Raw genomic sequence first — 57,671 nt, forward strand, 5'->3', positions numbered from 1 at the left:
ATTGCCGTCTTGCGGATCTTGATTAGCAGGTCGTTATGGCCAACTTCTGGTTTAGGTGCATCCACCATCCAGATACCTTCTTCAGGCTTCAACTTACTTAACGCTTTCATTTGGTAACCTTAATTTCTCTGGTATGAAACTAAGTAATCCAATTAGTTCAAAACTAGGCTTTGGATTACTTATCGCTTCAGGCTATAACTGGTCGTTAAATGATACCCATCTCTTTTGCGATACGGGTGAATGACTCGATAGCTATATCTAATTGTTTTTTGGTGTGAGCGGCCGACATCTGAGTACGGATACGCGCCTGACCTTTTGGCACTACAGGGAAGGAGAAACCAACCACATAGATGTTTTCTTCTAGTAGACGGTTAGCAAAGTCGCCAGCTATCTTAGCGTCGCCTATCATCACAGGTATGATGGCGTGATCGGCACCGCCTAATGTAAAGCCAGCTTGAGTCATTTGCTCGCGGAAGTAACGGCTATTTTCCCAAACCGCTTCACGTAGTGCTTGACCCGATTTCAGCATCTCAAGTACATGAATTGAAGCCGTGACAATTGAAGGCGCCAATGAGTTAGAGAACAAGTATGGGCGTGAGCGTTGGCGTAACCAGTCGACAACTTCTTTCTTTGCTGATGTGAAACCGCCAGATGCCCCGCCGAGTGCCTTGCCTAAAGTGCCTGTGATTATGTCTACACGATCCATCACTTCACAGTATTCATGGGTTCCACGGCCATTTTGACCGATGAAGCCTACTGCGTGAGAGTCGTCGACCATGACGAGTGCGCCGTATTGGTCGGCAAGATCACACACACCTTTGAGGTTGGCGATAACACCGTCCATAGAGAACACACCATCGGTAGCGATCATGATGTTGCGTGCACCCGCTTCTTTAGCTGCTTTAAGCTGCTCTTCGAGAGCAGTCATATCATTGTTGGCATAACGGAAGCGCATCGCTTTACATAAACGTACACCATCGATGATGGATGCATGGTTTAACGCGTCAGAGATGATAGCGTCTTCTTTGCTAAGTAAGGTTTCGAACAGACCCGCATTGGCATCGAAACATGAAGAGTAAAGTATGGTGTCTTCCATACCTAAAAACTCGCTAAGACTAGATTCAAGTTGCTTGTGAATATCTTGGGTACCGCAGATAAATCTAACTGACGCCATACCGAAGCCATGATCGTTTAAACCGCCTTGAGCTGCCTTGATAAGCTCAGGATTATTAGCTAGGCCCAGGTAGTTGTTGGCACAAAAGTTCATCACTTCTTTACCGTTGACTTGAATTTCAGTTTGCTGAGGCGAGACGATGATGCGCTCACTCTTATATAAGCCTTCGGCTTTAACTTCAGCAATTTGTTGATTGATCTGGTCGTAGAATGAGGTCGTTGCCACCTGAATTCTCCTTAATTAGCATTATTTTGAGTATTGGAGTGGCGGCATTTTAACCTTAAACTTCTCCGCCCTACAGCCTTTTTTTTATCAGTAATAGCTATATGAATTAGTTTAGGGCTAGAGTGGTTTTCACATAAATAAAACTAATCAATAACAAGCAGGGTGGTTTGTTGTTGATTAACTTCTATAGAGCTTGATTGTAGAAGGTATTTACGTTTGCTGGAGGTGAGAATATTTAACACTTTAAAGCAAACTATCGCCTTTTAGGATACCGGCGATAGTAGCTGTCGCATGTAATTTAAGCGGTTAGTTCGTTCGGCGATGTGGCTAATTCTTTATAGTGCAGCTCTAAACGTTCAAATGTTGCTCTAGAAGTTGCTGTCGAATAAGCTTTAGAAAGCATTAAGATACGTAGAAGGCCTTCATAGAGCGAGCATTTGGTTATCTTGATATCAGGTGAGTGGGTCTGTTTATAGCTTATCCAGAAACAAACAATCATCCTGATTGTTTCGGCAAGAGGGGGGATTTCGTCTTGTTCTATCTCTATCACACCGTCTTGGTTGAGTTTCATTAATATCTGATTACAGCGATTGAGAACTTGCTGCTGGGTATTGAGATAATGGGCTTTCAGCTCTTCATCACGAGTGAGTATGTCCGTGAGATTAGCGTACATAAACCTAAATTCCCACATGGCATAAAATATGGCATCAAAATAACCGATTAATAGATCGATATTGACGGGTTCGCCTTCATAAGGATGGAAACTGGCTTCTAAGTGGCTCTCATAAAGAGAGAAGATAGATCGTATGATGTCTTCTTTATTACGGAAATGGTAATAAAGATTACCCGGACTTATCCCCAGATGTGCTGCGATATGATTAGTAGTGATAGTCCTTTCACCATGCTGGTTAAACAGCTCCAAGCTGGCATGAATAATTTTATCGCGGGTTTTCATCTTCATCCTAATGGCATTTAGCCTGGTAATTTGGGCTTATTTCCCTAAATAGGTATAGGTACATGGCCTTTACTGAGAAACATACTAGCACTGACATAATTCAACAGGCAAAATTGATTTGAACTTGAGAGAGAGTTTATCGTTATACCTGTTTTTGATATTCAAGATACTAGATGAAAACAGCAGAAATGCAGAACTGACCAGTCATTTTTCCTATTCATTTCTGAAGCTAAGTTGATAATAATGACGGATGGCAATTGTCATAGGAGGTTATCGCTATTTTAGGTGCTGTGGTAGCATGGCACATTCAGCTGTTCAGTATATTTAAGTGTATGATCTTATGACCCGTTTTGTTTATTCAGCTTTACTTTACCTGCTACTGCCACTTTTGGTTTTGTATCTAAGCTTCCGTGGGATTAAAAGCCCTGATTATCGAAGAAGATGGAGTGAGAGGTTTGGTTTAGCGTCACTGAGCAAGAGTGATCTGTTGATCCACAGTGTCTCCATGGGAGAAACAATAGCTGCAATTCCGCTAATTAAAACGATTCAGCATGCATTTCCTCAGTTAACAATAACGGTAACAACCACTAGCCCCACAGGGTCTGCTGAAGTCGTAAAGGCTTTTGGTGATAGCGTACAGCATTGTTATCTTCCCTTCGATATTGCTGTTTGTGTGCAGCGTTTCTTGAAGCAGGTATCACCTAAAAGCATCATCATCATGGAAACTGAACTTTGGCCTAACCTTATTCATTATGCATCGACTTCAGGCGCTAAGCTGATGTTGGCCAATGCGCGTTTATCTGAGAAGTCAGCTGAAAAATATCGAAATAAAGCAAAACTGACCCAGCCCATGTTACAAAGCCTCAATTTGATAGCGGCTCAATCGCAGCAGACAGCAGAGCGATTTATTGAGCTAGGTGTCGACCCTGCGAAAGTCATAGTGACCGGCAGTTTAAAATTCGATCTGACGATATCGAAAGATAAAATAAAACAAGCAAAGACATTACGCGCACAATGGCAAAGAGTGGACAGCCCTGTGTGGGTAGCGGGTAGTGTGCATCCTGGTGAGTTTGAAGCTATGTTGCAAGCTCATCGAAAGCTCTTATTGGTGAGACCAGACGCCTTGCTCATTGTGGTACCTAGACACCCTGAGCAGTTTAATGCGGCTGCGAGTAAGGTAGCCGAGAGTGGATTCATCTTGTCTCGTCGTAGCTTAAATGAAGCCATTCAACCAGATACTCAAGTGCTACTCGGTGACACCATGGGCGAGCTACTGATCTTCTATGGCGCTGCAGATCAAGCCTTTGTCGGTGGTACTTTAATTGATAACGGTGGTCACAATCCGCTAGAACCCGCAGCCTTAGGCTTACCTGTATTTGTTGGCCCTCATCATTGGGATTTTTTGGAAATTACAGGTTTACTCAAAGATGCTGGTGCACTACAAGTGATAGATTCTGCTGATGAATTGGCCGAAGCGTTAATCGTTAAGTTTAACAATGAAGATGCATATAAAGCTGCTAGTGCAGCAGGACTAGAAGTCGTTTCCACCAATAGAGGCGCGCTGCAACATCAATTTGAGCTAGCGAAGCGTTTGATAGAAGGCTAATGACATTTATCTTTTGGCTCATTGGGTATCAAATTTGGCCTAACGGCGGGAGCCTCTAATCAAGCTCCGCTTGATAAACGTCGCGGGTCTCCAACCCGCACCCGGGCAAGGAGGACTGCTCGTCCTTATCCTCCTTGCATCCTCCATGACGCCCCGGCGAAGTTATGCTCCTCAGGACTTATGGATAAATCGATAACACTTCCGATGGGGCATCCTGCCCCCCGAAAGCTAGTCCGACATCCATGTCGCTCTCACCCGATTTATTCCAACGCTCTTCGGTAACTTCCAACGGGGATTATTATCGCAACAAGTTATTCAAGTAATCGAAGCCTTTATGAATGCGTCGGCGGGAGTAGTAAAAGAGAGGGTACCTGTTGGGCTCGTGTCAAAATGAAGTCGGAGCTGAATGTGTTCGATGGAAACATTTGCTTGTAAAAAATTATATCGATTTGTAATTCAGTGGCTAGAGTAAGGTAGTGCGAGGTGGCTCCCTTACACTACTGTTTTTGCTTTAACACCTTGATAAGTGCATGCATGCATTTATTATTTCTCTGAGCTTCTAGCAAACAACTTCTCCTTCTTGCTGTTCCTGAACTTTCTTTAAAATTGGAATTGGCGCTTCAACTTTACTGATGTAGTCGCCTATTAAGGCTATAATCCAAGTGTAGGTACGGCTGTGAGCTTCGGTTTCAGGGATGAAACCGCAGAGCGCCCAGGGAAGGGTTTACAGCGTCTCACAGAAGCACCTGCACATAAGCCTGCAGCAAGCAATAAACACCAATATAGCTATGGTTTATCAAAAACAATCAAATACCAAACCTGTCAGGTGAGCCCAACTCAGAAAGATACTTCAAACTTGTTATCAGACAAGTTCTAAGGTTTCGAGTAACCTTTCATCAAGCTTTGCCAGTTAGACTCACTGAATGCCAAGGAAGGAAGCTTTGCCTTCTCTTTATTGAATGAGCGTAGCAAGCGCTCTAAATTAGCACCCTGCCATTTCGCATTCGGTTGACGAAACTCACCTCTGTCGAAATCAATTAGATGGAATTTATCCTCTGTGATGAGGATATTTTTAGCATTAAGATCTGCGTGGTAAACCCCGCGCTGGTGGAATGCTGCAATGCAATGACCCAGTTGTTGCCATTGGACTGTCGACATAGGCTCTTTGCTTAGTTTAGCGACGAGATCTTGCGCGCCTTCAACCCGCTCGATGATGATGTCTGCACGATATTGCAGTCCACGGCGTTCAACATTGGCTGCGATTGGTTTAGGAACGGCGAAGCCTTCATTATAAAGCTGTGTCAGTAGCGCTAACTCAGCCACTGCGCGTGTGTTATGAAGACCAGTGTATAGGTATTTGTCTTTGCTGATCTTTTCTACTAGGCCGCCGCGATAGTAATGACGTAGCACCCACTCACTCTCTTTATTGGTTTGAGCTTCATTCTGCGATGAATCGAGGCAAGGTTTAACAAACCAGGTGGTATAGCGGCCCTCAGAAGAGCCCGTTACTGCCGATAGCTTGTTCCAATGTTCGACATCAAACCACTCTGGAGTGATATCTGCAGCTGAGGCTAGGCAGTATGCGATAGCACCTTGGCTGGTCTGTTTTATCTGCATGGTCATCATGGGTTGATCTGAATGAGCGTTAGCTGGCATAAAGTCTGACTTAAGTTATGAAAAGTGGGGCCAAGAAAAGATTTCTGGCTGTGTATATTCTACATCAAGTTTGAAGATTCGAAAAAACTAAAGCGTTTTTATGAGGCTACGAAGATTTTGTTGCCAAGGTCTAGGCGTCATAATTTGTGCAGAAACACTAATATCGAGTAAGCTGAATTTAGGTCGTTTCGCTGGAGTTGGGAACTGTTCTGAACTCACCGGAGCGATAGGAATACGCCGGGTTAGTTTGCCTAAATCAATCGCCAGGTTTTGTATCTCCAAAGCAAACTGATACCAAGTTGCTCGACCCGTATCGCTCCAATGATAGACCTGTTGCCATTTTTTTTGTTGGCTCAACAGCCAAATAAACTGTCCCAGTGCAATTGCCGATGTCGGGCAAGCGGTTTGATCATTGATTACGCTAAGTGTATCTCTACTCTGCATCAATTTGAGCATGGTTTTGACGAAGTTATTGCCGAAGCGAGAGTAAAGCCATGAAGTTCGAACTATGCAGCAATCTGGGTTAGCAGCTAGCACAGCTTGCTCACCCGCTAGCTTAGATTTGCCATAAATATTTACCGCACCAGCAGCATCGGTCACTAAGTAGGGGCTATGCTTTTCACCGCTAAAAATATAGTCAGTTGAAAGATGAATAAACCGTGTGTGAGTGATTTTGCTTGCTGCTGCAATATTGGCAGCAGCTTGTTCATTTAAAAAAAATGCTTCCTCGGGATGTGATTCAGCATTATCGACATGGGTATAAGCGGCGGTATTAATCACTATATCGGCACTATGTTTTTTAACAGCTTCGATAATAGAGTCAATGTTATGGATATCGATCTCTTGGCGTCCAACTGCCTTAACCTGTATATGTTCAGGCTTAGTTGCCAGTAGAGCTTGAGCGACTTGCCCATGCTTACCTATTACGAGCGCATTTAAGCCTGCGCCACCAGTGACTAGAATTTTTTTATTCATAATATCTTCCGGCTACGCCGGTTTGAAACTTGGATGCAGCTAGATCTTTAGGTGATAACTTAGGTGGCATATTGGCTATTAATGGCCAGTCGATATTGAGAGTATGGTCATTCCAAACTAATGAATTCTCGAATTCAGGCGCATAGTAGTCGGTGCATTTATAGTGACAATCAGCACTTTTTGAAATGACATAAAACCCATGAGCAAATCCCTCTGGAACCCATAACTGGCGGTGATTAAATTCAGAAAGATAAGTACCAACCCATTGACCAAAAGTGGGACTGGAATGACGCAGGTCGACGACAACATCATATATTTCACCAGAAGTTACACGGATCAGCTTCCCCTGAGGTTGAGCACTCTGATAGTGCAATCCTCTAAGCGTTCCTTGAACAGAGTGGCTATGATTTTCCTGTAAAAAACTTATTTTAGCGATATGTTGCTTAAACCAGTCATCGCGGAATGTTTCTAAGAAGTAACCTCTATCATCTTTGTAAACTTGAGGTTCGAGAAGTTTTACATCCGTGATCTGAGTATTGATGATCTTCATAAGAGGTTATTGATTAGTTGAAAGCAGACAAATGCTGCAGTATTTATTGGTATAAGAATGGAACCTAAGATCATTCTACATTAAAATCGGCTTGGTTCCCCAATAAGATCCGGACTGTATGAGCTTAAACCTAACTAATATTCACTCTCTATGTTTACTTCGACTCTCTGCAATTGGAGATGTATGTCATGCGGTCGCTATGGTGCAGGCGATTCAACGCCAGTATCCAAAGCTTAAGATCACTTGGGTGATTGGCAAGGTAGAGTATCAACTGCTTAAGCATCTGGATGGTATTGAGTTTGTTATCTTTGATAAGTCTCAAGGTTGGAAAAGCTATTTTCAACTGCGCTCCGACTTGGCAGGCCAAAAATTTGATGTGTTATTGCATATGCAGCTAGCGCTCAGAGCAACAATAGCGTCATTAGCTATCTCAGCCAAGGCGCGTATTGGCTTCGACCGAGCACGCGCGAAAGAGGGGCAGTGGTTAGTGACTAATCATAGCGTTGAGCCATTAGCGACACCTCATGTACTCGAAGGATTTATGGGTTTTGCCAAGGCTATTGGAGTGACAGATTTATCACTAAAGTGGAATATTCCAGTACCTTCTACCGATACCGAATTTGCTCAGCAGCTTATACCGGATGATGACACCACATTGGTTATCTGCGCCGCAGCGAGTAAGGCAGAGCGAAATTGGCTACCAGAACGCTATGCCGCAGTGGCTGAGCATGCGATAGCAAAAGGTTTTAGAGTCCTCCTTTGTGGTGGGCCCGCGCCCCTAGAAGTGGCGCTAGCTGACGCTATTGAACAAGCTTGTTCACAGCCGCTTGAAAACCAAGTCGGCAAGACCTCACTGACTCAGCTATTAGCTGTGTTAAAGCAGGCATCTATTGTGCTTGCTCCCGATACTGGTCCAGCGCATATGGCTGTGACTCAAGGGACACCTGTTATTGGGCTTTATGCTCATTCTAATCCAGGGCGAACCGGCCCTTATACTTGCTTAGATTCGGTCGTGAGTGTTTATGATGAGATCATTCAATCTCAGCATGCAGGGGATATTCCCTGGGGTAAGCGAGCTAAGGGTGCAGACCTAATGGCGTTGATACCAGTTAATGCGGTTGTTTCGGTGTTTGACTCCATCTCGCAACGGCAGTAGATCTGATGGTACAATGTCTGGTTAGTTTTATTACTCGTATGAAGTTAGCAGTCTTCTTAATCGTCTTCAGGGATAGTGAGACGTTAGGTGTATTTAATTGTAGGGATAGTCATTGATGTTATCAGCGCCCAAATTTTTGTTTATTCCAGTCTCTACTCCTCAGGGGATTGGCGAGTATATGCGCTCTAAAATCATTGCCGATGAGGTGGTGAGTCGTTGGCCGAATGCCCAAATTGATTTTGTACTTAATAGACATGTTTCATATATTGATGACTGCCCTTATTCAACTCATCTTGTCGACGATACACCGACCAAAAAGATCCGTGAAGTTAACCAGCTAATTACAGATCTTAAGCCTGATGTGGTGATTTTTGATGCTGCTGGTCGAAAAGCTCAGCTTAAGCATGCTCATCGCATGGGGGCCAAGGTTATCTTTATAAGCCAACATAGAAGAAAGCGCTCTCGGGGCATGAAAATTGAGCGAGCATTAGTGACTGACAGCCATTGGGTCGTGCAACCCGAATTTGTGATTGGTGACATTACTCGTCTCGATAAGTTTAAGCTCAATTTGATTAAACGTCCTCCCCCTATATTTACTGGCAGCATCTTTACTTCCCCAACGCCTGATAGAAAACAATCACTTTTTGATAAGTATGATATAAGCCAAGGGGAATACCTGCTGTATAGCGCGGGTTCAGGCGGCCATTACTTGAATCAAGAGTTGGCTGCAGATCGGTTTGCTCAAGTTGCTAAAAAAATCTTCCTGGAGACAGGGATCCCTAGCTTAATGGTTTTTGGTCCTAACTATCCTACGCGTTTACCTGATATGGAAGGTGTACAAGCCATTGCTCATTTGGATAGCAGTGAGTTTATCAATCTGCTTGACGGTGCTAAGGCGGCTATTTTGAGTGGCGGAGATACCCTGTTGCAGGCTATTGCATTGAAGACTCCTACACTTGCGGTTGCGATATCTAAAGACCAACCTAGCCGTATTAATCGCTGTGCAACTGCAAATTTGATTTTGTCATGTGGCAGCAACAAGCAAGAGATGCTGACAAAAGTGCGCGAACTGGTTGAAATCGATGCTGCTGAAAGTTTACATAAAACCATGGCGGCGTTAAACGAGGTTCATGGTTTAGAGATTGGCATGGCGGAAATTGAGCGTTTGATAGGTAAGAATTAAACACCCAAACACCGGATATGTTTAAATAGCCGGTATTTGGGAGAGGCAATGTTAGTGCTTATGAGAAGGGTGGAGCAAGCCAAAGACAAAGCTTAAAAAGCTAATCGGTAGTTTAGTTTTACGGTATTGTTTTAGCATATACCAATGCCAAGATTGCTGCTTATATTCTAGTATCTCGGATTCCGACAGTGAGCCTGCAAACAATTCACAATAATCAATAATATACTTCAGTTCACGCATTGGTACTTTTTGGCGATAGCCTCGACCAGAGTAATGGATGAAGTCGGCGTCTTGATAATTATCGTGACCAAGCAGCTGCATACGATTAAAGTTAGACTCTACAGCAACACTCTTAATACCGTCTCTTCTGATTAGGTAATTGATGTAAGTTTGATCATAAAACTTAACTTCATTACAGATGGCTTGCATCTCTTCGATGTTGGCATTATCAAACAGACCCGTTTCTTTAGACAGCAGAAACATGCCCGAGTTGTAGTAGACGACTTGGTCATTCTCTTTGGGCCAGTCTACTGCGCCAAGTACAGTGTTTATCTGTTCAGCTTGTTGGCTTCGATCTCTATGCAAGCCTTCATTAAACATGTATACCGTATCAAGCTCTGGATACAGCTCGAAAACATCTCTGGCGTCAGGAGTGACGATAATATCAGCATCCAAGTATAATACTCGATCGTATTCTTTTAGCAGTTCAGTGATATAGAGCTTTTCAGACCAAGCAGGACTGGCATCAAATTTAGGATTGTTGATATCAATTTTATAGTGGAGTTGATCTGAGACGATCACATCGGCACCCACTTTTTTACCGTATGCTTTAAAGCTATCTACTGCAGCTCTATACATCGGGTTATCGCCTATGGCGAGAGTGAAAATAGCTTTTTTCATTGGAATACCTTAATTAGCAATCTTGAGTCATCTGTTGATATTTTTTAAATACCGTATCAACAGAGATATCAGAAATGTGTCCCTTTCCTTCAGTAGCATATAGCACATGTGACTGCTTGCTTGCTGGAGGAGCCCAGTAGGGCTTCTTTTGTCGCATCATAGAAAGTAAAGGTCGTTTGGCTGCAAATGCAAAGTGCAAAATTGCGGTATCTACTGTGATCACAAAATCAGCTTTTGCAATCAGTGATGGCAATTCGAAAAAGTGCTCCTGTACAGTAAATACAGCAACTTGACGTTGACTGTGTTCAACAAATTCTCTAGTGCTTGACGATACCTGCTGGTAGTTCTCTTTAGTCACATTGATCACAAAGCGATAGTGCATATCATCTTTTGAAATACGCTCTATCAATTCAAATAGCTGAGAGAGTTGCCAATCTTTTTTAGCGTTAGTAGAAAGGTGATTCAAGAAAATTAATGGACCTTGCTTGCTTGGATCATCGAACTGCTCTGATAGCCAGTTATCGGTAATGGGTCCAAGACTTTTGGGTACCACTAGCTCTGGCATCAATTCAGATTTTGCTAGTTGTAGTCCAGTGATATGGCTGAAAATGTTCTCATAGCGATCGGTTATGTGGTGATTACTCGGCAGCTCGTCGGAGTTGAGGCTGAACACTCGATCTGAATGACGGTAGAGTATTCTATCGAATATGCCCCAAGCTGTACGTTTAGGCAGGCTAGATACAATAAAGGCACTTGGACTAATGGTTCGAGCTATTTCAGAATACTGCTGGCTTTTGCTCACCGAGTGACAAATGATCAGCTCATATTGCTGAGCTTTAGCTTGCTCGATTTGCGCCTTACGCGCTTCAATGGAGTCGGTGCAACCATAGCTACGGGTAAAACAGCCTTCAGTTTCCATCCATTGCTGCAAAATTTTACTGCGCGAAAGTCGCCAACTGTCAGAATTACATCTGTTGTCATCCAACCATATATCAAGTTCGATATGCGGGTAGCGCTGCTTTAACGCGATAAGAAACGTTTTTAGGTAGAGAAAATCCCCTAAAGCAACTGGCGATATGAATAAAAGGCGTTGGCACTGTTGAAACTGTTTATCGGATACTAGCGACATAAGCTGAAGTTGGTGATTTTTGTTGCTGCAAGCATACCTTGAAAAGTCATATTTTAAAAAGATTTGCGTAATTAAGCAGTGTTTCAATTCCTTCTTGAGTGAGTCTCTTGCTTCTTAGGTTCTGAGATATAGTTTAGAGGCATAGGTGTGTTATGATCTGCGGAACTTTACTAGATTAGTTAATCTAATTCCTATCTGTATTTTCAGTAAAGAAGGCCTATTTTGATTTGCTTTGACATGCTGCACCCCTATTATTTACCACAATATCTGCCTGTGATGGACGAATTAACAGCTCGTGGTGAATCGGTACACTTTGTTGTTTACCGCAGTGAAGAGCAGCAGATGGCGCTGGATTTTTTAGTCGAACAGCACCAGTTAGATGTTACTTGGGTGGACAATGAAGAGCAGGCCTTAGCTTATTATCTAAAAGTTAAACCGACTTGGGTTATATTTGGCAATACCTTTGACAGTGCAAATAAACTCCAAGAAATAAGTCGAACGGCCTTAATGCAGCATGGTATAGGGCCAAAATCCTGTTATTACACTGTATCCGAATCAGATATTGATATTCGTTTTGTTGAAGGTGAATATCGTTTAAAACGCTTACAAGCTATGTTTCCTAGTAAGCAGTTTGTTGATACAGGCTATGCCAAGCTTGATCCTATCATTCAAGGTAAAGAGAAAGGTTTAGATCTACAAGCATTAGGCCTAGATCCTAATAAACCGACCTTATTATACGCGCCGACATTTTATCCAAGTAGCATTGAAAAAATGGGCCGTGATTGGCCTCAGTTGTTTGCTGAGTATAATATTTTACTCAAACCGCACTATTTCTCGCTGAGCAAATCCAATTATAAAAAACAAAAGCAGTTGCTTGAGCATTGGGGCCAATTTGATAATGCTTACCTTGCCCCTATTGAGCAGGCGAACTTGCTGCCATTTATGGCTTCTGCGGATCTGCTGATCAGTGATGCGTCCTCTGCATTATTTGAATTCGCAGCACTCGATAAACCCGTTGTTTGGTGTGATTTTTATCACCTACGTTGGAGTTATCGTGGCATATTCAAATTCCGCTTCAATAAGCGCATGGATGAAGATCTTTATAAATATGCGGGGGTTGCTAGCCACGCAGCGTCTTACAAAGAGTTGAAATCTGTGGTGGATGAGCAGATAGCTAATCCCGAGTCGTTCGCTACGCAGCGAGCAAATTACACTTACGAGCTTGCTGGCAAGGTCGATGGTTTATGTAGCCAACGAATTGTAGACTACCTTTTATCTAATGAGGTTTCATGAGAATCATTACATTTGGCACCTTTGATATGTTCCATATTGGCCATCTTAATATTATAGAGAGGGCTCGAGAGCTAGGTGCTCATCTCACCGTTGGGGTTTCATCTGATGCGCTGAATTTTTCTAAGAAACAGCGATATCCTATCTGTAATGAAGCTGACAGAATGCGCATAGTTAAAGCATTATCGAGTGTTGATGAGGTTTTTCTTGAAGAGTCGCTTGAGCTGAAAGCTGAATATATCAAATCTCATCAAGCAGATTGTTTGGTGATGGGCGATGACTGGCTGGGGAAGTTTGATGAATTAAAACCATTATGTGATGTGGTTTACCTGCCTCGCACACCAGCTATTTCAACGACTCAAATTATTGAAGTTGTTAGAGAAATCAAATAGAGCACCAAGCATTATTTTGGTGCCCTATGGTCTAAATTATTGACCGATAAAGTGCTGTGTTTTAAGCCAGTCTAAGTATTCAGGTACAGCCTGCTCTACTGTTTTAAAGTCTTCAGTGTAGCCCGCTTGACGCAGCATAGTGAGATCGGCTTGAGTATAGTGCTGATAGGCACCTTTCAATTTATCAGGAAAAGGAATGTACTCAATTTCGCCTTTACCATGATAATTGATCACGGCATTCGCAACATCGTTAAAGCTTTGAGCATCACCAGTCCCACAGTTAAATACACCCGATATCTTAGGGTTCTGCCATAGCCATAAATTCACCTTAACGACGTCTTCTACATAGACGAAGTCACGTAGTTGTTGGCCATCTTGGTAACCATCGACACCTTCAAAAAGCTTGCAGATTTCAGTTGCTTTAACTTGGTTATTAAAATGGAATGCAACACTCGCCATACCACCTTTATGTTGTTCCCGGGGGCCGTAAACATTGAAGTAGCGCAAGCCAACGACCTGAGTGGTTAGTTTTTGCTGTCTGACATATTGATCGAATAGGAACTTGGAATAAGCATAAACATTTAAAGGCTTTTCAAACTCACGCTGCTCGATGAATTTGTCACTGCCTCCATATACTGAAGCTGATGAGGCGTAAATAAACTGGCAACGGTTAGCTTGGCTGAAATGGAATAAACTCTTTGAATATTCATAATTATTGGCCATCATGAATTTACCATCCCACTCAGTGGTCGATGAGCAGGCGCCTTCATGGAAGATAACCTCGAGCTGACCGTCAAACTCACCCGCTTTGATCTTGGCAAGAAAATCGTCTTTATCAAGATAGTCGGCAATTTCACAGTCGGCTAAGTTAAACATCTGCGTGCCATCGGTAAGGTCGTCAACAGCAATGATATCGGAGCGACCCATATTATTGAGGGCCTTGACTAAATTACTACCAATAAAGCCAGCGGCTCCAGTGACTACAATCATATTTATCTTCCAATTTTGGGTGACTAGAGAGTATCTGAAGTCACGATAATTATTCGCTTAAGTTAAGCATAATTTGCATCGAGGTAAGCCACGACATCTTTTTCAACAGCGTTAAAGTCAATGAGTGACATATTTTTACCTGTTCGTTTACCTATAGGGGGCGTATAAGATAAGCGTCGATCGCTGTGAGAAAGTGTTTGCCAGCGGACAATCGGTGCTGAACGCCTACCTGCATAAAATCCTACCGTGGGAATATTATGTAAGCCTGCAAGGTGTAATGGACCTGTTGAACCGGCTATAAACATATCCGCGGCCACAATCGATTTGGCAAAGTCTGCGAGACTTGAGAGTGGCTTTGCCATTACAACCTTGATTGATTTTTTACTGAGTTGATCAAAAATCTGTTGCGCTAACTCTTCTTCGGCTCCGCTGTAAGTTAAAACAAACTTACAGTCGACTTGCGTTTTATCGCTAATGTTAGTTGATAAATTTGCAAAATCAGAGGGTGATAGACTACCTGATGAGCCACCAGTACCCGCATGAATAAAAATTAATTTTTCATTGCCTTCTTGGCCGTAATAACTGCGCCATTTTTGTCGTTCCGCACTGAGATCCCAGTATTGCTGGGGGAGTTCAGGAATGTCGATCCCGTGCTGCGTTAAAAAGTGTTCTACCAGCATACAGCCACCGCGCCAGCAAGCTTCGCCCTGCTTGTATTGTGCGTCAGCAGTATGTTTGTATAAATGCTGATACCAGTTGTGTTTCGGTGCTAATTTATAAGCGCTATCGAGATGACGTATCATCTTATAAATTCTAAATTCAGAACATGAAACGATCACGGCATCGTAATTACGTTCAATAAATTTTTGGCTGGTGGCTTTATCATCACCTGTGTCGACAATGACGTGATCGACATACGGGCAAGCCTCGGCAAGTGCTTGGACTGCAGGAGCGACAAAGACTTCAATACTGGCTTTTGGTAGAGCGGACTTTAAAAGAAATAATGCGGGCCAATAAAGGACAAAATCGCCAATTTTGTCATGTCGGATGGCTAGAACTCTTTCGATCATATAAAAGCACCAAATTTAAATCAGTATTGGTTATATGCAGCCGCTATCTAGGCGCTGAATAAACACTTAACCTGAAAATGATAGGAATTATTGCAGATGATAACAGTTTTATAGTACTGAACTTTATAAATCACCGCCAAAGGTAACAGAGCCAAGTAAAATTAGGTACAATCAGTGCCTAATTTTGCAAAGAAGATATGAGTGTTATGAAGGTTTCTCTGCCAGCGTTTGAAAAAGCCAAGGTCCTTGTGGTCGGCGATGTCATGCTAGACCGTTATTGGACCGGACCCACTGGGCGAATTTCTCCTGAAGCACCGGTTCCAGTGGTCAGAATTAACCAGTGTGAAGACCGTCCTGGCGGAGCCGCTAACGTTGCACTCAATATTGCCACCTTAGGTGGAAAAGTCTCTCTAGCGGGGATCGTAGGTCAAGATGAAGCCGCTGAAGCATTAACAGCAGGTGTGCAAGCGTTAGGGGTTGAACCTAAATGGCATTGTGTCAGTAATAAGCCAACCATAACGAAATTAAGAGTTATGTCTCGCCAGCAGCAGCTCATTCGTCTGGACTTTGAAGAAAAGTACCCTGTTGAAGAAAGCCAAGCGTTACTTCATAGCGTTGTTGATGAGCTATCTGCCGTTGATGTGGTCGTTTTATCTGATTATGCCAAAGGCGCTTTAGCCGATCCTCTGCCTTTCATTAAGCTGGCGAAGGCTAAAGGGGTTAAAGTACTCGTCGATCCTAAAGGTAGTGACTTTTCTCGCTACAGGGGAGCAACTTTACTTACTCCAAATATGAGCGAATTTGAGTTAGTGGTCGGAGAGGTGACGAGTGAAGCGGATCTGGTGCAAAAAGCTCATCAGGTACTAAAAGACTTTGACCTCGATGCAATATTGGTTACTCGCTCCGAAAAAGGCATGACGCTTATCACCACAGATCAAGATGAGTTGCATATTCCAACCGTCGCTCGAGAAGTTCACGATGTGACAGGTGCTGGCGATACCGTGATTTCTGCATTGGCAACATCACTGTCAGCAGGTAGTACTCTTGCTGAGGCGTGTGCTATCGCCAATATTGCTGCTGGTATCGTTGTTGCTAAATTGGGCACCTCAACAGTGAGCAGAATTGAGCTGATTGCTGCTTTATCTGACAGTCATGGGGAAATGGGTTTTGGCGCAGTCTCAGAAGATCAGCTTGTTTATGCGCTTGAGCAGGCAAGATTACGTGGTGAACGTGTTGTCATGACTAACGGATGTTTTGATATTCTCCATGCTGGGCATGTTAGCTACCTTCAAGAGGCAAGGGCTTTAGGCGATAGACTTATCGTGGCGGTTAACGATGATGATTCAGTCAAGCGTTTGAAGGGTAATGGTCGACCAGTTAATCAGCTTGATCGACGTATGGCGGTGCTTGCTGGTCTAGCTTCAGTGGATTGGGTGGTTCCTTTTAGCGAGGATACACCACATAGGGTCATTTCTCGTCTGTTACCTGATATGTTAGTGAAGGGTGGAGATTATAAGATTGAGGAGATCGCTGGTGGTGAAGAGGTCATTGCTGCTGGTGGTGCAGTCAAGGTTCTTTGTTTTGAAGATGGTATCTCGACAACAAAAATTATCGAGAACATCATGGCTAAACAATAATTTGATTTCAATATTTGAATGTCAGCAGGGTGCTCCACATTGTTAGCTTGAATGAAAGCCTATAAATCAATGTGAAACACCTGATACTTATCAGAAATTTTAGTTGGATGGTTAGCTCGTTATGCATACAAAAGCAATTTATCCAGGAACATTTGATCCTGTTACTAATGGCCACACCGATCTTATTGAGCGTGCAGCAAAGCTGTTTAAGCATGTTGTCATAGGTATCGCAGCGAACCCTTCCAAGCAACCTAGATTTACGCTGGAAGAGCGAGTTGAATTAATCAAGAAGGTTACTTCACATTTAAATAATGTTGAAGTGGTAGGCTTTACTGGCTTGTTAGTTGATTTTGCTAAGGAACAAGAGGCCAGTGTGTTAGTCCGAGGCTTGAGAGCTGTATCTGATTTTGAGTATGAATTCCAGTTAGCCAACATGAATCGTCGTCTTAGTGCAGATCTAGAAAGTGTATTCCTTACCCCAGCAGAAGAAAATTCATTTATTTCATCGACACTGGTAAAAGAGGTCGCATTGCATGGTGGTGATGTGAGTCAGTTTGTTCACTTCGAAGTGAGCAAGGCCCTGTTAAAAAAGGTTAAGTAGTTAAGATACTATGATGAATTTTGTTCGTTCTTATTTTGCCAAGATCTTATTACTACTAAGTTTTGTGCTAACGCTTCCTGTAACGGCTGCACCTTGGGTTGATGTGTCTGATATCTACTTGCGAGCAGATATTCAAGCTTTAGCCGATGCAGGTGTCATTACCGTGCCGGTCAATACTTACCCGTTAATGTGGGCTGGGATCGGTGTAGATTTAGCAAAAACAGAAGCGTCAATTCTAACTCCAGACCTGGCGCAGGCATATACACGAGTTAATTATTATTACCGCAATGCCGTGGGTAATCGTGGCAATACCAGTATCAAGCTTGCTGCAGCGACGGACGCCGCTCGTTTCCAGCATTTTGGCTCCGATTACCGTGAGCAAGGTGATTTACAAGTTTCCCATGAATATATGGGCGATAGATTTGCCTTTAAAATGTCAGCCTCAGCGCACTACGATCCTATAGATGGTGAAACGTTTCGTCTCGATGGTTCTTACATGGCGATGATTTGGGGAAACTGGATTTTTACTGCTGGCGCGATCGAGCAATGGTGGGGACCTGGATTTGATTCAGCCTTACACAGATCAAATAACGCCCGGCCTTTACCCTCTGTGATGGTAAGCCGAAATAATGCTGCCGGTTTTGAAACGCCTTGGCTTTCCTGGTTGGGCCCATGGACATTAACTGCTGGCATCAGTCAGCTGGAAGAAGAGCGGGCGGTTTCTAAGCCACTATTGTGGAATTTCAGAAGTTCTCTACGTCCATTTAAACAGTTAGAGGTTGGCTTTTCATGGTCAACTCAATTCTGTGGTGAAGGCGAAGAATGTACCCTTGAGAGCGCATTCAAGTCGATAACGGGTCAGCGAGATTGCCGCGGCGCAGGTGAGGCGGGTTGCACAAACTATGGTAACCAGATGGCTGGCTATGATATTCGCTTCAGTGATACCTGGTTTAATGTACCTTTTGGCGTTTACTATGAGCGTACTTGCGAAGATGCTAAAGGTTCTGCGCCTTGGGATATTGTTGATTGTGCTAGCCTAGGCGGAGCTGACACTCGTTTTGCATTCGATAACTCGCAGTATAAGTTGTTCTTTGAGTATACAAATACCATGGTTTTCTGTGGTGAGGACCCAACAGTCTTTAATTGTATGTACGAGCATAGCACTTACAAGAGTGGCTCACGTTATTATGGCAGAGCCTACGGCAGTACCTACGACAGTGATGCTAAAGTTTATGCATTGGGCTTGATTGGCCAGTTCTCTGATAGTAAAGGGATCACCTCTATCCTTCGATATGCGCAGCTCAATAATGATGGCGCTAGCCCCGCTCATGGCTGGGCTCCCCAGCCTCCAAAAGAAGACTTATTAATGCTAGAACTTAGCTACCGTATGCCTATTTGGCAGGGCATGATGAGTGTTGGTGGCACTGTTTCTCGTTCTGAGTTTGAAGCGCAAGAAAGCGAGTCTGATGCGAGTCTGTTTGGCACGTATGAATATAGATTCTAGAAAGCATGAGGTCCTAGGAACTAGGTTCTAGGACCCTATCCACACTTTATCTTTGTTGGCATATTCCGCAGAATACCGTCGCTCTCTGTCCTAGCTTAATTTCGCTAAGCAAGTTGCCACATTGAGTGCAGGTTTTTCCTCCGCGGCCATATACGTGCAGTTTCTGAGCAAAGTATCCAGGTTTGCCATCGGCATTGGTAAAATCCTTCAAGGTGGTGCCACCTTGCTTAATCGCACTCGCTAATATCTCTTTTACCTCAGTTACCAGTATGGTTAAGCGCTCCAGATCAATTTTACCGGCTTCAGTTTGCGGGTGTATTCCTGCGGCAAACAGGGCTTCGTTAGCATAGATGTTGCCCACACCTACCACGATATGGTTATCCATTAAGCAGAGTTTGACCGCTTTTTTCTTGCCTTTGAGTGAGTCAAACAGGTAACTCGGATGAAAGTGACCTTCTAGAGGCTCTGGGCCAAGTTTTGACAGTAATGGGTGAGCTTCTTCTGGTAATTCACACCAAAGCCAGGCACCGAAGCGTCTAGGATCGTTATATCTGAGTACCTTGCCACTGGCGAGCTCTAGATCGATATGATCATGCTTCTCTACTGGTGTCGATTTCGGCACAATTCTAAGGCTACCTGACATGCCTAAATGTACAATAGTGGTTCCTGCATCGGTATCGATTAGCAGGTATTTGGCACGTCTGCGGACGTTACGTATCTCTTGTCCGACAACCTGCTGTGCAATGTCTGGTACCGGCCAGCGTAGGCTGGGGTTACGCACGGTTAAACCGATAACTTGTTGCCCAACTAAGTGAGGCGTTATTCCTTGGCGGGTGACTTCAACTTCGGGTAGCTCAGGCATATTGATTCTCTACTTGATAAATTTTGTAAATGAGCAGGCTTAATCTTGGCTCTATGGCTCAATGAAAGCTTCTGCTTTGATGATCGGAGTTAATGCCTCACGTTGACTCGGTGGGATCTGATACCAGTTTTTAGCCGGTGATTCGAGTAAGCCTGACTTCGCAAAAAATCGCCATAACTGAGGTTGAGATTTATCGGCTATTTGGATCACAATTTTTTTGGCTGCTTCATTGTCTACAGCTTCAAACTGTTGATCTAACGCTGATAAATGAATATGACTCCAAGCTTCGGCCCAAGACTGACAGTTGAGAACATTGGGGTGGCATTGCCAACTAGAAGCTCCCTTGTTAAGCCAGAGTTTATCGATCTGTAGTTGGGTTAAAGGAGATTTTTCATCGAAAAGTGGCGTGGCATCATCGGGGATATTAGCTGTTTTTCTATCTAATAGAGTCAGTATGGATATCATCAAAATCGTTATAATGATGATAATATTGTTCCACTTTTTCCGTGATAAAGCCATGTCGGTAGATTCAGATCTTGAGGCGAAGGTAATAGATATTAGCAGTCTATGAGATCACAAACCATCAGCTATTTTCTCTGGTACGGTTCGAGATGACAGCGACTCAAATGAAGCGATTAACCTTGCAGCATTTGAGTTGCTCTAATCGTCCTCTGTTTCTAACCGCCTGTGGCATTCATAAAGCGCAGTATCTGAGTATCACCCTTCTCACCAAACAGGTGCTCTTTGGGCTTAAGCTTAATAGCATCTAAAATTGCGGTTTTTAGTCGCTCAATATCCCCAGGGTACTGACGGACAATCGCCTTGAGATCGACCGAGTGTTCATTACCTAAGCAGAGCAATAAACGTCCCTCAACAGTAACGCGTACACGATTACACTCATGACAGAAGTTATTGCTATGAGGTGAGATAAAGCCGACGTGGATTGAGCTTCCCGGCATAGTGTAGTAACGCGCTGGCCCGCCAGTGCGCTTGTTTGACACCATAAGTTCGTAGCGCTCAGAGATAATCGATTTAACCTCCTCACTGCTACAGTGGCGGCTCTCTTTACGCTCATCGATAACGCCAATCGGCATCTCTTCGATAAAGGCGATATCAAGTTCACGATCGCGGCAGAACTCAATAAGATCGAGTACCTCATCATCGTTTTGACCACGTAAGATGACGGCATTGATCTTAATGCGATTAAAGCCAGCAGCTTTAGCTGCATCGATCCCAGCTATCACTCGTTCAACCTTGCCGTTACGGGTCAGTTCAGTGAACAGCTCGGGCTTTAGGGTATCTAAGCTGATATTGAGACGGCTTAAACCCGAGTCACGCATCTTCTCTGCAAACTTGGTCAATCTCGAGCCATTGGTGGTCATAGATAACTCAGACAAACCTGGCAGTGAACCGAGTGACTTGACCAGTTTATCGCAATCTGTTCGCACTAGGGGCTCTCCACCAGTGAGGCGAATTTTCTTTACGCCTAACTCGGTAAATGCCTGACCGACCCAAGCCAGCTCTTCTAAACTGAGCACTTGTTCGCGCTCAAGAAAGCAAGGGTCTTCGCTCATGCAATACACACAACGAAAATCACATCTATCGGTAACGGAAAGGCGCAAGTACTCAACCTTGCGACCAAAGGTGTCGACGATCAAACTCATACTACATACCTACAATTGAGCCTACAGAAGGTCGGCGAAAGGTTGAATATAAACGGTGTCACCAGGGTTTAACTGCTCGTCTTTCTCACCAACAACGACTAAACAGTTACCTTTTACCATGGAGCTCAACATCCCTGAGCCTTGTGCGCCAGTTGTTGATACGTGTAGCTTACCGTCGCTACCTAAATGATAGATACCACGGGTAAATTCGGTGCGGCCAATACGGCTGCGCATAGTACAATCTGCGATGGCTGGGATCAGCGATGGCTGCCAGTTTTTCTCACCGGCGAGCTTACGCAGCGCAGGCTGCACAAATTGCATGAAGGAGACCATCACAGCGACAGGGTTACCGGGTAGGCCAAAGAAGAGACTATCGCCTATTTGACCAAATGCGAGTGGGCGACCTGGACGCATATTGATACGCCAGAAGTTGATCTGGCCAACTTCCTCTAAAGCAAGCTTGATAAAGTCGGCATCACCAACAGAGACACCGCCAGAGCTAATGACTACATCGGCATCAATAGCTGCTTGCTTCAAGGTCTCTTCGAGAGCTGCTTGAGAATCATGAATGATGCCTAGATCAATCACTTCACAGCCAAGCTTTTGCACCATAGATTTTATCGTGAAACGATTTGAGTCATAAATGCAGTTCGCTTTGAGTGGCTCCCCAGGCTGACAAACTTCATCACCTGTTGAGAATACAGCAACTCTTGGTCGTCTATAAACGGGGAGTTTGCCAAATCCGAGCGAGGCAAGTAGTCCCTGCTCTGGTGCTTGTAAGCGCTTATTGGCACTAAGAGCTGAACTGCCCTTAGCGATATCTTCGCCGGCCAGTCTAACGTGTTGTGCTAACTCTATCTCACCCTGAAAGCTTACGGTGTCACCCGTGTCTACAGCTAGCTCTTTCATCTGTACAGTATCAGCACCAGCAGGCACTGTTGCCCCAGTCATGATGCGAACGGCTTCATCACTTTTCAATGTGCCATCATATTGATGACCCGCCATGACGTCGGCGACTATCTTGTACTCTGCAAGCATAGGCTCGGAGAAATTAAAAGCATAACCATCCATTGCTGAATTAGTCTGTTGAGGTACATCGATTGGCGATACTGCATCTTGGGCAAGTACTCTGCCATTGAGCTCATCTAATGCTACCTGTTCACAGTCAGTAACTGGATTAACATAGGTGAGAATCTGGTCTATTCCCTGGCGAACCGACAGTGTTTTACTGGTATCAAGTTCACAGCCGCATGAGGGTGCCAAAGGCAGAGAGGTTGGGCAATGTTTATATTGATTCGTATACTCGATAACAAAATCGGCAATCTGGCCGACATTATTAATATCTAAACGGCGCAGATCACTTGGGACTTGGGTGTCTTCACAGCAGGCGATAGCTTGGATATTGTCATCTTGAGTGTGTATAAAGGGCTTGCCGTGAGCGGCTCTGTGAAGCTCAATCTTAGGCAGTTCAAGTTTCTTAAAGCCCTCGACTAATACAATATCAACTTTGTCTTGTTCAATCTGTTGCAAGAGATGTGGCAGTTTTGGATCACCTTCGACTTCATCTTCTGTCATCAAGGCCCAGCGCACATGTGAGGCAACAAGCATCTGGCGAGCACCGGCTTTACGCATTTCGTAACTATCTTTACCTGGAATATCCACATCGAAATCATGATGAGCGTGTTTAATTACCGCTAGCCTTACCCCGCGAGAATTTAGCTCCGGGATCAATTTCTTGAGTAGGGTGGTTTTTCCTGTGCCGCTATAGGCACAAAATCCGAGTACTGGAATAGACAGCGGATTGGTAAATGGAATGCTCATTTATACCTCAAAATTTTATTTGGCAATTGCCTCAGAAAGTTGTTGTTTTTGTTCTGGCGTATTCACGTTAACAAAGGCATTAGGTTGATCTGAAAAATCAGTCACCACACAGTTATGTTTTGCGTACCAAAAATCTATTTTTCTTTCGCCTCCATCTAAGAATGCTTTCATCGAATCTCTTAGGCTAGGCTTGAGCAACATCACGACAGGTTGCTCTCTTTTTCCATCACTGGCTACCGCAAGATCGGCATCATGGCTTTCAAGTTGAGAAAGCATACGTGATACCAGATCGGTAGGTAACAGTGGGCAATCACAAGGAACGACTAACAGATAGTCCGCGTTAGTCTGAGCCATGGCGGTTATCATTCCCGCAAGAGGGCCAAGATATCCGGAGTCTTCATCACTGACTACGGGATAACCAAATTCAGCATAACTGCTATGATTGCGATTTGCGTTGATCAGGATCTCCTTAACTTGAGGTTTTATCCGATCAATTGCATGTTTTATCATCGGCTGACCATTAAGATCAACCAGACCTTTATCGTTTCCACCCATACGTCGAGCCATTCCTCCAGCGAGGATAACGGCATTAATTTGCAGTGACATATTCGGAGTCCTGTATGTTGATAGCTGCATTACTAGGTATTGGTTTTAGCTGGACCGATGATACAACAGCTTGTTGACTAATTTCCCATGTTTGGTCACATAACCGGGTGAGTGAACAAGTTTGGTGGCTACTGATTAACATGCCAGTGCCAAGTTGCTGTAGCTCGGAGATCATAGTGTATACCAGATCTTGTGAATATTGGTCCATATTAGAGGTTGGCTCATCTAACATGAGTAGTTTAGGTTGCATTATCCAAGCACGAGCTATAGCAAGTCTCTGTCTCTCACCACCCGATAGGCTGGAGGCAGCTTGTGTTCTTAGGTGAGTCAGTGCTGCCATCTCGATGGCTCTGTTTGTTCGGGTATTTAGCTCAGCCTTACTCATGTTGCAAAATGGATGAGGGTAATTGAGGTTGTACTCAACACTACCATCAAACAGATATGGGTGCTGATGCAGGTAAACTGCTTTACCCAACAGAGGGTTTGAGCGCCACCAAGGAAGAGGAGCAAATCCTTGGCCAGTGATACTTCCATTTGTTGGGGAAATAAGGCCTGCAAGCAGTTTCATCAGCGTCGTTTTACCACAACCGTTGTCACCCTGTAGGTGAATGGTCTGCCCTTGAGAGAGCTCTAGCCTGTCGACACTAAAAAGCTGTCTCTCTCCAAAGTACATTTCGAGATCTTGTGCTATCAACTTGACCATAAGTTAATGGCTCCTCGGTTCGGCTTTACCCCTAAGGGTGCCCAAAGTAAAGTTGAGTACCAGAGAAAGTATAAGCAGCACTAAACCCAAAGCGATAGCCTGAGCAAAGTCACCCTTGCTGGTTTCAAGTGCAATAGCTGTTGGGATATTTCGGGTGACATCGGCAATATTACCACCGACCATCATTGAGCAACCCACTTCGGTCAGAATACGGCTGAATCCTGCAACAATAGCCATAATCAGTGGCACTTTTAGCTCTCTACAGACGGTCCATATGGCTTTAAGCCAAGAGGCGCCTAATGTACGGGAGGTCTCCCAAGCTCTGCGATCTACACTGGTGAAGGCTGCCTGACTCATGGCGACTAATACTGGCGCACAGATCATCATCTGACCCAAGATCATGCCTTTTTGAGTAAATAGCCACCTGAGATCGCCTAATGGCCCCATGCGGGTAAGCATCAGATAGACCAGTAGCCCGATAACAACAGTGGGGATAGATTGCAGTGTTTGGATGAGATTCGTGATTATCCAGCGGCCAGGAAAGCGGCCAAATGCCAGCACAAATCCCAGTATCATCGATGGCAGCAAGGTGATTAATAGCGCTGCAAAAGATACAGAAAAAGAGACGGAAACAATGGACCACACTTCGGGGTCCAACGAAAACAACAGGCCAAAGGCCTGCTGTATAAGGGCTAACCAGCCTTCATTCATCTGTGGTAGACCAATTCAGATAACGGCATATTCAGACCTTTAAATGTGTCCGCTGCAGAGTATTTTAGAAAGCTGTTTAACCAGAACTTTAGAGTCATTCGCTATAAGTTGCCTTAAATAGTTGCTCACCTTGAACTTTATAACTATTGATCATGCCTTGTGCTTCGGCACCAATCAACCAATCACTAAGGGCCTTGGCGCCTTTGTGGTTAAGATCAGGGTATTTAGCTGGGTTAATTAGCATGATCTGATATGGGTTAGCTAGTGCTAAACCACCATCAAAATCGATAGCCATATCAAGTTTAGCCTTATAAGCCACGAAAGTACCACGATCTGACAAGGTATAACCTTGTAGTTCGTTGGCCATAAGTAGCGTTTTTCCCATACCTTGGCCGACCGACTTATAACCTGTGAAAGAAGGATCTACTTTGGCATTTTTCCAAATGATCAGTTCTTTCATGTTAGTGCCTGAATTATCTCCACGAGAGATGAAGACCTCACCAGACTTAGCTATTTTAGCAAATGCCTCTTCTACTGTCTTACTGCTGCGGATTTTAGCTGGGTCATTTTTAGGGCCCAAGATCACAAAATCGTTCTCCATTATGCCACGAGGCATAAGTCCAAAGCCTTCATCGACAAATTTGGCTTCAGCTGCTGGTGCATGTGTCATGATGACATCGACGTCGCCTTGACGCGCTAATTTTAACGCTTTGCCTGTGCCTGTTGCTATGACCTGTACCTGATAACCCGATTCAGCTTCAAACTTCGGCAGTAAATTTTTCAGTAGACCTGAATTCTCTGTACTTGTTGTTGTGGCTAGTTTGATGATCTCATCAGCTTGTGCTGGCATGGCCGTCACTAATGTTGCGGCTAACGCAATACTGAAGATAGATTTAAGGTTTAACATTTTTGCTCCTTGGCTATTCTAATAAGAGGACCCATTGCCATATGAAGTCGTCCATCAATTTCTTCTCTAATATTTAGCAAGTTCAATGCCAAGTTGCATCTAGTTATACAGGTCTCACAGCAAGGTCGAAAGTGTGAGCTGACTCGCAATCTTTATCGGAGGCATACAGACAGATTGTCCCAAGCGTCGCATTCTTTGGTTCACAGTGACCTATTTTCGCTGACTTGGTGCTAGAATCAGCAATACATGAGTCAAAATGTCCTAAAGAAGACAATATGAGCCAAACTAAAAAAGAATCCAAACCACTTCCGTCAGCTGTTTCTGTGCTTATTGTAGATGATGAGCCTGGAATGCGTAGCTTCCTTAAAAAAGCCCTGTCCAAAAAGTTTGCCTTGGTTGAGACCGCATCGAGCGTCGAAGATGCTGAGCAGCTAAGAAGTCGATGTCATTTCGATCTGCTTATTGTCGATATTCGTCTACCGGGTCGTTCGGGTATCGAATGGCATGAAGCTTTAGATGATCAGGAGCGTCGTTCAGATATTATTTTCATGACCGGCTATGCCGATATGGACGTCGCCATAAAGGCACTTAGAGCTGGTGCTTCTGATTTCATCATGAAACCGTTTCATTTAGAGCAGATGATGAAGGCTGTGGATCGCTGTATCGAGCGTCGCCTGCTAAAGCGTGAAAATTTAATGTTACGCCGTGAAGTGTCTATTGGGCAGTCATCTACCATCATTGGCAGTAGTGATGCCATGAAGGAAGTTAAACATGTTATCGAGCGCGTAGCCCCAACTAATGCGGTGATTTTGATTGAAGGAGAATCTGGCACAGGCAAAGAGCTGGTGGCCAGACAATTGCATTTGCTTAGTGGTAGACAAGGACCGTTTGTTCCGGTTAATTGTGGTGCGATAGCCCCGGAGCTATTAGAAAGTGAGCTGTTTGGACATTCTGCAGGGGCATTTACTGGCGCAAAGGGAAATCGAGAAGGCCTATTTAGTTTTGCATCTGGTGGCACAATCTTCCTTGATGAAATCGGAGAGATGCCCCTTAAGATGCAAACTGCACTATTACGGGTATTAGAGCAGAGAACGATTCGTCCAGTAGGCAGTGAAAAAGAGATTAATATCGATGTTAGGGTATTAGCAGCCACCAATAGAAAGCTTGCAGAAGAAGTGGAGCTGGGTAATTTCAGAAGGGATCTGTATTACCGCTTAAATGTATTAGATATCGTGATCCCACCATTGAGAGAACGTCCGGAGGATGTGGTGGAATTAACGCATCACTTCACGCTACAACTTGCGGCAGAATTGGGCGTTAAAGAGGTGGTTTGGAGTCATGAGGATATGCTTAAACTGCAACAGTATGAATGGCCAGGCAATATCAGAGAGCTGAGAAATATGATTGAGCGCTGTATCTTGCTGGGTAAGCCGCCTGCAGAATATTGGAAGAAGCAGCCAAAAACGGAATCGGCTACAGAATCTGGTTACCCATTGGATTGGGGACTCAAGGAAGTTGAAAAGCATCATGTGATGCAAGTTGTTGATGCTCATCAAGGCAATAAATCCGCAGCGGCTAGAGATCTGGGGGTTTCAAGAAAAACCTTAGACCGAAAGTACAAAGAGTGGCTTGGTACTGAAAAAACTGAGGAGATATAACGTGTCCTTCTTTCCTCGGGTGTTTAGTATTAGATGGCAGCAGATGCGGGCAAAGGTTCGCTATAGAATTCTTATTTTGACCTTGCTACCCATATTATTAACTTTAGTTAGTTTAGTATTTATTACTATTTACTGGAATATAAGCTATACAGGTAAGCAGCTGTTTATGAAAGTTAAAGCTGATCTTACTGTGGCCAATAACACCTTGGTTTCGGTGCAACAAAGTCAAGAAAAACAGCTAGAGTTGGTGATGAGCTCATGGGAGTTTCAAAATCAATTTAGACAAATAGACCTAGGATCTATTGCTTCTCGCCATTCTATAGAACTCTTTTTAGAGCAAAAGAAACAGAGACTAAATTTAGATTTTTTACGTCTAGTGAGTGTTGCTGAAGCCGCTGCAGATCCTGATTTACGCTTTATGCTGCCTAAAGTAAAAGGTAATGACGCCTTTTCTGGATTAATGGTGTTAGGGCCAAGCAGATTAGCCAGAATCGATTCAGAGATGGTTAAAACTGCCAGCATTTCTCTGGTTGAAACCCCGAGATCCCAGAAACCGACTAAAGCAGTGGAGAATAGGGGGATGTTAAGCCGGAGCTTGCTACCTATCCCTGATTTGCAAGGTAATGTTGCTTGGTATCTAGATGGCGGGATTTTATTTAACCGAGACATTCGCATTGTTGATCATATTCGTGATCTTGTTTACGACAAAGGTACGCTACCTGAACGCTCAATCGGCACCGTCACTATTTTTCTCGATAATATTCGGATCAGTACCAATGTACCCTTACATTTTTTTCCTCAAGGGGATGAAAGCCAAGGACGAGCGTTAGGCAGTTTAGTGTCAGAAGAGGTAAAGCTAAAAGTGTTATCTCAAGGCTTACTTTGGGTAGATAGAGCATTTGTATTTAATGACTGGTTTATCTCTGCCTATTCACCATTGGTGGATATTCATGGCAAACGTATCGGTATGATTTATACCGGCTTTTCTGAATCACCGTTTATTCATAATTACCTACTTAATATTATTGAGCTAGGGACCATCTTAATGTTGGTCTTGTTAGTATCTGGTCTACTCGTTTATAGGGGGGCCTATAGCTTGTTGCAGCCGATTGAGCGGATCCATCATGTAGTCAAAGCGGTCCAATCTGGCCGTAATTTACGTATAGGTTCACTTGGCTTAGAGCGTGATAATGAGCTATCTAACCTTGCAGAGCAATTTGATCGTATGTTGGATCTATTACAGCGCAGAAACTCCCAGATCCAGGCTGCATCAGAGCAGCTGGAAGTGAAAGTTGAAGAACGAACACGAAGTTTGCAAGAGAAAACTAAAGAGTTGCAAAATAACGTCGCATTACTGAATGAAACAAGACAACAGTTAGTGGTCAATGAAAAATTAACGGCTCTAGGTGAATTGACGGCGGGGATTGCCCACGAGATCAACAATCCAACAGCGGTTATCTTAGGTAATATGGAGTTATTAAAATTCGAATTGGGTGATAATGCAGATGTGGTGGAAGAGGAGATTGATCTGGTTATACAGCAGGTCGGTCGTATCAGTACTATCATTCGCAGCCTGCTGCAGTACAGTCGCCCTGGAGAGTTTAATGCACCGCTGGAGATGCATCAGCTAACACCCATTATCGAAGAGATGCTAGTGCTGGTCAGGCACTCTATTCAAGACCAGAAAGTGTTATTGAATCAGGATCTAAATGCCAGTTATCCAATCGAAGTGAATCGACCTCAGTTGTTACAGGTGCTAATCAATCTGGTGGTTAATGCCGCACATGCAATGGATGAACAGGGGCGGATCTGGATCCGTACTTATGACTGGGTTCAAAATGATGAGCCGATCGGTGTCAAGATAGAGATAGAAGATGAAGGTAAAGGTATACCTCAAGAGCAACTCGGTCGAATTTTCGATCCCTTCTATACCACTAGAAAGGACGGTACAGGTTTAGGCTTGTCGCTCAGTTACGGTATTATTAAACGTATAGGCGGTACGATTGAGGTGAGCTCTACCGTAGGTAAAGGCACCTTGTTCACCATAGGTTTATACCATAAAGCTAAAGAAGAGCAGACAGATACACCTTACGAAGGTTTGCACTTTAATGGTACTTAAGTGTAAGTAGTAATGGCCATTTAAGTGTATCGACATGAAGCCGCTATCTTGTATAGCGGCTTTTTTATACCTATCTGGATAAGTCCGTGTTGATCAATTTGCGCAGCTAAAACCGTTGAGAACAAGGCATGAGTTGCAGTTTACAGACAAAAAAAGCCTGGAAAAAATATCCAGGCTATAAAAGTGTGTGAGCAATGTCGTGCTTTGCAAACTCAACTTAATCATAAACCTATGACATGAAACATAGGTGAATCACATAAGTAAGAATGAGTTCTTGGAACGCACGTAAATAATAATCATTATCATTTGTTTGTGCAAGTGTTTTATATGTATTTTATGTAAAGATAGGATTAGATTATTGTTCGGTATTAAAGTTGTGGTATGGATGAAGCTTGGCAATTTAGGCAAAAAAATACCGGGATAAAAAATATCCCGGCTATAAGAGTGTGTGAGCAATGTCGTGCTATGCGAAACTCGCTTAACTTTGCTATTTAGTTAACTCTTGATAAAAGTTAATTAAATAGTCAGCTAATTAAAACAGAGATGAAGTGTTTACCTTAGCTTGGTAGAGTGAGTTCTTGGAACGCATGCAAATGGTAATTATTATCATTAAGGTTGGCAAGTAATATTTGAACAAAATTGAGTTTATTTTGTTGTTAACTTCTCCAAACTAGTTAAGTTGTTGTTGCAAAAGGTTTTAGTTTCCATGGTGTCATGGGGCGTATTTGGTTGATGAGGCGATCTAGAATACATTGAATGATTTCTCTGCTTAATAAGAGAACAAAAATCTTCAAGCAGATGATTATTCAATAAAAATCAGGCAAAAAAATACCGGGATAAAAAGTATCCCGGCTATAAGAGTGTGTGAGCAATGTCGTGCTTTGCGAAACTCGCTTAACTTTGCTATTTAGTTAACTCTTGATAAAAGTTAATTAAATAGTCAGCTAATTAAAACAGAGATGAAGTGTTTACCTTAGCTTGGTAGAGTGAGTTCTTGGAACGCATGCAAATAGTAATCATTATCATCTGGTTTGGCAAGCGTTATAAGTGTAAAGATTATCTCAATCGAACACACTTCATCTGATCTGGCTAGTCAGTGTTAATTTGTCGCTTGCGAGTTAGATTTGATGATTCTTTGCTCAAGTACCTTAAGTAATATGCCGTAAACAGGTAAGAACAAAAACAGGCTTACGATAAGTTTGAATCCATAGTCGACAGTGGCAATTTCAGGCCAGTGCTGCGCCATAAAGCTATCGCTAGATGCATAAAATGCCAGCCCAAAGAAGACTAAGGTATCAACTAAATTCCCTACTAAGGTTGAAGCAGCAGGGGCTACCCACCAAGATTTAGTGTCCCTTAGTTTAGCGAAGACAGTGATATCCATTAATTGACCTATTAGATAGGCAGCAAAACTTGCGAAGGCAATACGGAATACAAAACTATTGAATTCAGACAGTGCAGCTAGCCCTTGAAAGCTGGCTTGATGAAAGAGGACGCCCATTAAGTAAGAGATGACCAAGGCGGGTAACATGGCCCTAAATATTATCCGTCTTGCTGCACTCTGGCCAAAAATTCTCACGGTGAGATCGGTAGCTAAGTAGACAAAAGGAAAGCTAAATGCACCCCAAGTTGTATGGAAACCAAATATTTGAAAGGGTAATTGAACCAGGTAGTTACTGGCGCAAATGATCAGGATATGAAAGCTGACAAGCAGCAATAGCGCACGTTTAATCTGTGCAGGTGTTAACGTTAACATCTTGTGGCCTTTTTAATGGTAATAGAGAAGCGCGGGGTGAGGGAACCCGCTAATGGATAGATGATATGCAGCCTAATTATTCAGCAGAATATCTTGTGATTATTGTTGTTTTACCCCTGTAGGGGGCGGCACATTATAAAGAGGTTTAATTTTCAGGCAAGTTTAACTTGATCATTTTTGGATGTGGGTCCTTAACTCATCGCTTTTTATGAGTTTGTGCCTTTTTCTTGAGTCAAATATCTGCTTGCTAACCAAAAAGTTGCTGAGTTAAGATTGCCCAGTACTCTATCGGCTGAGCTATAGCTCTGTGAGAATGGATAATATTGTAGTGAGTTTATTCTCTAACTCCTGCCACTCAGCTTCAGGCTCTGATCCTGAAACGATCCCCGCACCTGCAAATAGGTTGATGCGCCCAGGTTCGATAAGTGCACTACGGATGGCGACGGCAAATTCACTTTCATATTTATTAAAATACCCACACGCCCCTGCATACCAGCCTCTGGTATAGCCTTCCCGCTGGCGAATAAAGTTCATCGCCGGCTCTTTGGGTAAGCCACCCACCGCAGGGGTTGGATGTAGAGCGAGTAACAATTGAAAATCATCGACTCCTGGTTTTAGCTCGGCGCGAATCGAGCGATGCAGATGTTGAATATGGCTTAATTTAAATACCTTAGGTGACTCTTCTGCGCCGACATAATTACTTAATGGCGTTAGTGCATCGACGATATGCTCTTTGACGAGTTGGTTCTCATGACTATTTTTACTGTCTTCCAACAGCTGAGTCGCCAGCATTTTATCTTCTTCTTTAGTTAAGCCGCGAGTCGTCGTTCCGGCCAACGCTTCGGTAAATAGCTCCCTTTGGCGACGGCGATATAGACGTTCTGGAGTACAGGAAATAAATGTACTATCAGGGCTGAATTGAAAACCAAATTGAAAACTCGTTGGGTTACGGCCTTGCCAGCAAGCTAGCAACATCCAAGGATTTATCACTTCGTTTACCTCGAGCTGAGTTAAGCGAGATAATACGACTTTTGGGGTGTCTTTTATAAATTTTGGATGAGTGACTTTATTAACTAATTCGGACCAATGATAGTGATCTGGTCTATCGCTGCGCCCTATAAGGTTGACTTTATTTGGTGGGGGAAGAGGCGCCGGTGAAGCTAAGCTGGTTAAGCAGTCGATCGCTTGGCTACGTTCATTTTCCTTATCATTATCTTGGCAATTGAGGTTGACTAGAAGCTTATATTCACTGCCGCTACGTCTAAGTTCTACTCGGGGTAATACGAAGCGCGCCCGACCAAACTCAGGCCAAGACTCTGTCGTTCTATCAAATGCAACACCACCGTAGTAACGCACATCTTGATTATTAGTGAGTGCACGTTGTTCCTGATATGCCATGGCGAGTTGGTTATCGTCTACCGCATCTTCATAGAAGAAGTCTTTACAGCTACCGATAGCCGACACTTCTTCCTCTGTGTCTCTACCTTTCCAATAAATTCTTGGATAGATCGGCTGAGCAGCTAACCAAGCAATGACAGGTATAGCTTTAACACTGACAGATAGTTGAATAATAGGGTCGCTATGAGACTGGAAATTAAATTGTTTCAGCTTGTCAGTAAGAGACGAAATAGCCTGTGACAGCATTAGGGCAGCCAATAATAACTCCAAACAGATCAGAACAGTGAACATTCATATAACGATATGAACTTAAGTGACTAATGACTCTTAAATCAATTGGTAATAAGAATCTTTACCACAAAGTAAAGGGCGAGCTAAAAACTGTCAAGTTATCGGCTTTCAAGCTGTGAACTTGAGCTTAATTTCGACAGTTTACTCTTCTCCTTTTACTATAGAAACAAAAACGAATACGTGAGTACTTTTGTCTAAATAGGTTATGTTGTGAGACTTTTTGTCTCCATGTGTGGGAACAAGTTACGGACATTGTTTAAATAACTCGACTTAGGTTTGTTTTCAGGTTTTATCTACTTGATGCAATGACTCCGGATACTGAGAATGTCGCGAATAAGCTCATATCAGGACTAAGATCAGTATGAAAGACAAACCAAAACTAATAAAAATATCAGCCTTAGCATTCGCAATATCCAGTTGTGGCGTGTTTAGTATTGCCAATGCAGATGAAGCTATTGAAAGAGATCCTATTCTGAATGTCACTGATGTGATTGTTGTTCACGGTGAAAGAGCATCTGTGACTGAATTATCGACGACTCATTGGAGCATTGATGAAGATGAGATTAAAGCGTTAGGGGTGCAAAGTTTAGATCAGATATTAAGAAATGTACCTGGTTTATATGTGCGTACTGGTGGTCAAGGAGCGCCTAGGGTCGATATCAGAGGGTTTAAAACTCGACATGTGACACTTCTCATTAATGGCGTGCCAGCCAATGGTGCCGAAGATGGGCAATTTGATCCTAGTGTTATCCCGACTAGCCAGATAGCATCGGTCGAAGTTTCTGTCGGCCCAACTTCGGTATTGTATGGCCCAGGTGGTGCGGGTGGTGTGATTAATATTATTACCAAGCAAGGTGATAACTCTCCATTTCTTTCTGGAAAAATAGAAGCCACGACTGACAATACTTATAACGGGGATATCAGTGCGGCTGGTTCTGGTGAAAACTGGCAAGGTTTAGTTTCTGTCTCTCATCAGCAAACTGATGGCTTCCCTCTTTCTGACGATTATCCAGATAATGATAATCAATCAGGGGATATCAGAAATAATTCAGATAAAAGCATAGACAATATTTATGCTCAAGCTAGCTACTGGTTATCTGAAGATACCCAAATCACGGCTAATATGAGCTTACGTTCGGGTGAGTGGGGCAAGCCACCAAGAGATGGTACTAGCAGTGGTAGCATTAAGTTTGAGCGCGTCGATGATTATCAGTCTCAGACCTTTCAGCTAGGTATGGCTCATAGATTTAATGACATGTTTACTCTTAGAGGATTCGGTTATCACAACCAGAGTGATGTCGTAGAAAATCAGTATACCGATGAGGGATACAATAAGTTAAAGCAAAGCCAAGATGGCCGCTCGACGGTTCAGGGAGGCAACCTACAGCTTATCGCTGAAATTGCAGAATCAAGCACGCTAACAACAGCACTCATTGCAGAGAACCAAAGCTGGAACTCAAGCTCAAAAAGTTACTCTGGAGATAAGTCCATTCAGTCAACCCCTTTAGCGGCTTCAGGCGGCGGTGGTAATGGCGGAGGCAACGGGGGAGGTAATGGCGGTGATAACGGCGGTGGTAACGGCGGTGATAACGGCGGTGGTAACGGCGGTGATAACGGCGGAGGTAATGGCGGCGGTAACGGCGGTGGGAGTGAGGCCTTTGATGATTCAGCTTGGTTGTACACATTAGCGAGCGAATATCAGTATCAAGGCAGTGATAATTTCGGTGTCACTTTTGGTGCTGCGTATCACGAGCAAGAACGTAAATCAGTATCTGAAAATGATTATTCAGGTCAGTTATCAGGTTACTGGCAGATGTTTGAACAAACTAAGTTCAATGCCGGTATCGCAAAGAAAGTACGCTTCCCATCCATGAGAAACCTGTACGCTCAATCATCTGGTAATGATGATTTAGTCGCAGAAACCTCTCAGCATTTCGAGTTAGGTCTTGTTCAAGGGATTTCAGCAAATACTGAGTTAAATCTTGCTGGTTATTACACGGATGCAGACAACTATATCTCCAAGGATACTGCCGGTATTTATCAGAATATGGGTCGCTATCAATTCAAGGGAGTCGATCTCTCTCTGAACAATCAATCTATCGACGAGTTATCGGTGACTTTCGCTTACAGTTTTTTAGATACAGAAGACAAAGATGCTACCGATGGCATGGATAGCTTGGAATATCGCCCACGTCATCAAGTCCGCTTACAAGCAGATTACGAATTACCTTTTGCCTTACGTATAAACATCAATCTTGAGCGGATAATGGGTCAGGTTTATTACGCTCAAGAGAAGGTGGGTGACAAAAAATTATGGGTTGAGCAGAGCCTGCAAGATTATACCTTGCTAGATCTAAACCTGACTCAAGCATTAATAGATGACAAGTTGGAGCTCTTCCTTAGAGCCACTAACTTGCTAGATGAAAATTATTATCAGAGTGAAGCCATCCCCCAAGCTGGCCGTCAGTTTTTTGTTGGCATTAACTGGCAAATCTAGTTCACGGTAAGGAAGTTGGATTATGGATGACTTACTTTGTTTGACGAACCTAAGCTTTCGTTATGGCAGTGACCACTCGTTTATTCTAGATGAGGTTAACTTGTCTATAGGCGCGGGCGAATGTCATTGTATTAATGGCCCAACAGGTTCGGGTAAGTCAACCTTGCTCAATGTGATAATGGGGACCTTATTTAGACCATATGAAGGGGAGATACTTGCTTCTGAAGGCCTAGCTATTGGCTTAGTTATGCAAGATCCTCATGCGCAGTTTATTCGTCAGAGTGTTGGTGCAGAAGTGGCTTTCGCGCTAGAGAATCTAGCCGTTCCCTCTGAGCTGATGCTGGACAAGGTGCAATGTGCGTTAAGGCGGGTTGGGTTATTTGTTAGTCTAGATACATCAATTGAAACCCTGTCATTAGGGCAGAAATATCGCTTAATGATAGCTGCGCAATTGGTGTTTAATCCCAATATTCTATTGCTGGATGAACCCTGGGCTCAGCTCGATGATCTGGGAGTGTCGGAATTAATATCTGTCCTTCAGGGGCTTAAATCTACAGGGGTTTCGATAATACTGGTCGAGCATAATCCGGATGTGTTTAGTGATTTGGTAGACCAGTTTTGGCTATTGGATAAAGGCAAGCTGAAGTCAGGTTGTAGTAAGCAAGATTCGATTCAATTTGCTTATTCGCCAGCTTGTCAGGTAGGCAAGAGTTATCTGGAAATAGAGCCCTTATCTTATCAATTCGCTAATCATGAGCCGCTGTTTGTTTGCTCTGAGCATTTGCAATTATTTAGCGGTGAAATAGTGGCCTTAGTTGGGGATAATGGGACGGGGAAAAGTAGCTTACTGAAAAGCCTTGCCGGCATGCAGCCTCAGTCATCTGCATTGCCCCTCTCAGTACTTGGGCGAAAGCCCAAATTAGGCATATATGGTAGTGAGATCGGTTTACTATTCCAACGTCCATGCAGGCAGCTATTTGAGATGACAGTGCTGGAAGAGTTGCAGTTTAGCCTTAAGCGTTTTGATTTACCGTTAGAGAATGCTGATCAAGTACTGCAAGAGATGGATTTGAAGCACTTGAGTTCACATTCTCCTCACACCCTGTCTTACGGCCAGCAGCACTTAGTTGCTTTAGCCTCAATCAGTGCCTACCGTCCTAAAGTGTTACTGCTAGATGATCCTTTTGCTGGGTTAGACCAGCTGTATACCTGTCGTGTATGGCAACAGCTTATTGCCTTGAGCAAGCGAGGTACGGCTATTTTACTGACTAGCCATAGACGCTTGCCGCATACCCCAGTGTCACGTTACTGGAACCTTAAAAATGGCGAGTTGCTAGCAGAGCGACCAGTTATGGATGCTGCACATGTGGGCTAAAGGAAGGAGAGGCTGTAGAGCTAGCACGCAGCAAGGGACTATGGGGAAAGGGCGGGGGCAGAGTTATGCTACTGCTTTGTCCTTATTGCTGGTTTTAGTCTTGTCTAGCTCTGCATTTTTTACTCCTAATACTTTTTTACCCGTCTTGTGTGTTTTCAATTTTATTTTAGTGCTGCATGGCTTGTTACTCAAAGGGAATATTGGAGTGATAGGCCGAGTGTTTATGGTGCAGTTAATTGTCACCATGGGCCTTTACTATTTGTTACACGGCCAAAGTCAGCTCATTGAGGGCTTGATTGTTGTATTGAGAATATTACTGGCGTTCATTCCGGGCTGGTGGTTGTCGGTGAGTACCGCTCCGGAAAAAATTGGCCAAGTACTCACTTGGGTATTACCGGTTAAGTGGGCCTTTGTTATCGGTGCTTCAATAGGGTTACTGCCCTATATGACCAGAGAGATCCGCGAGATTTATCAGGTGCAATGTATAAGAGGTGCAAAGATAACTCCGAAGGCGTTAAGGGATCCGAGAAATTGGCAAGAGTTGATGACCTGTGTGGTTTTCCCTCTGTTGATTCAGCTTCTTAAGTTATCTAGGCAGATGGCCATAGCAGCGCAATTAAGATTTTACGGTAAGAAAAGTAAACCAACACATTGGCAAGAATAGAAGTTCAGGAAAAATCATTATGAATAAGAGTATGAGTTTCAGCTTGCAAGACGCACTGTTTATCGGGTTTTGTGCGACCTTACTGGTAGCACTAAAAAGTATGCTACGGCTTAAATTAGGACTGTCGGGACATTCAATGTTCTTAATGACATTTTTCTATCTGATTTGCTATGGCATCGTTGGACGATTAGGAGCCATTACAGCCTGTGGAGTGCTATCCGGTCTAGTTGCTATGGTGTTGAGTATTGGTAAGGGCGGACCGTTAATTTTGCTCAAATTTGCCATTCCTGCATTAGCGATGGATATGAGCTTAATTGTACTGACAGGTTTATTTACTCTGAGATGGCGCTGTATCACAGTTGGGCTGGTGGGGTGTTTAGCATGGGCAATGAAAGGCTGGGTGGAAGACTTGTTAGTGGGTATGACAATGCAAGTTGCGCTGGTACAGCTTGGCCTGAGTATGCTCAAAGGTGGTGTATTTACTGTACTTGCGGCCAGTTTAGTTCCTCCTGTTCTGGAACGTCTAAAATCCCATGATCTATTCGGCGCTAATTCAAATGATAATGGAAAAATTTAATGCAAACATCAGATAAAAAAAACTGGCTTATCTGTATCGATGACACAGATGATATAGGGACTAAGGGGACTGGAGAAATTGCTGAAGAGATAGCGGTTTTATTGCTTGATGAAATGAATGATGCCCATCCTCTGGTGACGCGACATCAGCTATATGTCCATCCTGATATACCTTACACATCGCATAACAGTGCCATGTGTTTTGAATTAGCATCAGAAAAATCACTAACAGAGATAAAGACTATTGCTGTGAAGCATCTGTTGGCTGAATGTGCTTGTGCATCAGATCCTGGCTTAGCAATATTAGACTTATCGAGTTCATATGATCGGCTTGCACTGATTGAGTTTGGTTTAAAGGCTAAAGTCGAAGTGAAAACTAAAGTGCAAGCTTACGATTTGGCAGCCAAATTAGATGTCAGTTTGAGTGAGCATGGTGGTACAGGCCAAGGTGTCATTGGTGCGCTGGCTGGGATTGGATTAAGGCTTTATGGGCAAGATGGTCGAGTCAAAGGTCAGGTTAAATTGAATAATGGCTTAGATCAAGATTCTAGTGTTCAAGACCTTTTTGAGATCACTGTGGCTGATATCTTAAGGCGATCTGAACTCGATAGTGTGGTGACTATTAGCGGTGATTTGCTTGGCCCAGATGAGAGGCTCTATTTGACTGGAAAGGTTAAAGCCATTTTTTGGCAGCATCAGTTTGCTTTACTGGTTTATAGAGATAAAGGGCGTTGGTGTAATGCGCTTAAACAACATCTGAAGGAGTATTAGATGAAACAGATCTTGCCTTGGTATGAGCACGAAGGTAACAGTCTTACTTTTAAATTTGATCTTGAGAATTATAAAGCATCTCGTGAGGCGGCAGAAGTTTGTACCCACTTTAGCCCAGATGATGAAGATGAACAGATTGATGATGTGCCAACTTCATGTTTTAACTGTATGAAACGGCGGTGGCTCAAGTCGGGTTTAGAGTGTATTCAGCTGCAAATCTAGTGTTCATTTATGTTTTATATTGTGGTCAGCCTTTTAATTAAGCAGTTACTAAAGCTGAGGGTATGTTTACAGTATGTTTTTAAGTCGAGTAGTTCTGTTATTGATATTTTACAGTGGTGCTTTACTGCTTCTAGGAATAGAATAGCTCCCCTTACGCCAATTCAACAAAAACAAAATATCGATAAGGTATTTGGCGTACTAGAATACTTATATGAAGATTTATCAAAGTAAAAGAGTCTGATTTTCAATAAAGAAGGCTCTAAGCTCGTAGGTCATCTGGGGAGATGTGAGCACATGGCTGAATTAGCCGATTCTAAAGCACTGGTTAAAATCTCTGTGTCGAAGTTAAGCATAGGGATGTTTGTGAAAGCAATTGACCAACAAGGTTTAGTTGCTATCGCAAATGCAGGACAGATCCGCAATAAGGATGCGATACTTAAGCTTAAAAAAAATGGCATTAAGCATGTATGGGTTGATGTTGAGCGATCGTCTGATAGTTGTGGCTTGAAACGTGCTGTCTCACCTAAACCTGTGGTCAAAAAAGTGCAGCCTTCCCGTGAAAAGCAACAGCAAGAATCTAAAAAATTAATCGTTGAAGCCAAAGATCTGGTTCAAAAAGTATTATCTGAGGTTTTTGCAGGTAAAGCGATAGAAGTCGCCCCTTTTGAAGCTCTCGCCGATAATATGATAGAAACTGCATTACTCGATGCGGATGCGCTCAAATGTGTTTCTGCACTTCGAAGTAAAGATGCTTACCTGCTCGAACATTCCATCAATGTTGCATTCTTACTAGTTACTTTTGGTAAACATCTCAAGCTTGATAGAGAGATGCTTCGGCAACTAGCTGTTGGTGGTATTTTACACGATATCGGTAAAATAAAAGTAGATAACAAGATACTGCACAAGCCAGCAAGACTCACTCCTGAAGAGTTTGAGCATATGAAGCTTCATCAGGTGTATGCCATAGACATTATGGAGCAAACCCAAGATTTATCTGAAGTCAGTAAAGATGTCTGTTTGATGCATCATGAGAAAATAGATGGTAATGGTTATCCCAGAGGCTTGAAAGGCGATGAAATTCCATTACACGGTCGTATGAGCTGCATCGTCGATATTTTCGATGCGCTGACGGCAACTCGTTGCTATAAAGAGGCCATGAGCCCAGCTGCTGCTTTTAAAATATTACTGAGTCTTACCCCTTTTCATTTAGATCAAAAACTGGTTTATGAATTTATCCGTTGCGTAGGTGTCTATCCTGTCGGTTCGTTAGTGGAGCTATCAGATGGGCGTGTGGGTATTGTGTGGCAATCGAAAAATAGAGATGCCCTGCATCCTGTACTCAAATGTTTTTACTCTATTAAACATAAGCGCTATACCGATGTGACCATGGTTGACTTACTTAAGTCAGACTTACATATCGAACGTGGTGTCTCACCAAGCAGCTTAGATGTTGACCCTTCTCCTTTTTATTAAATCTTTAGCTAGCATTTTGCGCTATCAATAGCCCCACAGGTATACTCGGCTTTCAATATCTTTGCTTGAGTGCATCATGAATCGTATTTTCACTGTGATTATCATATTACTTTCCCTTTGTTTATTAATCCCAGGTGTGACCCAGCCGATCCTTAGCATTAGCGGAAGCATAGACAAGTCTGAGTTAGCTCAAGCGGGTATGGGAGAAATGCTGAAAACCAGTGCTAATTTCGAAGTGGGTTTCTACTATTTCTCGGCCTACTGTTTGTTTTCTCTCTTCAGTGGCTATCTAGTTCATCGACAAGAAAAAATTACAAAAAATGATCCAAGTTTAGCGGCGATAAACATTCGCTAAGCGAGCAGCTTTGGAGCGGTAGTGAGTGCTGGATAAAGGTTTTTTAAAAATCTGGCTAATGATCACAACTCTTGTTTACTGACTAAAAATTAAATGAATTTTTTCAAAGATATAATGACTTAATTAAATAGTGGGTCAGATTCTGGCTCAAGATAACTAATTTAAGAGAGCTCTTATGAAGCGTCGTGAGTTTTTAACCGCCGGTATATCGATAGCCGCAACAAGTATTGTGGCCAGTAATACTTTCTCCAGTGTATCGTTTGCAGCAACAAGTGAACGGCCAATGCAGATCCTAGCCTTAGTGTTTGATGATTATGAAACGTTAGATCTCCATGGCCCTATAGAGATGCTGGGGCATATGAAAAATGTAGAGATAAAGCTCGTTGGAGCTAAAAGTATAATCAGAAGTTATCAAGGTCCAAGAGTCGTGACTGACTTGAGCCTGGATAGTGTGACTCCCTGTGATCTACTCATAATTCCTGGTGGTTTAGGGACTCGGAAACTGATTGAAGATCAGGTGTTGATGCGCTGGTTAAGGGAGCAGCAGAAAGTGTCCGATAAAGTTTTCTCTATCTGCACTGGTTCGGCGCTTTTAGCGAAAGCTGGGGTGTTAGATGGGGTGAATGCCACCACAAATAAAATGGCCTACAACTGGGTGACCAGTCTATCAAATAAAGTTAATTGGCAGCCAAGTGCTCGCTGGGTCGATGACGGTAAGTATTTGACCTCTTCAGGCGTCTCTGCCGGGATTGATGCTGCACTCTTCTATGTTGAACAGTTAAGAGGTAAATCGGAAGCCAAGCGGATCCAAGCGTTAACGGAATATCATTGGAATGATGACGCCACTAATGACCCTTATGCGGTTGAGACTTAATGCTTCTTAGTAGTTATAGCTATTTGTTAGTGAAAATGGATATTTGGTATCGCGCTACTATTCGATAAATAATAACCACTAGATAGATCTGCTTCGCATTTCTATCTATGCCACTTTGTGGCGTAATTGTGGCTTATTGCAGAATCGATGAACTTTATGTTTATTAGGTTTTGCTGGAGATAGAAGCATGAAGCAGTGGTCAATTATCTTATGTTGTGCAGTATTCGTTATTGGCTCTTTGCTGACTAGCGGGCTCGTTCGCGCCTTGATCGATCTTGGCGCATTTACATGCTTACTATGGATAGTACTTGGATATAAATCCACTCCGGTGAAGCAATCTAAACTGGCCGGTGGGAAATAAAATTAGGATTGAAAGGTCCTAGGTTCTAGATACTTCTTTTAAGCATACAAAATATACAGCAGTGAACCTGTCCCTATGGATAGCCATAGCATGACACCGAGTAGCAATGGTTTAGCTCCGGCTGCTCGCATCTTACTCACAGTGATACCTGCACCGATTAAAAACAGGCACAAGACTAAGATACGCTTAGACATCTCAAATATGACCTCATAAGCGATTTGCCCCTGGGGAAACAAATAAGCAATACCAATAGCAAGACAATAAAACCCGATAAAATAGGGAATGGTGATCTTTTTCTTGTTGCCGCCAAATATAGCCGCACTTAACAAGGCGATAGGAATGATCCAAAGGGCTCTGGCAAGTTTAATCGTTGTCGCAGTTGTGAGGGCTTCCTCTCCATAAGCCGAAGCTGCACCAACCACAGAAGAGGTGTCATGAATTGCTATGGCACTCCAGACTCCAAAATCATATTGGCTCATTGAAAATAGGTGGCCTAATGCCGGAAAGACAAATAGTGCAATTGAGTTGAGTATAAACACAGTGGCCAACGCGATAGCAGACTGCTCACTGTTTGCATTGATTGCAGGTGAAACCGCTGCAATCGCGCTACCGCCACAGATCGCGGTTCCAGCAGAGATTAAGTGACCAGTTTTACTATCAAATTTAAGCAGCTTGGTCAGTAGAAAACCTAAGGCTAAGGTGAAAATAATGGATCCTAAAATAAGCGGTAGGTTAGCTAAACTTACCGATATTGCGGTTTGTAGATGGATCCCAAACCCCAAGCCTATGATTGAGTATGACAGAAAGCGTTTAGTTAACGACGCCAAATTTATATTATGAGGCACTAGGCCAAGACTTGCTAAGGTAAAGCCAAGCACGAGAGCGATAGGGGATGTGATGACCGGAAGCAAACATAAGGCAGCGATGAGTAAAAAAGGGCCATATTTTTGCATTAATTGGATATTGGTTTGCACTTGTTTGTTAGTCGGCATCGTTTTTTGGATGAATTCATTGGCCGAACATTGTAACTCGCGCTTCAGTGTCAATAAATTCAATTAATTTTAGTTAATGATTCAATATTTTTTAATCTAAGTCTCCTCCTGTGTCAGGATTGTTATCACCCACAAAAAAGCCTGAGGCTGTGAGGGCTCAGGCTAATGATATTGAACAAGGTTGTTCGGTTAGAGCTGGCTTATCTCATGGTAACGAACTCTTCGGCGCCCGTTGGGTGTATCGCCACTACTGAGTCAAACTGAGCCTTGGTTGCGCCCATTTTCATGGCGACACCGAAGCCTTGTAGGATTTCATCCATACCAAATCCGATACCATGGATACCGACGACAGTCTCTTCTGGGCCTGCACAGACCAGTTTCATCTTGCAAGCCTGGCGGTGTGCTGTAACCGCTGTGTACATAGAAGTGAAACCTGAGGCGTAACACTTAACTTGGTCTGCACCGTATTGGGCAATAGCTTCAGGCTCTGAAAGTCCCATGGTGCCGATAGCGGGGTGGCTAAAGACAACCGTAGGGATCAACTTGTAATCCATCTTGGCATCGGTCATACCATTGAATAGGCGCTCTGAGAGTAGGCGACCCGCTTTTACCGCGACGGGTGTTAGCTCGACGCCACCTTCGATAATATCACCGACACAATAGATCCCTGGGTTGGTGGTGTTTTGCTGCTCATCGACAATGACATAGCCACGATCATTAAGCTTAACTTGGGTATGCTCAAGGCCAATATTGTCTGTTGATGGTTTACGGCCAATGGCCCAGATCAAGGTATCAACTTCATAGCTCTCACCATTTTCAAGCTTAAGAGTGAGGCTGCCATCACTATTTTTAATGACCGATTCTGGTGTGCTATTGGTATGAAGCGTTGGCCCATCAGTTGCCATTGACTCCATTAGAGCTTCACTTAGCATAGGGTCGAAGCTACGTAGTGGCGCGTGTTTACGCACGAAAAGCTGGGTTTCACTGCCGAGTGAATGCAGTACGCCAGCAAGCTCGACAGCAATATAACCCGCGCCAATTACGGCTACGCGCTTTGGCTGCTCGGTGAGAGCGAAGAAACCATCAGAATCGATACCATGTTCAGCACCTGGAATGTTCGGGATGGTCGGAGAGCCACCTGTCGCGATAAGAATATTATCGGCAGTGTACTCTTGACCGTCGATCTCTATAGTACGTTCATTAACGAAGCGGCCATAACCTCTAACCAGTGTGACCTTGTTGTTCTCTAAACCACGATCATACGAACCATGAATTCTGTCGATATAGGCTTCACGGCTAGCGACCAAAGTGCTCCAGTCGAATTTGTTTACCGTGACATCGAAACCGTAGTCTTTAGCATAAAGGTGTAGCGCTTCTGCAACCTGAGCGCCATACCACATGACCTTTTTAGGAACACAGCCCACATTGACACAGGTACCGCCTAAGGCTTTAGCCTCGATAAGTAGGACTTTTGCACCACGCATAGCAGCTCGGTTTGCCGATGCAATACCACCACTACCTGCGCCAAGACAGATATAGTCAAAATGTTGGGCCATCATTATCTCCAAAAAGGTTTGTTAAAGTTTGAAAAAAAGCTCGCCTCATTGTAGAGGGAATTGATCCTTATCTCATTAACTATTAATACCAGTTGCATTAAAAGTTTGACCATTCAGCGGGAATTCAAAGCCGCACTACGTGAGTGGCTCTGAATTGGTCAAACACTTAGCTCCTGCCAGTAAACAGACCCGTGTTTGGCTGATAAAATTTCTCCTATAAAGCTCAACGACGGTACTGACACCTGTCGTGATCGACTTGGCTTGGTCCTTCGGCGCCGCACTTCATACATTTCCATTCAGTGGTTCTTATTTTGAGTTCGCTGCGATGAAAGCCATAACTTTTTTGATTGCCGCGGTGTTTAAGGCTCTTTTCTAATTTATCCATACGGCTGTCTAGCCAGCGACAGCTTGGGTCGTTAGCCACCTGTGATCTGCTAGCCAACAGCTGTTTTCTGGAGAGCGTTTTTGTGGATTTACGTCTTCGTTTCTTGGATTTTTTCTTGGCTGGAGCCTGCAGCTTAAAGTGCGGCTCTGCATGGTAATCGAATGCACTTCGATTTTGGGATGGGATAAGGATTGGTTTACCTTCGCTATCTAATGCCACGCCTAATGTTGTGCTGGGGGAATCAGCGTTAGTGAGTAAGCTTACATCGCTAGCATGACAGCTATAGGACAAGCCTAAGGCGATGATAATTCCCAATATTGGTATGGTATAGGCTGGCTGATGCGCAGGCATGCGCTTAATGTTGAAGAGTGACATTCCTTGTTCCTCTCTGAGCTTCTGATTATCTCTGTGTTAAAGGCGTTCCCTGCCGTTAATCATTATTTTATCTCTACTGACTAAGTGTAAATTTAGACGACAAAATACGTTACTACCAATCTGAATCTTGTTTATGTGCTAAAAATTCCATGTCAGGTGAATGCCTGCATAGGTTTGCTCTAAGCTGCCTTCGTTCTCCTCGGCTTTAGCTTCGAGCTTGATATCTTCTTGAGCTAAGGTATGGCTGAAGTGCCCCGATATGACTAGCTGATCCATGATGATGTACTCGGCTTCGATGCCAAATTGAAAGTGGTTAGCACCGTTGTGCTCTTCTGTGACATATTGGAAGTCGAATGCTTGGGTGATATAAGGCGTGACAGTAAAGCCATCACTTAATTCCCAAGGGCTATGTATGCTAGCTTCGACAAAATAACCGCCAGCTTCTGTTGAGTAGGTATAAGCCAATGATGGTATAAGCCAATCATTAAATTGGTAGGTTAAGCTGCTAAAGAGTTCATTGTCACTACAAGGTTCATCACCATAAAACTCGAGTCTTTGGTAACCAATACTGACATCTATGGTGTCTGAAATTGCAATAGCGTATTCCAGACCAAAGTTCCATTCAGTATAATCTTGGCTATCGGCACGCCCACCTGTCGCGTAGATATTCAGATCTCCACGTTGGACAGCCAACGTGCCCCAGGTGATGCCACCTTTATCTAAGTTGTTACGGCCCTCTGAGATATATTCAGAGTCCCAACCGAGATCGACAATAAATTGAGTCTCATTTTGCTCATTTTTTGGTAATTTATTGATGTTATGAGAGTCATCTAAGTTTGAAATATTATCGGCATGGCTGGTAAATGCAGCAAAAACTATGCAAGGTAGCAAAGTTAAGTAGGTTATTTTTTTCATTGTATTTATCTTTTTCAGGCGAAAGAACAGCTAGTTGCGATAAGAGTATCATTACAACTGCTAGTGTAAATGAGAACTCATCGTATTCATGATCTCGATTGCAATACTCGCTATGTAAGTTTTGTGTAAATCATAATTTTGAAGTAAATCAATGTTTTTTAAAGAGATGCCTGTTAGGAGGCGTAAAAATGAGATGATTTAGTAATTTTTCTTGAATATTGCTCTCATCGCCCATATCTCAATAAACATTAGACTCGATAAATCATGCTGAGGAATAAATATGAGCAACCCTTTGCTTACCAGCGCAGTTTTACCCCTTTTTTCGTCAATAAAACCTGAGCATATTCAAGAGGCTGTAGAGCAAGGTATTGCCAATTGTCGTAGTGAAATAGATCAAGTTCTCGCCCAATCAGTTCCCTTTACCTGGGATAACTTAGTGGCGCCTCTCGAAGAGGTGGATGATGCGCTAGGTAAAATATGGTCACCTATCTCCCACATGAATTCAGTTGTTAGCAGTGAAGAGTGGCGCGCAGCCCATGATGCATGCTTACCCTTGTTATCTGAGTACGGCACATTTGTCGGTCAGCATCAGCCACTTTATCAAGCTTATAAGTCTCTGCGAGCATCGAGTGAGTTTGAGCAAATGAGTCAGGCTAGGAAAACCGTTATTGAGCACAGCTTACGTGACTTTGAGCTTTCAGGCATTGGCCTTAGTGATGAAGATAAGCTGAGATATGGTGAGCTCGTTAAACGCATGTCAGAGCTTACAAGTAGCTTCTCCAATCAGCTCCTTGATGCGACTCAAGCCTGGAGTAAGTTAATCACAGTTGAAGCAGACTTAGTCGGCTTGCCTGAATCTGCTGTTGCAGCAGCGAAAGCCATGGCGGCAGCGAAAGAGCAAGAAGGTTGGTTGTTCAGTTTAGATTTTCCATCTTACTTGCCGGTAATGACCTATAGCGAAAATCGCGAATTACGCGAAGAGTGCTATCGCGCCTTTGTGACTCGAGCTTCTGATCAAGGTCCATTTGCTGGTGAATATGACAATGGTCCGCTAATGGATGAAATTGTCGCTTTGCGTCATGAGTTGGCCCAACTGCTTGGCTTCGACAGCTTCGCGCATAAATCACTGGCAACTAAGATGGCCGAAACTCCACAACAGGTATTGGAGTTTCTGAATAAGTTGGCGAGTCGCTCACAGGAGCAAGGTAAGGCTGAGCTAGTGGAATTGACAGAGTTTGCCCAGCAAGAGTTCAATGCCGATGATTTGCAGCCTTGGGATCTCAGCTTCTATGCTGAAAAACTGAAACACCACAGATATGAAATATCTCAAGAGCTGTTACGACCATACTTTCCCGAAGATAAAGTGCTTTCGGGTCTGTTCTATACCGTGTCACGCCTATTTGGCTTAAGCATCAAAGAGCAAGATGAGTTTGATAGCTGGCACAAGGATGTTCGTTTCTTCCATATTACAGATAGTGAGGGTAAGCATAGAGGAAGCTTCTATCTGGACCTCTACGCCCGTGAAGGTAAGCGTGGCGGAGCTTGGATGGATGACTGCCGTGCTCGCCGACAGACGCCTAATGGTCTACAAGATCCAGTGGCATATCTGACATGCAACTTCAATGCACCTGTTGATGGTAAGCCTGCATTATTTACCCATGATGAAGTGACCACCTTATTCCATGAGTTTGGCCATGGTATTCATCATATGTTGACTAAAATAGACGTTGCAGGCGTATCAGGTATCAATGGTGTGCCTTGGGATGCCGTAGAGTTACCGAGTCAGTTTATGGAAAATTGGTGTTATGAGGAGGAGGCGTTAGCCGAGATTTCTGGACATTATGAAACCGGTGAACCTCTACCAAAAGATATGCTGGATAAAATGCTGGCAGCAAAGAATTTCCAGTCAGGCATGATCATGTTGCGTCAACTAGAATTCTCACTATTCGATTTCAGGTTGCACCTTGAATATCGCCCTGAGCAGGGAGCCAATATTCAAGCCAAGCTGGATGAGGTACGTAAGCAAGTTGCAGTAGTAAAAGCGGCTGACTTTAACCGTTTTCAACATAGCTTTGCCCATATCTTTGCAGGTGGTTATGCTGCCGGATACTACAGCTATAAATGGGCTGAGGTGTTGTCTGCCGATGCATTTTCTCGCTTCGAAGAGGAGGGAATATTCAACTTAGGTACGGGCCGTAGCTTCCTAGAAAATATCTTACAGATGGGAGGTAGTGAAGAGCCTATGACCCTGTTTAAGCGTTTTCGTGGGCGAGAGCCAAAAATTGACGCACTATTACGCCATAGCGGCATCAGTGTTGAGTAGATTCGTCAGCTAGAGCTAACCTAGTTAGCAAAGTGTTCTAACTCTAAGGCTTTAAATCATATTGTTTTTTGAGATGGTTAACGTTAAATGCCAATTGGTTTAGCCAGTTGGCATTTTTAATGGTTGCAGTTATATATTAGTAAAACTGCAAGCTTGTTATCTGGTATGACCTCTGTTAGCCTCTGGCGTTCATTAAAAAAGGATCTAAGATGAATCTCTATTTCAGGCTCATTTGGCTATTTATCTGGCGTGTACGCCACTGCAATTCTATCGGTTTTCTCGGCACCAGCCGTATCTCATACCGCGCATTACCTTGTGATTGCGACATTAACTTTCATGTGACCAATTCAAGGTATCCAGCCTTTATGGATCTGGCTCGTACCTATATGTTAGCCGAAATGGGCTTCCTTAAGCGTTTCATCAAGCTCAAATGGATGCCTATTGTTAACGCTGCTGAGTTCACCTATATCCGCGATATTAAACCATTCACTCTGTTTGAAATTGAGACTAAGTTGGTGGGATGGGATGAAAAGTATTTTTATATCGAACAACGCTTCGTGAGTGAAAATAAACTGCACTGTATTGTGCATGTCCGTGGTGTATTCGTCTGTAAAGGCAAGCAAGTGCCAATCGACACTATGGTTAAAGAGGTTAACTTTGAAGGACCGGCTCCAGAGCTTCCGGCGGAAGTGGTGAAGTGGAAGCAGTTTTTGCAACTCAAGAAAGAACGGAATATATAAAAGCGCCTAGTTCCTAGTATCGAGTTACTAGGAACTTTCTTAGGGTATCGGCCTCCTACCTGCTAGTACTTCTCCTTTAGCCAGCTCCACTTCCTCTTCGACTTGTTGATACGCACCTCTTAGCTTAGCCTGCTGCCAATACCTATCGAGATTGTCATATTCAAAATATTTGAAATGCTCCTGAGCGTAATAAAGGCAGGGAAATAAGGCGCAATCGGCTAAGGTTAGACTGTCGCCACATAGCCAATGCTGTTTCTCTAATTGAGTATCTAGGTATTTTATAAACTTAGTAATGTCGTTTTCAAGTTGCTTGATAAGCAGCTGATTCATATTTTCTTCTTGTAGCTTCTGCCGCTCTAACTCAAAGAGTACATTACTGAAATCATTGTCTATTAAGCGATCTTGTAAGCGTGTATTTAGCGCCACTTGATGGTTTTGAGGGATAAGTTTGGTACCGGTCGAAAATTCATTATCAATATATTCAATAATAATACTGGATTCAGGGATTAACATTCCGGCCTTGTTTTTGAGCAGGGGTACCTTTCCTGGGGGATAAAAGCGATTAAACTCTTGGCGAGAAATAGGATCTGACAGTTCAATCACTCTTGGATAGAAGTTGGCTTGCTTTTCATAGAGAGCGATGAGCACTTTTTGCGAGTAGCGGGAAAGTGGATGATAAAAAAGCTCCATCGATAATCCCCAACGCTAAAAAATGTCATATAGATAACTTTAGTCGCTCTTCAATATAATTGAGAAATGCTTTTACTCTAGGAGGGAGCACATCATTGAAAGAGTGGGTTGCATACACTAGCCCTTCTTGGAGGTGGTAGTCAGATAATACCTGTACCAAGTGCCCTTGTTCTATCTGTGCTAGGGCGAGATAACTGGGTAAAATTCCCACTCCAATGCCTTGTTTGGCTAAGCTCATGACGGCAAGGTTACTGTTACAGGTGATAAATGGATTGATATTGAGCTTAAATTTATCGCCATAGCTGTTTTGGATCTGGTGACTCTTTGGAAGTAGATTCGAAGACTGCAAAATCCATTGGTGTGTTTGTAGCATATCCGGGTGTAGTGGCGAGCCGTTTTGTTCTATATATTCTGGACTGGCAACAAGATACTCGTCGAACTTACTGAGTGCGATAGCATTTATATTTGGCTCTATATAGGAGTCTGCATGTATCGCGATATCAATGTTATTTTCGATAAGATCTATGTGTCTATCTTCAAGTCGTATCGAGATCCGTATCTTGGGATAGCACTTATGGAAGTCGCCAATATGTTTAATAAGGTTGTGCTCCCCAAAACAAACTGGTGCTAATATTTTGATGCTGCCATAGAGTTCTTTGTTATTAGGCTGAGTCGCTTGCTCTGCCTGCTTGGCAAGTTGCAGCAATTCAGCGCAATAATAATAGAAGTTCTGACCATCTTCGGTGAGAGCCATCTTGCGGGTCGTTCTTTGTATCAATTGAGTCTCACACCTAAGCTCCAGCTTTTTTAAGTGCTGACTTACCATAGAGCGACTGATGCCTAACTCATTCGCTGCTGCCGTTAGGGAGCCGTGTTCGACAACATTAGCAAATACCAGCATTCGATAGAGCTGACCTGAATCCATAATGTTCTCCCAAATTGAGCCTGAAATAGTTAAACACTGATAACTAAATGGTGTATTTCATGTTGATTGGTTACTTTTACTGAATATTAAAATTAGGTGCTTGGATGTTATTTGTCCAGTTATGATATTTTGATAAACATGTCTGGGGGCGATTAGTACAGGATTGCAGTTGCGAGTTAATGAAGTGATTGCTTTCTACATCTGTTTTCATATTATTGAAAGTTCCATCCATTAGACGTTTATATTTTACTATGAGCCAACAAGAATCTTTCTCTGCCATCTTTCAAAGAGCGAGCGACCGTAAAGGTGGCGATGAAGGCTTAGAGAGTCTGCTCTCTACCAATGCTAATTTAAGCGTGGATGAGATAGGTCAATATAGCGATGCGCAGCTGTTATCTGAGATGAGTAAGAAGGTATTTCAGTCGGGATTTGTCTGGCGCATCGTTGAAAATAAATGGCCGGCTTATGAGCAAGCCTTCTTTGGTTTCGAACCTATGAAGGTATTGATGCTATCGCCAGAGCAGCTACAAGAACGGGCAAGCGATGCTACCTTGATCCGCCATATGAAGAAGACCATGGCTATTTATGACAATGCCTTGATGACGCAAGATATTGCTAGGGAACACGGCAGCCTAGCTGAATTCATTGCTAACTGGTCAAGTGAGGATATTACTGGGCTTTGGGCTCAACTTAAGCGTAGAGGAACAAGGCTCGGTGGTAATACTGGCCCTTACTTTTTGCGTGCAATGGGCAAAGATACCTTCTTACTCACTGGTGATGTTCAAGCATATATGAAGGCACATAAGCTGGTGGATTTTGGTTTTAGTTCTAAGAGTGGTCTTAAGCAAGTACAAGCTGCATTCAATGGTTGGCAGCAAGAGTCAGGCAGAAGTCTGGCTGATATTAGTCGTATTCTGGCGTGCAGTGTCGGGGATAATAGGCTTTAGTCATCTTCTATATGACTGGGGATAAAAAACGTCAGCCTAGAGCGGGCTGACGTGAGATTGCCGAATAATATGCAATAAATAGAGCTATGTTTGCAGGGTAAAACGATATCTAACTGTTTACATCGAGCTAGACTTAGAAGCTTTTATTGATCCCGACCACAAATCGGTCATCAAATATTTCAGTCTGAGTGCCATAGACCTTGTGTGTCTCATCAACAGTACTGCCGTGGTATCTAAGATCGAAATTTAGGCCAAAGTATGCTTTGCTAACACCTAAGTTCCAGTGTCCCCAGCCCTCGGCGCCCTCACCATCTAAATCTTGGTAACCTACAGAACCCGATACTTTCACACCATTGTTAAACTCATAACTTGGATGAATGGCATAGTTAACTCCTTGCCAGCCGTCGACACCAAACCAGTCATCGATTGTTGGGGTCACTTCCAACTGAACCTTGGCTTGGCCGAATTGTTTGCCGACTTTAAGCCATAATTCGGTATAGTTTGAATAGGAAGCTCCTGGATAAAGGTAGGAGAACACCATCACATCATAGGTAAATCCGCTATCACCAAACTCACCCGCTTTACCAATATAGGGGGCGGTGACAATTTCCAACTTAGGATCGGCAAATTTGATATTTGAGGCAAATACACCGCCATACCAACCATCATCATTGCCCCAGCCAAGAGTGCCTTGTACGACTGGCACATCGCCATCCATAGTTTCTGATTCACCACGGAATACGTAGTCTGATGCGAAGGTGAGGTTACCGCTTATGGTTCCGCCTAAAACTTCTGAGTTTGCATCAGAGTTCGCAGCGTGAGCAAAAGAAGTGGCTGAAAGGATCAATCCACTTAACAGTAACTTATATCCTAGATTCATATTGGCTTTCATACGTGTTGTCTCATAGTGAAGGAATTTGTTAGCGCAGTTGAATAATAAAGCCTGCATGTGAATGGCTATGCTGGTTTGAATGAACCAAAAGCGAAAAATTATGAAAGTTTATGAATGAAATGACTGAGAATAAACTGTGATGCTGGAGTAGCGGTGCTGATTTTTTAAGATAATAGACATTACAGCCAATTAACTCACTTTAATAAATATGGCCAACGTTAACGAGTTGATAACATAAGCTTGTGATTTTAATTATAAATTTGCATTAGCTTACAAATTTACAAGTAGTTTTTCTTGTTGACTTTGTTCAGGTGTGAGATAAAGGCAAGTTCAAATCTTACCCAAAAATTTATGCTTCCAAATATACCCGTAATAGTGATTTATTCTGTTCGGGCTACCAAATCTTGGTCGGTTGCTATGATAGGAGTTCTCATGCGGCAAATAGTGAAAATTGCCTCTGTTTTAAGTGTGGCGTTATGGATAACTGCTTGTGGGCAACAAACTGAACAAGGACCGCAAGAGCGCGGGCCGATGGAAGTTGGTGTCATCAAGATTACTGCAAAACCACAATCAATTTTGGTTGAATTGCCGGGTCGCAGCAAAGCATATTTGGAAGCTGAAGTGCGCCCTCAAGTTAGCGGCATTATCATGACGCGTGGTTTTGTTGAGGGGAAAGATGTCGAAAAGGGCCAATCTTTATATCAGATCGACTCATCGACTTACACTGCAGCATTGATTAGTGCCAAAGCTGATCTTGAAAGCGCGCAAGCTAACTTAGTTTCGGCTAAAGCAAAAGCATTACGCTTTAAAAAGCTGGTTAAGCTTAACTCTATCAGTGAGCAGGACTTTGATGAAGCTGATGCGGCATACAAAGAAGCATTAGCAAGAGTGACCGTTGCTGAAGCGGCAATCAATACGGCAAATATTAATTTAGAATACACAGAGGTCAAGGCGCCTATTTCTGGGCGAGTGGGTAAGTCTTCAGTGACTGCTGGCGCATTAGTTACAGCTAACCAAACGCAAACGTTGGCGACGATTCAACAACTCGATCCTATTAATATTGAGATTGCACAATCAAGTGCTCAAATGTTGCGTCTTAAATCTAAATTGAAGCAAGGAAAACTTGAAGCGGTAGAGAATGCTGGTGTTCAGTTAATACTTGAAGATGGTACAACATACACTCATGAAGGTGTACTGCAGTTCGCTGAAGTCAGTGTGAATGAAAACACCGGGTCAGTGATCTTACGTGCAGAATTCCCTAATCCAGAAGGCATATTAATGCCTGGAATGTATGTGCGAGCAGTACTCAATACGGGGACAGATCCTGAAGCGATTTTAGTGCCACAGCGTGCAATTACTCGTAATACCAAAGGTGAAGCGGTCGCTATGATTATTGATGCCGAAGGTAAAGTGGCAGCCCGAGTGGTCACAACAGCAGAGGTGATCAATAACCAGTGGCGTATTACTGATGGTTTAGCTGTTGGTGATCAATTGATCGTTGAAGGTCTACAAAAAATTCGCCCTGGGGCGCCAGTTAAAGCTGGGCCATTAGTTGCGGATAAAAAATCACCAACTCAACAACAGGAATAGGGTAGAACTATGGCACGTTTCTTTATTGATCGCCCTATTTTTGCATGGGTGATCGCCATTCTATTGATGCTAGCCGGGGTGCTGTCGATTTCAAGCCTTCCGGTTTCTCAGTATCCTAATATTGCACCGCCTTCGGTAGTGATTAGCGCTGTTTATCCTGGCGCATCGGCTAAGACGATGGAGGATTCGGTAACTCAGGTTATCGAACAGCGAATGACGGGTCTCGACCACCTGCGTTATATCTCATCAACCAGTGATAGTTTTGGTAATGCGCAGATCACCTTGACCTTTAACTCTGAGGCCGATCCTGATATTGCTCAGGTTCAGGTGCAGAACAAGCTTCAGCTTGCTATGCCACTGCTGCCGCAGGAAGTTCAGGCACAAGGGGTCAATGTTGCTAAGTCTAGCGCCGGCTTCTTGATGGTTATTGGCTTCGTATCTCAAGATGGCTCTTTAGATAAGAATGATATCTCCGACTATGTCGGCTCGAATATTCAAGATCCAATGAGCCGTGTTGCGGGGGTGGGTACGATTCAGTTATTTGGTGCCCAGTATGCGATGCGTATCTGGCTAGATCCACTGAAGCTGACTCAATATAACCTGACCAGTATCGACATTATGGCGTCGATCCGCGAGCAAAATGCCCAGGTTTCAGCGGGTCAATTAGGTGGTGCGCCATCTTTACCAGGCCAGCAATTGAATGCAACAGTATCGGCGCAGAGTCGCCTACAGACAGCTGAGCAGTTTAAACAAATCATCATCAAATCTGACTCATCGGGTGCCAATGTTTATCTTGAAGATGTTGCCAGAGTAGAGCTTGGTGCAGAGAGTTATGCAGTAGAGTCATACTATAACGGTAAGCCTGCTGCTGGTATTGGTATTCAGTTAGCTACAGGTGCAAACGCCCTCGCGACGGCTGGGCTGGTACGTGAAAAGATTGAAGAGATGAAGCCTTTCTTTCCTCAGGGATTAGAAGTGGTTTACCCCTACGATACAACACCATTTGTCGAGAAGTCGATTGAAGGGGTTGTGCATACACTGCTTGAAGCAGTAGTGCTAGTTTTCTGTATTATGTTCCTATTTTTACAGAACTTTAGGGCTACACTGATCCCAACCATTGCCATTCCGGTTGTATTATTGGGTACCTTTGCAATCTTGTCTGCACTGGGATTCTCGATTAACACCTTAACCATGTTTGCTATGGTGCTCGCGATTGGTCTGCTGGTAGATGATGCCATCGTTGTGGTAGAAAATGTTGAACGTGTGATGCAGGAAGAGGGACTGAGTCCCATTGAGGCGACTAAGAAGTCGATGGATCAGATCACTGGTGCCCTTGTTGGTATTGGTCTAACACTATCTGCAGTATTCGTCCCTATGGCATTTATGTCGGGATCAACCGGTGTTATTTATCGTCAGTTCTCCGTGACTATTGTATCTGCAATGGCGTTGTCAGTGATGGTTGCTATCATACTGACCCCCGCACTTTGTGCCACGATGCTTAAACCGATTAAGAAAGGTGAAAGCCATACAAAGACCGGCTTCTTCGGTTGGTTTAACCGTAAGTTTGATAGCCTGACTTCACGCTATGAAGCGAGTGTTGCCGCCATGATTAAGCGCACTGGTCGTACTATGATGGTTTATTTAGCCATTGCAGTCGCAGTGGGCTGGATCTTTATGCGTATGCCGACGGCATTCCTACCCGATGAAGATCAGGGAATCTTGTTTACTCAGGCAATTTTGCCCGTGAACTCCACTCAGCAGGCGACACAAGACGTCTTGGATGATGTGACTGACTTCTACCTCAATGCTGAGGGTGATAACGTTAAATCTGTGTTTAGCGTATCAGGCTTTAGTTTCGCAGGTAACGGTCAAAACATGGGTATTGCGTTCGTTGGCTTGAAAGATTGGTCTGAGCGAACTGAACCAGGTCAAGACGTAGAGTCTGTTGCAGGTCGTGCCATGGGCATGTTTATGCAGATGAAAGAGGCCTTCGTGTTTGCTTTCGTGCCGCCAGCGGTTATCGAATTAGGCACAGCAAATGGTTTCGACTTGTATCTACAGGATAGAAATGGTCAAGGTCATGAAAAGCTAGTCGAAGCACGTAATATGTTGCTTGGTATGGCGTCGCAGAACCCTAACTTGGTCGGTGTTCGTCCTAATGGTCAGGAAGATGCGCCTCAGTATCAGATCCAGATCGATCAGGCGAAAATTAGAGCCTTAAGTGTCGATATCAACTCAGTGAACAGCGTACTGGGTACGGCATGGGGTGGTTCATATGTGAATGACTTTATCGATCGCGGCCGTGTGAAGAAAGTATATGTGCAGGGTGATGCTCAGTATCGTATGCAGCCTGAAGACCTTGATACCTGGTATGTACGTAATGCCCAAGGTGAGATGGTGCCTTTCTCTGCTTTCGCTACCGGTAAGTGGGAATATGCTTCACCGCGTTTAGAACGCTTTAACGGTCTGCCTGCGATGAACATTCAAGGTGGTACTGTGCAAGGTTACAGTACAGGTGCAGCTATGGCTGATATTGAAGCTATGGTTAAGAAGCTGCCACCAGGATTTGGTGTCGAGTGGAACGGTCTCTCTTATGAGGAACGTCTATCAGGTAACCAGGCTCCTATGCTGTATGCTTTATCTATCATAGTCGTGTTCTTGGTGCTTGCGGCTCTCTATGAGAG

Annotated in this window: 52 protein-coding genes and 1 pseudogene (2 of these 53 running past the window's edge); 26 read left to right on the forward strand and 27 right to left on the reverse strand. The window is 43.5% G+C overall.

Annotated features, from left to right (window positions below; genetic code table 11):
• The 3 genes from tdh to FM038_RS00550 all read right to left on the reverse strand — a co-directional run.
• Positions 1 to 110: the beginning of an L-threonine 3-dehydrogenase gene (tdh, locus tag FM038_RS00540; RefSeq protein ID WP_142873163.1), read on the reverse strand. 916 nt of this gene lie to the left of the window's left edge; only the first 110 of its 1,026 coding nucleotides appear in the window; the start codon lies at positions 108 to 110; the stop codon falls past the left edge of the window.
• A gap of 95 nt (positions 111 to 205) precedes the next feature.
• Positions 206 to 1,399: a glycine C-acetyltransferase gene (locus FM038_RS00545; RefSeq protein WP_142873162.1), complete on the reverse strand. Its 1,194-nt coding sequence runs from the start codon at positions 1,397 to 1,399 to the stop codon at positions 206 to 208.
• A gap of 298 nt (positions 1,400 to 1,697) precedes the next feature.
• Positions 1,698 to 2,354, reverse strand: coding sequence for a TetR/AcrR family transcriptional regulator (locus FM038_RS00550; protein WP_142873161.1), 657 nt, complete (start codon positions 2,352 to 2,354; stop codon positions 1,698 to 1,700).
• 340 nt (positions 2,355 to 2,694) lie between these two features.
• Between FM038_RS00550 and waaA the strand changes: the two genes are divergently transcribed.
• Positions 2,695 to 3,960 carry a lipid IV(A) 3-deoxy-D-manno-octulosonic acid transferase gene (gene waaA / locus FM038_RS00555; RefSeq protein ID WP_142873160.1) on the forward strand — a complete coding sequence of 422 codons (1,266 nt, stop codon included), beginning with the start codon at positions 2,695 to 2,697 and terminating at the stop codon, positions 3,958 to 3,960.
• A 676-nt stretch (positions 3,961 to 4,636) separates the two neighbouring features.
• Positions 4,637 to 4,837: a hypothetical protein gene (locus FM038_RS00560; RefSeq protein WP_142873159.1), complete on the forward strand. Its 201-nt coding sequence runs from the start codon at positions 4,637 to 4,639 to the stop codon at positions 4,835 to 4,837.
• Here the strand turns inward: FM038_RS00560 and FM038_RS00565 are convergent.
• The 3 genes from FM038_RS00565 to rfbC all read right to left on the reverse strand — a co-directional run bounded on the left by FM038_RS00565 (position 4,834) and on the right by rfbC (position 7,141).
• Complete coding sequence (locus tag FM038_RS00565) at positions 4,834 to 5,577, reverse strand: 3-deoxy-D-manno-octulosonic acid kinase (protein ID WP_419555634.1); 744 nt, start codon at positions 5,575 to 5,577, stop codon at positions 4,834 to 4,836. The genes FM038_RS00560 and FM038_RS00565 overlap by 4 nt on opposite strands.
• Positions 5,578 to 5,703: 126 nt before the next feature.
• On the reverse strand, positions 5,704 to 6,591 hold the full coding sequence (gene rfbD, locus FM038_RS00570; protein ID WP_142873158.1) for a dTDP-4-dehydrorhamnose reductase: 888 nt from the start codon (positions 6,589 to 6,591) through the stop codon (positions 5,704 to 5,706).
• Positions 6,584 to 7,141 carry a dTDP-4-dehydrorhamnose 3,5-epimerase gene (gene rfbC, locus FM038_RS00575; protein WP_142873157.1) on the reverse strand — a complete coding sequence of 186 codons (558 nt, stop codon included), beginning with the start codon at positions 7,139 to 7,141 and terminating at the stop codon, positions 6,584 to 6,586. Before rfbC ends, rfbD begins: the two co-directional genes overlap by 8 nt.
• Positions 7,142 to 7,259: 118 nt before the next feature.
• On the opposite strand from rfbC, the gene FM038_RS00580 reads away from it, so the two are divergent.
• Together FM038_RS00580 and FM038_RS00585 are read left to right on the forward strand one after the other, a co-directional pair.
• Positions 7,260 to 8,297: a glycosyltransferase family 9 protein gene (locus FM038_RS00580; protein WP_142873156.1), complete on the forward strand. Its 1,038-nt coding sequence runs from the start codon at positions 7,260 to 7,262 to the stop codon at positions 8,295 to 8,297.
• 115 nt (positions 8,298 to 8,412) lie between these two features.
• Positions 8,413 to 9,480, forward strand: coding sequence for a glycosyltransferase family 9 protein (locus FM038_RS00585; RefSeq protein WP_142873155.1), 1,068 nt, complete (start codon positions 8,413 to 8,415; stop codon positions 9,478 to 9,480).
• A gap of 51 nt (positions 9,481 to 9,531) precedes the next feature.
• Here FM038_RS00585 and FM038_RS00590 read toward each other — a convergent pair whose 3' ends face one another.
• Complete coding sequence (locus FM038_RS00590; RefSeq protein WP_142873154.1) at positions 9,532 to 10,380, reverse strand: glycosyltransferase; 849 nt, start codon at positions 10,378 to 10,380, stop codon at positions 9,532 to 9,534.
• A gap of 13 nt (positions 10,381 to 10,393) precedes the next feature.
• On the reverse strand, positions 10,394 to 11,509 hold the full coding sequence (locus FM038_RS00595; RefSeq protein ID WP_142873153.1) for a glycosyltransferase family 9 protein: 1,116 nt from the start codon (positions 11,507 to 11,509) through the stop codon (positions 10,394 to 10,396).
• A 222-nt stretch (positions 11,510 to 11,731) separates the two neighbouring features.
• On the opposite strand from FM038_RS00595, the gene FM038_RS00600 reads away from it, so the two are divergent.
• Complete coding sequence (locus tag FM038_RS00600) at positions 11,732 to 12,802, forward strand: CDP-glycerol glycerophosphotransferase family protein (RefSeq protein ID WP_142873152.1); 1,071 nt, start codon at positions 11,732 to 11,734, stop codon at positions 12,800 to 12,802.
• Positions 12,799 to 13,191: an FAD synthase family protein gene (locus FM038_RS00605; RefSeq protein WP_142873151.1), complete on the forward strand. Its 393-nt coding sequence runs from the start codon at positions 12,799 to 12,801 to the stop codon at positions 13,189 to 13,191. The genes FM038_RS00600 and FM038_RS00605 overlap by 4 nt, the downstream gene beginning before the upstream one ends.
• A 36-nt stretch (positions 13,192 to 13,227) precedes the next feature.
• On the opposite strand, the gene rfaD is transcribed toward FM038_RS00605, so the two are convergent.
• A complete protein-coding gene (gene rfaD / locus FM038_RS00610) occupies positions 13,228 to 14,181 on the reverse strand; it encodes an ADP-glyceromanno-heptose 6-epimerase (RefSeq protein WP_142873150.1) in 954 nt (317 codons plus the stop codon).
• Between the two features lie 62 nt (positions 14,182 to 14,243).
• The gene (locus FM038_RS00615; RefSeq protein ID WP_142873149.1) at positions 14,244 to 15,251 is read right to left on the reverse strand and encodes a glycosyltransferase family 9 protein; all 1,008 of its coding nucleotides are present in this window, start codon (positions 15,249 to 15,251) and stop codon (positions 14,244 to 14,246) included.
• 206 nt (positions 15,252 to 15,457) lie between these two features.
• Here FM038_RS00615 and hldE point away from each other — a divergent pair, with 206 nt between their 5' ends.
• The 3 genes from hldE to FM038_RS00630 all read left to right on the forward strand — a co-directional run bounded on the left by hldE (position 15,458) and on the right by FM038_RS00630 (position 18,993).
• Positions 15,458 to 16,888 (forward strand): bifunctional D-glycero-beta-D-manno-heptose-7-phosphate kinase/D-glycero-beta-D-manno-heptose 1-phosphate adenylyltransferase HldE, encoded by a 1,431-nt coding sequence (gene hldE, locus FM038_RS00620; protein ID WP_142873558.1) that lies wholly within the window; start codon positions 15,458 to 15,460, stop codon positions 16,886 to 16,888.
• A 121-nt stretch (positions 16,889 to 17,009) separates the two neighbouring features.
• On the forward strand, positions 17,010 to 17,489 hold the full coding sequence (coaD, locus tag FM038_RS00625) for a pantetheine-phosphate adenylyltransferase (RefSeq protein ID WP_142873148.1): 480 nt from the start codon (positions 17,010 to 17,012) through the stop codon (positions 17,487 to 17,489).
• A gap of 10 nt (positions 17,490 to 17,499) precedes the next feature.
• Entirely contained in the window at positions 17,500 to 18,993 is a 1,494-nt protein-coding gene (locus FM038_RS00630) for a capsule assembly Wzi family protein (RefSeq protein WP_142873147.1), read from the forward strand.
• A gap of 46 nt (positions 18,994 to 19,039) precedes the next feature.
• Here FM038_RS00630 and mutM read toward each other — a convergent pair whose 3' ends face one another.
• From mutM to FM038_RS00670, 8 genes are all read right to left on the reverse strand, one after another.
• The gene (mutM, locus tag FM038_RS00635; RefSeq protein ID WP_142873146.1) at positions 19,040 to 19,855 is read right to left on the reverse strand and encodes a bifunctional DNA-formamidopyrimidine glycosylase/DNA-(apurinic or apyrimidinic site) lyase; all 816 of its coding nucleotides are present in this window, start codon (positions 19,853 to 19,855) and stop codon (positions 19,040 to 19,042) included.
• Positions 19,856 to 19,906: 51 nt separating this feature from the next.
• On the reverse strand, positions 19,907 to 20,374 hold the full coding sequence (locus tag FM038_RS00640) for a hypothetical protein (RefSeq protein WP_142873145.1): 468 nt from the start codon (positions 20,372 to 20,374) through the stop codon (positions 19,907 to 19,909).
• Positions 20,375 to 20,532: 158 nt separating this feature from the next.
• Complete coding sequence (moaA, locus tag FM038_RS00645) at positions 20,533 to 21,519, reverse strand: GTP 3',8-cyclase MoaA (RefSeq protein WP_142873144.1); 987 nt, start codon at positions 21,517 to 21,519, stop codon at positions 20,533 to 20,535.
• A 21-nt stretch (positions 21,520 to 21,540) separates the two neighbouring features.
• Positions 21,541 to 23,340 carry a bifunctional molybdopterin-guanine dinucleotide biosynthesis adaptor protein MobB/molybdopterin molybdotransferase MoeA gene (locus tag FM038_RS00650; protein WP_142873143.1) on the reverse strand — a complete coding sequence of 600 codons (1,800 nt, stop codon included), beginning with the start codon at positions 23,338 to 23,340 and terminating at the stop codon, positions 21,541 to 21,543.
• 15 nt (positions 23,341 to 23,355) lie between these two features.
• Positions 23,356 to 23,946: a molybdenum cofactor guanylyltransferase MobA gene (mobA, locus tag FM038_RS00655; RefSeq protein WP_142873142.1), complete on the reverse strand. Its 591-nt coding sequence runs from the start codon at positions 23,944 to 23,946 to the stop codon at positions 23,356 to 23,358.
• On the reverse strand, positions 23,930 to 24,649 hold the full coding sequence (locus tag FM038_RS00660; protein WP_142873141.1) for an ABC transporter ATP-binding protein: 720 nt from the start codon (positions 24,647 to 24,649) through the stop codon (positions 23,930 to 23,932). The genes mobA and FM038_RS00660 overlap by 17 nt, the downstream gene beginning before the upstream one ends.
• 3 nt (positions 24,650 to 24,652) lie before the next feature.
• On the reverse strand, positions 24,653 to 25,360 hold the full coding sequence (locus FM038_RS00665) for an ABC transporter permease (protein WP_142873140.1): 708 nt from the start codon (positions 25,358 to 25,360) through the stop codon (positions 24,653 to 24,655).
• Between the two features lie 94 nt (positions 25,361 to 25,454).
• Complete coding sequence (locus tag FM038_RS00670; protein WP_142873139.1) at positions 25,455 to 26,267, reverse strand: ABC transporter substrate-binding protein; 813 nt, start codon at positions 26,265 to 26,267, stop codon at positions 25,455 to 25,457.
• A 275-nt stretch (positions 26,268 to 26,542) separates the two neighbouring features.
• Here FM038_RS00670 and FM038_RS00675 point away from each other — a divergent pair, with 275 nt between their 5' ends.
• Positions 26,543 to 27,925 (forward strand): sigma-54-dependent transcriptional regulator, encoded by a 1,383-nt coding sequence (locus tag FM038_RS00675; RefSeq protein WP_419555609.1) that lies wholly within the window; start codon positions 26,543 to 26,545, stop codon positions 27,923 to 27,925.
• A 43-nt stretch (positions 27,926 to 27,968) separates the two neighbouring features.
• Entirely contained in the window at positions 27,969 to 30,044 is a 2,076-nt protein-coding gene (locus FM038_RS00680) for a sensor histidine kinase (RefSeq protein ID WP_419555635.1), read from the forward strand.
• Positions 30,045 to 31,143: 1,099 nt separating this feature from the next.
• Here FM038_RS00680 and FM038_RS00685 read toward each other — a convergent pair.
• Both FM038_RS00685 and FM038_RS00690 read right to left on the reverse strand, forming a co-directional pair.
• Entirely contained in the window at positions 31,144 to 31,800 is a 657-nt protein-coding gene (locus FM038_RS00685; protein WP_142873137.1) for a 7-cyano-7-deazaguanine/7-aminomethyl-7-deazaguanine transporter, read from the reverse strand.
• Positions 31,801 to 32,097: 297 nt separating this feature from the next.
• A complete protein-coding gene (locus tag FM038_RS00690; protein WP_185965813.1) occupies positions 32,098 to 33,444 on the reverse strand; it encodes an isochorismate synthase in 1,347 nt (448 codons plus the stop codon).
• A 406-nt stretch (positions 33,445 to 33,850) separates the two neighbouring features.
• On the opposite strand from FM038_RS00690, the gene FM038_RS00695 reads away from it, so the two are divergent.
• The 10 genes and pseudogenes from FM038_RS00695 to FM038_RS00740 all read left to right on the forward strand — a co-directional run bounded on the left by FM038_RS00695 (position 33,851) and on the right by FM038_RS00740 (position 42,657).
• Positions 33,851 to 35,986, forward strand: a complete 2,136-nt coding sequence (locus tag FM038_RS00695) for a TonB-dependent receptor plug domain-containing protein (RefSeq protein ID WP_142873135.1) — start codon at positions 33,851 to 33,853, stop codon at positions 35,984 to 35,986.
• Positions 35,987 to 36,008: 22 nt separating this feature from the next.
• On the forward strand, positions 36,009 to 37,361 hold the full coding sequence (locus FM038_RS00700) for an ABC transporter ATP-binding protein (protein ID WP_142873134.1): 1,353 nt from the start codon (positions 36,009 to 36,011) through the stop codon (positions 37,359 to 37,361).
• Positions 37,351 to 38,025, forward strand: coding sequence for an energy-coupling factor transporter transmembrane component T (locus FM038_RS00705; RefSeq protein ID WP_142873133.1), 675 nt, complete (start codon positions 37,351 to 37,353; stop codon positions 38,023 to 38,025). Before FM038_RS00700 ends, FM038_RS00705 begins: the two co-directional genes overlap by 11 nt.
• Before the next feature lie 19 nt (positions 38,026 to 38,044).
• Positions 38,045 to 38,602 carry a core component of ECF transporter gene (locus FM038_RS00710; protein ID WP_142873132.1) on the forward strand — a complete coding sequence of 186 codons (558 nt, stop codon included), beginning with the start codon at positions 38,045 to 38,047 and terminating at the stop codon, positions 38,600 to 38,602.
• On the forward strand, positions 38,602 to 39,372 hold the full coding sequence (locus FM038_RS00715; protein ID WP_142873131.1) for a DNA-binding protein: 771 nt from the start codon (positions 38,602 to 38,604) through the stop codon (positions 39,370 to 39,372). Before FM038_RS00710 ends, FM038_RS00715 begins: the two co-directional genes overlap by 1 nt.
• Positions 39,373 to 39,594 (forward strand): hypothetical protein, encoded by a 222-nt coding sequence (locus FM038_RS00720; RefSeq protein WP_142873130.1) that lies wholly within the window; start codon positions 39,373 to 39,375, stop codon positions 39,592 to 39,594.
• Positions 39,595 to 39,888: 294 nt separating this feature from the next.
• Positions 39,889 to 41,067: an HD-GYP domain-containing protein gene (locus tag FM038_RS00725; protein ID WP_142873129.1), complete on the forward strand. Its 1,179-nt coding sequence runs from the start codon at positions 39,889 to 39,891 to the stop codon at positions 41,065 to 41,067.
• Positions 41,068 to 41,143: 76 nt separating this feature from the next.
• A pseudogene (locus tag FM038_RS25400) lies at positions 41,144 to 41,255 on the forward strand (paraquat-inducible protein A); the annotation flags it as partial.
• 342 nt (positions 41,256 to 41,597) lie between these two features.
• The gene (locus FM038_RS00735; RefSeq protein WP_142873127.1) at positions 41,598 to 42,296 is read left to right on the forward strand and encodes a DJ-1/PfpI family protein; all 699 of its coding nucleotides are present in this window, start codon (positions 41,598 to 41,600) and stop codon (positions 42,294 to 42,296) included.
• Positions 42,297 to 42,483: 187 nt separating this feature from the next.
• A complete protein-coding gene (locus FM038_RS00740) occupies positions 42,484 to 42,657 on the forward strand; it encodes a hypothetical protein (protein WP_185965799.1) in 174 nt (57 codons plus the stop codon).
• Positions 42,658 to 42,695: 38 nt separating this feature from the next.
• On the opposite strand, the gene FM038_RS00745 is transcribed toward FM038_RS00740, so the two are convergent.
• From FM038_RS00745 to FM038_RS00760, 4 genes are all read right to left on the reverse strand, one after another.
• Entirely contained in the window at positions 42,696 to 43,610 is a 915-nt protein-coding gene (locus tag FM038_RS00745) for a YeiH family protein (RefSeq protein ID WP_185965812.1), read from the reverse strand.
• A 239-nt stretch (positions 43,611 to 43,849) separates the two neighbouring features.
• A complete protein-coding gene (gene gorA, locus FM038_RS00750; protein WP_142873125.1) occupies positions 43,850 to 45,205 on the reverse strand; it encodes a glutathione-disulfide reductase in 1,356 nt (451 codons plus the stop codon).
• 223 nt (positions 45,206 to 45,428) lie between these two features.
• Complete coding sequence (locus FM038_RS00755; RefSeq protein WP_142873124.1) at positions 45,429 to 45,965, reverse strand: hypothetical protein; 537 nt, start codon at positions 45,963 to 45,965, stop codon at positions 45,429 to 45,431.
• Between the two features lie 138 nt (positions 45,966 to 46,103).
• Positions 46,104 to 46,880, reverse strand: coding sequence for a hypothetical protein (locus tag FM038_RS00760; protein ID WP_142873123.1), 777 nt, complete (start codon positions 46,878 to 46,880; stop codon positions 46,104 to 46,106).
• A gap of 280 nt (positions 46,881 to 47,160) precedes the next feature.
• Here FM038_RS00760 and prlC point away from each other — a divergent pair, with 280 nt between their 5' ends.
• Positions 47,161 to 49,203, forward strand: a complete 2,043-nt coding sequence (gene prlC, locus FM038_RS00765; protein ID WP_142873122.1) for an oligopeptidase A — start codon at positions 47,161 to 47,163, stop codon at positions 49,201 to 49,203.
• 209 nt (positions 49,204 to 49,412) lie between these two features.
• Positions 49,413 to 49,943: a thioesterase family protein gene (locus FM038_RS00770; RefSeq protein ID WP_142873121.1), complete on the forward strand. Its 531-nt coding sequence runs from the start codon at positions 49,413 to 49,415 to the stop codon at positions 49,941 to 49,943.
• 39 nt (positions 49,944 to 49,982) lie between these two features.
• Here the strand turns inward: FM038_RS00770 and FM038_RS00775 are convergent, their stop codons facing one another.
• Positions 49,983 to 50,633: a glutathione S-transferase family protein gene (locus FM038_RS00775; RefSeq protein WP_142873120.1), complete on the reverse strand. Its 651-nt coding sequence runs from the start codon at positions 50,631 to 50,633 to the stop codon at positions 49,983 to 49,985.
• A gap of 25 nt (positions 50,634 to 50,658) precedes the next feature.
• Positions 50,659 to 51,558 (reverse strand): LysR family transcriptional regulator, encoded by a 900-nt coding sequence (locus FM038_RS00780; protein WP_142873119.1) that lies wholly within the window; start codon positions 51,556 to 51,558, stop codon positions 50,659 to 50,661.
• 251 nt (positions 51,559 to 51,809) lie between these two features.
• Between FM038_RS00780 and FM038_RS00785 the strand changes: the two genes are divergently transcribed.
• Positions 51,810 to 52,505 (forward strand): DNA-3-methyladenine glycosylase I, encoded by a 696-nt coding sequence (locus FM038_RS00785; protein ID WP_142873118.1) that lies wholly within the window; start codon positions 51,810 to 51,812, stop codon positions 52,503 to 52,505.
• A 133-nt stretch (positions 52,506 to 52,638) separates the two neighbouring features.
• Here FM038_RS00785 and FM038_RS00790 read toward each other — a convergent pair whose 3' ends face one another.
• Entirely contained in the window at positions 52,639 to 53,397 is a 759-nt protein-coding gene (locus FM038_RS00790; RefSeq protein ID WP_223292972.1) for a TorF family putative porin, read from the reverse strand.
• Between the two features lie 432 nt (positions 53,398 to 53,829).
• Between FM038_RS00790 and FM038_RS00795 the strand changes: the two genes are divergently transcribed.
• Together FM038_RS00795 and FM038_RS00800 are read left to right on the forward strand one after the other, a co-directional pair.
• Positions 53,830 to 54,987 carry an efflux RND transporter periplasmic adaptor subunit gene (locus FM038_RS00795; RefSeq protein ID WP_142873117.1) on the forward strand — a complete coding sequence of 386 codons (1,158 nt, stop codon included), beginning with the start codon at positions 53,830 to 53,832 and terminating at the stop codon, positions 54,985 to 54,987.
• A gap of 9 nt (positions 54,988 to 54,996) precedes the next feature.
• Positions 54,997 to 57,671: the 5' portion of an efflux RND transporter permease subunit gene (locus tag FM038_RS00800; protein WP_142873116.1), read on the forward strand. Its footprint extends 475 nt past the window's final position; 2,675 of the gene's 3,150 nt are visible here — the first part of the coding sequence; the start codon lies at positions 54,997 to 54,999; the stop codon falls past the right edge of the window.

This window comes from Shewanella eurypsychrophilus (assembly GCF_007004545.3).
GTDB lineage: Bacteria > Pseudomonadota > Gammaproteobacteria > Enterobacterales > Shewanellaceae > Shewanella > Shewanella eurypsychrophilus.

What these genes read in the sequence shown, in the direction of transcription:
- FM038_RS00550 (WP_142873161.1), bottom strand. Translation starts at nt 2,354, where the DNA reads ATGAAAACCCGCGATAAAATTATTCATGCCAGCTTGGAGCTGTTTAAC.
- waaA (WP_142873160.1), top strand. Translation starts at nt 2,695, where the DNA reads ATGACCCGTTTTGTTTATTCAGCTTTACTTTACCTGCTACTGCCACTT.
- FM038_RS00565 (WP_419555634.1), bottom strand. Translation starts at nt 5,577, where the DNA reads ATGCAGATAAAACAGACCAGCCAAGGTGCTATCGCATACTGCCTAGCC.
- rfbD (WP_142873158.1), bottom strand. Translation starts at nt 6,591, where the DNA reads ATGAATAAAAAAATTCTAGTCACTGGTGGCGCAGGCTTAAATGCGCTC.
- rfbC (WP_142873157.1), bottom strand. Translation starts at nt 7,141, where the DNA reads ATGAAGATCATCAATACTCAGATCACGGATGTAAAACTTCTCGAACCT.
- FM038_RS00580 (WP_142873156.1), top strand. Translation starts at nt 7,260, where the DNA reads ATGAGCTTAAACCTAACTAATATTCACTCTCTATGTTTACTTCGACTC.
- FM038_RS00585 (WP_142873155.1), top strand. Translation starts at nt 8,413, where the DNA reads ATGTTATCAGCGCCCAAATTTTTGTTTATTCCAGTCTCTACTCCTCAG.
- FM038_RS00590 (WP_142873154.1), bottom strand. Translation starts at nt 10,380, where the DNA reads ATGAAAAAAGCTATTTTCACTCTCGCCATAGGCGATAACCCGATGTAT.
- FM038_RS00595 (WP_142873153.1), bottom strand. Translation starts at nt 11,509, where the DNA reads ATGTCGCTAGTATCCGATAAACAGTTTCAACAGTGCCAACGCCTTTTA.
- FM038_RS00605 (WP_142873151.1), top strand. Translation starts at nt 12,799, where the DNA reads ATGAGAATCATTACATTTGGCACCTTTGATATGTTCCATATTGGCCAT.
- rfaD (WP_142873150.1), bottom strand. Translation starts at nt 14,181, where the DNA reads ATGATTGTAGTCACTGGAGCCGCTGGCTTTATTGGTAGTAATTTAGTC.
- FM038_RS00615 (WP_142873149.1), bottom strand. Translation starts at nt 15,251, where the DNA reads ATGATCGAAAGAGTTCTAGCCATCCGACATGACAAAATTGGCGATTTT.
- hldE (WP_142873558.1), top strand. Translation starts at nt 15,458, where the DNA reads ATGAAGGTTTCTCTGCCAGCGTTTGAAAAAGCCAAGGTCCTTGTGGTC.
- coaD (WP_142873148.1), top strand. Translation starts at nt 17,010, where the DNA reads ATGCATACAAAAGCAATTTATCCAGGAACATTTGATCCTGTTACTAAT.
- FM038_RS00630 (WP_142873147.1), top strand. Translation starts at nt 17,500, where the DNA reads ATGATGAATTTTGTTCGTTCTTATTTTGCCAAGATCTTATTACTACTA.
- mutM (WP_142873146.1), bottom strand. Translation starts at nt 19,855, where the DNA reads ATGCCTGAGCTACCCGAAGTTGAAGTCACCCGCCAAGGAATAACGCCT.
- FM038_RS00640 (WP_142873145.1), bottom strand. Translation starts at nt 20,374, where the DNA reads ATGGCTTTATCACGGAAAAAGTGGAACAATATTATCATCATTATAACG.
- moaA (WP_142873144.1), bottom strand. Translation starts at nt 21,519, where the DNA reads ATGAGTTTGATCGTCGACACCTTTGGTCGCAAGGTTGAGTACTTGCGC.
- FM038_RS00650 (WP_142873143.1), bottom strand. Translation starts at nt 23,340, where the DNA reads ATGAGCATTCCATTTACCAATCCGCTGTCTATTCCAGTACTCGGATTT.
- mobA (WP_142873142.1), bottom strand. Translation starts at nt 23,946, where the DNA reads ATGTCACTGCAAATTAATGCCGTTATCCTCGCTGGAGGAATGGCTCGA.
- FM038_RS00660 (WP_142873141.1), bottom strand. Translation starts at nt 24,649, where the DNA reads ATGGTCAAGTTGATAGCACAAGATCTCGAAATGTACTTTGGAGAGAGA.
- FM038_RS00665 (WP_142873140.1), bottom strand. Translation starts at nt 25,360, where the DNA reads ATGAATGAAGGCTGGTTAGCCCTTATACAGCAGGCCTTTGGCCTGTTG.
- FM038_RS00670 (WP_142873139.1), bottom strand. Translation starts at nt 26,267, where the DNA reads ATGTTAAACCTTAAATCTATCTTCAGTATTGCGTTAGCCGCAACATTA.
- FM038_RS00675 (WP_419555609.1), top strand. Translation starts at nt 26,543, where the DNA reads ATGAGCCAAACTAAAAAAGAATCCAAACCACTTCCGTCAGCTGTTTCT.
- FM038_RS00680 (WP_419555635.1), top strand. Translation starts at nt 27,969, where the DNA reads ATGCGGGCAAAGGTTCGCTATAGAATTCTTATTTTGACCTTGCTACCC.
- FM038_RS00685 (WP_142873137.1), bottom strand. Translation starts at nt 31,800, where the DNA reads ATGTTAACGTTAACACCTGCACAGATTAAACGTGCGCTATTGCTGCTT.
- FM038_RS00690 (WP_185965813.1), bottom strand. Translation starts at nt 33,444, where the DNA reads ATGCTGTCACAGGCTATTTCGTCTCTTACTGACAAGCTGAAACAATTT.
- FM038_RS00695 (WP_142873135.1), top strand. Translation starts at nt 33,851, where the DNA reads ATGAAAGACAAACCAAAACTAATAAAAATATCAGCCTTAGCATTCGCA.
- FM038_RS00700 (WP_142873134.1), top strand. Translation starts at nt 36,009, where the DNA reads ATGGATGACTTACTTTGTTTGACGAACCTAAGCTTTCGTTATGGCAGT.
- FM038_RS00705 (WP_142873133.1), top strand. Translation starts at nt 37,351, where the DNA reads ATGTGGGCTAAAGGAAGGAGAGGCTGTAGAGCTAGCACGCAGCAAGGG.
- FM038_RS00710 (WP_142873132.1), top strand. Translation starts at nt 38,045, where the DNA reads ATGAATAAGAGTATGAGTTTCAGCTTGCAAGACGCACTGTTTATCGGG.
- FM038_RS00715 (WP_142873131.1), top strand. Translation starts at nt 38,602, where the DNA reads ATGCAAACATCAGATAAAAAAAACTGGCTTATCTGTATCGATGACACA.
- FM038_RS00720 (WP_142873130.1), top strand. Translation starts at nt 39,373, where the DNA reads ATGAAACAGATCTTGCCTTGGTATGAGCACGAAGGTAACAGTCTTACT.
- FM038_RS00725 (WP_142873129.1), top strand. Translation starts at nt 39,889, where the DNA reads ATGGCTGAATTAGCCGATTCTAAAGCACTGGTTAAAATCTCTGTGTCG.
- FM038_RS00735 (WP_142873127.1), top strand. Translation starts at nt 41,598, where the DNA reads ATGAAGCGTCGTGAGTTTTTAACCGCCGGTATATCGATAGCCGCAACA.
- FM038_RS00740 (WP_185965799.1), top strand. Translation starts at nt 42,484, where the DNA reads ATGAAGCAGTGGTCAATTATCTTATGTTGTGCAGTATTCGTTATTGGC.
- FM038_RS00745 (WP_185965812.1), bottom strand. Translation starts at nt 43,610, where the DNA reads ATGCAAAAATATGGCCCTTTTTTACTCATCGCTGCCTTATGTTTGCTT.
- gorA (WP_142873125.1), bottom strand. Translation starts at nt 45,205, where the DNA reads ATGGCCCAACATTTTGACTATATCTGTCTTGGCGCAGGTAGTGGTGGT.
- FM038_RS00755 (WP_142873124.1), bottom strand. Translation starts at nt 45,965, where the DNA reads ATGTCACTCTTCAACATTAAGCGCATGCCTGCGCATCAGCCAGCCTAT.
- FM038_RS00760 (WP_142873123.1), bottom strand. Translation starts at nt 46,880, where the DNA reads ATGAAAAAAATAACCTACTTAACTTTGCTACCTTGCATAGTTTTTGCT.
- prlC (WP_142873122.1), top strand. Translation starts at nt 47,161, where the DNA reads ATGAGCAACCCTTTGCTTACCAGCGCAGTTTTACCCCTTTTTTCGTCA.
- FM038_RS00770 (WP_142873121.1), top strand. Translation starts at nt 49,413, where the DNA reads ATGAATCTCTATTTCAGGCTCATTTGGCTATTTATCTGGCGTGTACGC.
- FM038_RS00775 (WP_142873120.1), bottom strand. Translation starts at nt 50,633, where the DNA reads ATGGAGCTTTTTTATCATCCACTTTCCCGCTACTCGCAAAAAGTGCTC.
- FM038_RS00780 (WP_142873119.1), bottom strand. Translation starts at nt 51,558, where the DNA reads ATGGATTCAGGTCAGCTCTATCGAATGCTGGTATTTGCTAATGTTGTC.
- FM038_RS00785 (WP_142873118.1), top strand. Translation starts at nt 51,810, where the DNA reads ATGAGCCAACAAGAATCTTTCTCTGCCATCTTTCAAAGAGCGAGCGAC.
- FM038_RS00790 (WP_223292972.1), bottom strand. Translation starts at nt 53,397, where the DNA reads ATGAAAGCCAATATGAATCTAGGATATAAGTTACTGTTAAGTGGATTG.
- FM038_RS00795 (WP_142873117.1), top strand. Translation starts at nt 53,830, where the DNA reads ATGCGGCAAATAGTGAAAATTGCCTCTGTTTTAAGTGTGGCGTTATGG.